Origin of the sequence: Empedobacter sp. UBA5924 (assembly GCF_002431085.1) — a bacterium.
In the GTDB taxonomy this organism is placed as follows: Bacteria; Bacteroidota; Bacteroidia; order Flavobacteriales; family Weeksellaceae; genus Empedobacter; species Empedobacter falsenii_B.
Genome location: NZ_DJDM01000053.1, coordinates 1 through 40883 on the forward strand (window position 1 = coordinate 1; position 40883 = coordinate 40883).

A 40883-nucleotide genomic window follows, 5' to 3' on the forward strand; every position below is an offset into this window, starting at 1 on the left:
GAGGATATGACGTACCCACATTGGAGGAGCTTCACCGATTGGAATGCCTGCTGAAATCCGAAAAATTGAAAGCTATAACCCTACTTTGCAATTAGGAATAGGTATAAATGCAACAAAGTGGCTCAACGATAAACGTGAATTAGGTGTTCGTGTCGGATTAAACGTAGAAGGTCGTGGAATGAAAACACAAGCGAAAGTAAAGAACTATTACACACAAATACAAAACGATACTGGAGCACAAACCAAAGGCTTTTTTACAGGACATGTCATTACCGAAATGGATAATGCTTATGTCTCTATGCCGGTTCTATTGGTATGGAACGCGTCTACAAAATGGAATTTATATGGCGGATTTTACTTTTCTGCCTTGATTGATAAATCTTTTTCAGGATATATTTACGATGGTGTTTTTAGAGAAGGAAGTCCAATCGGTGAACCTACAACATTTGAAAACACAGCAAAAGGTTTGTACGATTTTTCTGATTATTTAAGTCCTTTTCAATTTGGAAGCCAACTAGGAACTGAATATAAATTAAAGAATCATTTCAGTTTATTTTTTGATGTAACAATGGCTCACAAACAGGTTTTCAAAAAGAATTTCGAAGCCATTTCATTCAAAATGTATAACATATATGGAAATGCAGGATTTGCATATAATTTTTAATTCCTCAAGCATAATATTAAAATAATTCGAACTTACAGGTAACATACATCAAACAAAAGCGTCTATAGAATAGAACACGCTATCAACGTGTTATTCGCTAAAATTGATTTTATTACGTGTACGTTTATGAAAACCGAAATTATACAACCTCATCATCCTGAATTAAAAAATATCGTTCAGTATTTCATCCTTTTCAAATCTAAAAAAGATGAAAAGATTGACTATTCAACTTTCCCTAACACCAATTTGTGTCTTGCCATTTACAAACAGAATAAAATCATTCTCGAACAGAATAAAACAAACAAACATCTTTTTACCTTAAAAGGAAATGCTACATACAAAAGTTATTTATCAGGATTTCACGAATCTAATCTTAATGTAAGCATTGATGCTTCTTTAGATGAAGTTTGCATCATTTTTCATCCAGCTGCGTTACGCTTATTTACAAATATTTCGTACGATGAATTAATTAAAAGTGATGAAGTTTTCGAAATGATTTTCCCAAAATTTGCAACAGATTTTACAGAACAATTATTTGAGGAAAAGAATTCGTTGAAAAGAATTTCAATGCTCGAACATATATTATTGAAAAGCTTAAATCAAGATTATTTAAATACTAAAACTAAAGAAATCTTATACCTTATTCAACAAACAGATGAATTAAAAGTTGGTCCTTTAGCCAAAAATCTTTCGATGAATGAATCGACCTTGTATCGCCTGTTTATGAATCAAATTGGGCAAAGTCCAAAAACTTTTTTGAAAACAGTTCGATTTAGAAAAGCGCTAAATTCTATTCTCCATTTCGAAAAAGAAAAACTTACGCATATCGCTTACCAAAATAATTACACCGATCAATCTCATTTTATCCGCGATTTTAAAGAAATTACGGGACAATCGCCCAATCAATTAAGAAATAAAACAAGCATTCAACAAGAACAATTGGCTTGGATTTATGCGCAACATTAAGCTGCACGATTTTTACAATTTTTTCTTTGTTCTATACTTTTTCTTTGTTATAAATAAAATACAACATATGAAAAATCTTATTTTGATTAGCTGCTATTTGATTGCCTTCAGCTTTTGTTCATCAGTTTTTGGACAACAATTTTCGATAAATGGAAAAGTGATCAATCAACATGATAAAGCACTTGAATTTGCTGATATTCTTCTTTTTAAAAATGATAGTTTACTTATCAATCAAGCATATACAGATAGTCTGGGATTATTTTCTATGAAAACAGATGCTGGAAATTATTTACTTAAAATAGAACAGTTTGGCGTAGAATTTTATTCAGAAGAAATAGAAATTAAACAAGATAAAGACTTAGGACTTATCAAAATTCAAGATGCTACAACTTTAGAAGGTGCAACGGTTACAGCAAAAAAGAAACTAATTGAACAGAAAGTTGATCGTCTGGTTTGTAATATCGAAAATTCTATTGCTTCGCAAGGAATGTCTGCTTTGGACGCTTTACGAAACACACCAATGGTGAATGTACTGAATGATAATATTTCTATTGTAGGAAAAGGAAATGTTTCGGTTATGGTGAATGACAGAATGCTTAATTTATCAGGAAGCGAACTTACTAATTATCTACAATCGCTTCGTTCTGATGATATTGCGAAAATTGAAATCATTACAACTCCTCCTTCAAAATATGAAGCACAAGGAAATAGTGGAATTATTAATATTATTCTAAAGAAAAATCCTAATATTGGCTGGAGCGGGAGTGTAAATTCTTCGTATCAAAAAAATTCTTACAGTGGCTTCAGAACAGGTGCTACAGTGAATTATCAATCGAAAAAATTAAGCACTTCGTTGAAATTAAGGCAATTTGATATGGCTTATAAAGCCGTTGGAGCTCGAGATCTTTTAAGCAAAACTAACAGTGTCTACAACTCGGAAACAAGAAAAGATACGCCCGATGGTTTTGGGTTAAACTACAGCCTTGATTATAAAATAAATGAGAAACAAAACATCGGTCTTATTTACGACTATTCCAATCAGCATTATAATATGAAGACGGATGGACTAAGCCATTATGAAACAAATTCTATTATAGATTCTACATTAGTAACCCTTCAAAAACAACGTTGGACAACACCAACACATACTTTGAATACTTATTATGACATAAAATTGGACAGCATTGGTAAAAAACTAAGTTTTACAGCGAATTACTTGAACGATAGTCCTAATAAAATCAACAATTTAAATACTTTTAACAACACGAATCAGCATAATGCTATTGTTCGAAATAATAGTAAAATGAAATATGCGATTTATTCGGTACAATCAGATCTTACGCTTCCTTACAAATGGCTGAACATAGAAACTGGAGCAAAATATACATTATTGGACAACAAATCGGATGTGGGATATTATGAATTTGATGGAATAGATTTTATTTTGAATCCTACGAACAGCAATATTTTCCAATACAAAGAAAATAATTATGCAGCTTATGTGAGTTTTCAAAAAGATTTCAACGAAAAATGGTCAACAAAAGCAGGTTTACGATACGAATACACTTCGCTAGTAGGTTTTACGCCAAATGACGAAAACAGCAGACTGAAAAAGAACTATGGAAAATTATTTCCTACAGCTTATATCAGTTACAAACCAACTACGAATCATTCGTTCAGTATCAATTATTCCAAAAGAATAAATCGTCCCGATTTCCAATCTTTAAACCCATTTCGCTGGTACACGAATCCATATATGTATTACACAGGAAATCCCGCTATACAACCTTCTTACAATGATAATGTAGAGCTTAATTATTCGTACAAAGGAAAATTGACTTTTGGACTTTACAATCAATACAGCCAAAATAATTTGTCTAATATTGCACATTTTTCAGATGGAATTTACAGCAATGTAGTAGAAAATAGTTATGATCAAAACAGAACAGGATTCAATATTGGATATTACAATACCTTTTTCAAAATTTGGGAAACTTCAGTTAATGCGAATGCATCTTATACAACTACAAAACCGACTATTTCTGAAGTGGAAAAGTTAAAAGTTTATTCGATGTCGTACTCTTTTTACAATACCATCACATTGAATAAAGACAAAACATGGTTTTTGATGATTAATTTCTGGCATACTCTTCCATTCACTTATGCCAATATAAAACTGCAAGATCAACTGGAGTTTTCGCCAGGTATTAAAGCTTCGTTTTTCGATAAAAAATTACAAGCCAATTTTGTGATAAATGATGTATTCAAAACGATTAAAAACAAAGGCTATTCGTATAATGACGATTATCGTTCAGAATTTAATCAATACAATGATTACCGAGGTTTAAAACTTAGTTTAACCTACAATTTTGGAAATAACAAAGTGAAAGAAAACAACAAAAAAGTGAATTTCGAGGAACAAAATAGAGCAAATTAAACTTAATTCAACTCTCAAAAACATCAACTTAATTGTTGGTGTTTAAATTTCGATACTATTTTTCAAAAAATATAAAAATAGTTATGGTTCATTCCAATGAATATGAGATATTTGTTTGATTTAACACATCAATATAAATTAACGAGAACTAAATTTAATGAAGAAAGCATTAGAAAATTATTCAATTCAATTTATCAAAGAAATTATTCCTGTAACCGTAGGTATTTTGATTGCACTGTTTATTGACAATTGGAACACAAATAGAAAAGACCAAGTGTATATTAATCAAGTATTTTCAACGATAAAAAGTGAATTGAATGAAACAACGGAAGAAATAAAATACAATGTTCCTTTGCAAAATTCTTATGTCGATTCACTTGAATACTATGCTGATAACAAAAGTGTTAACATTTTGGATATCACAATGAAATGTAAAGGCGTGTTTATTCCTCAGATTAAAACAAGCGCTTGGAAATCAGTTTCAACTTCCAAAATTGACTTGATAAATTATGATAAAATTACTTCTTTGTCTAATATTGAAGAACAAAAAGACATTTTAAAGAACAAAACAGAATTTTTCATGAATTTCTTGTACTCCAACTTTTATGAAACAGAAAAGAACAAAAAAGAAACCATCAAAATTCTAATACTAGACATTATTCAAACCGAAAAAACAATTCAACGACAAATTGATTTTTATAATAAGAAGTAAGGTTTAATGTTATCAAAATATTTGAAACGAATCTAAATATCAACATTTTAGAAAGTATTAACATTCAAAAATTGGGTTTGGTGCGAAAATTCCATTCAATATTCTCAACTTAAATAACCCTTAAAAATGAATACAACAAGAATTTCTAAAACATTACAAAAAGCACTAAATGATCAAATTACATTAGAAGCTTTTTCGGCACAAATTTATCTAATGCTTGCATGTTGGGCAGATGAAAATCAATTGGACGGAGTCAAAAATTTTATGATGAAACACTCTCAGGAAGAGCGCGTACATATGGCTAAAATTATAGAATATGTTCAAGAACGTGGTGGAACTGTAAAAATTGAAGCCATAAAAAAACCTGGACCTGAACCTAAAAATGTATTAGAGTGTTTTCAAGCTGTTTTAAAACAAGAAATCGAAAATACCGAATCCATTTACAAAATTGTAAAAATGAGTATGGAGGAAGAAGATTGGGCAACATGGAATTTCTTACAATGGTTGGTTGCTGAACAACGTGAAGAAGAAAAATTAGCACTCGATTTATTAGACAAAGCAAAATTAGCGGGTGGTGCTAATATGTCTGATGCTGCAAAATTTGATTTAAACAAAACGATCGGTAATACAGGGCAAGATTTTCCTACAGCAGATCAAATTAATCCATTAGCAGAATAATATATTCATCATTCATCTCAAAGGGCTAATTTNNAAATTAGCCCTTTGAGATGAAACTATATTTATCAACTTATTCTTGTACAGTCCAAGTAAGTTCCTCTATCGCATATCCTTTTTCTTCTGCATACAAAAGAAACTTTTGTTTTGTTTCTTCCGAAATTGTTTTTTGTCGTGATAAAATCCACATATAATCATGACTTTCACCAAAAACCAAAGCTGTTTCATAATTAGGATCCATCAACACTACATTATATCCTGAATAAAATGGTCCAAAGAAACTAACTTTTAAAGCTCCTTTCCCCTCTTCTCCGTTCAACTTAACTTTTCCATGAGCTTCTGTCCATTGGTTTTCTTTATCATCAAAACCTCTGTTATGAACTTCTATTACACCTTTCTTATTCAAAAAATAAGTCGCAGTTACATGACTCATATTTTTTTCATATTTGAAATCTAATCGTGCAATTTCATACCACTTTCCCATGTATTGTTGCGGATCAAAATTTTCGACCGCTGTAACATAATCCGGGATTTTAACTTTTCGACAATTCAACCAAGCATAAGTCAACCCTCCCAAACCTGCTAACGCTAAACCTGAGATCATTTTTTTATTTAATTGCTTCATAATTCATTCTTTTTGTGAGAAACTTTATTTATAAATTCAATTGCAATCATTAAGCCAATAACCATATTTGAAAAGGTTTTAATACATTTTCTTGTTTAGTTTTCTTTATAAATGAAATACACAAAACTTTCTAGTACAGTTTTCAATATTTCCTATCTAAAAAATATTTTCAAGAAAAAAGCGAATCAAAAGATTCGCTTGTCATAAATTAAAAATTGTATGTAAAACTTAGATTAAAAGTTCTTCCTCGTCCAGCGTAATAAAACAATTCTGGAACTTTATATGCACTATACAAAACTTGTGATTTTGCACTCCAAATTGTTTGATAATCGGTATTAAAAATATTCTGAACACCTAAATTAATTTTACCGAAAGGTAATTTGTAAGCAATCATTAAATCTGATGTATTGTATGAATCAATCACATTTTCCAAACCATCTGTGTATTTGAAACTTTGTAAAGTTTGAAATCTAAAATTCCAATTATCAAATCCATAACCTGCGTAAGCTGTAAATTTAGAAGGTCCAGAAGTTGAAACGTCTTGTTTTTGCCAATCACCATTTTTCTCCACTTCAGATTTGATTAACAATGTATTTGCTCCAACATAAAATCCTCCGTTCGTGTAAGAAACCTCTGTTTCTACGCCCATATTTCTTAATTTCTGATCAACTACTTCTACCCAAAGATTTAATCCATCACGTTTTAAAGCAATATTTTTATCGGAATTACTGATAAATCCAGAGATTTGTCCTTTAAATCCATTATTTGTTCTGAAACGATAACCAAGTTCAAATTGTCCTGTTTTCACACCAGAAAGAGGAGAATCTTTTACATTGACACTCGAACTTAAATCCCAATTATTGGTTGCAGAATTAAATTTATAATTTCCATATCCATAAAATTTTGATGGATCAGCCAACGAAACTCCTTGTGAATAAGTTGTCCAAACTTGGTTCAATTCATTAATTTTATACAACAAACCAGCATTTAGCATCGTCATATTATAGCTACTTTTTCCGCCTGGAATATAATCGGCGCTGTTTCCATAACCATTTGCGATTTGCAATTGTTGAGTAGAACCAACAAAATCATCCAACTTAATCGAAATATCTTGGTAACGAATTCCTCCCGAAACTTTCAATTGAGGTAAAATATCATACTCAGCTTGCGCATATCCTGCAAAACTTGTAGAATGATTGGTTGGATAACGATCAATTGTTAAAACAGTGTGATTAATCATTCCTCCACTTGATAATGATTTCTGAGAATCAAATACATTTTGTTGACCTTCAAACTTTTCAAAGTCAGCGTCTACACCATATGTTAATTTCAATTTCCCCCAATCTTTTACCAAAACAGCTTTTAGACCCGAATAATACGTATCCTGTTGAGAAGCCGACATATAAGGACTTGTCCCAGAAGGCAACGTTAAATTACCTGGAAATGGGTAAAATCCTAATTTCTCAACACGAGAAGCAAATTGAACATAAACGTCTTGCCCTCCTAAAATATTAGTTCCATTATAACTCAATGTTCCCATTACACGCTCTGTTCCTGGATTTTTATCCGTATCAAAACCATCACGCATCTCCAAAACAGAAGCATCTCCTTTGGTTAAAACACTAATGTTTTCACCTAAATATAAACTACGATCTCCACTATATTTGGAACGATAATATTGCACAGATCCATTGATTTGATGCTTCGGATTGAATTTATAACCTGCTGTTGCCAACACATCAATAGATTGATTATATTGTAAATCTAATTGCGAAATATCTGCAAATATTTGATCTCCATCTGCATCATAAGCTCCACCATTTTGTTGAAATGCAACAGCCAAACGTCCCGTAAATTTATCATTTTTGTAACCAATAGATTGAGCAACGCGCCAATCATGATCATCACTTCCTGAAAAACCTGTACGTAAACCAAGTTCTGTTTCGCCACTAATTCCATTTTTTAGTGCTTTTTTCGTCACAATGTTGACAATACCACCTGTCGCATTTCCGCCATAAATTGCGCTTGCACCAGATAAAACCTCAACTCTTTCGATATTAAACGGATCAATTGCATCTAATTGACGACTTATGTTACGGATACTGTTTAAAGAAACTCCATCTATCATCACCAGCATTGAACGTCCACGCATATTTTGACCATAATTTGATCTTCCTTGCGAACCAACATCCATCCCTGGAATCATAATCGCTAAAGCTTCTTTTAATGGAACACCATTTTTAGCTTGTTGTGCAATTTGTTCTTGATTGATCACCCAAACAGTTCCTGCCAAATCAGATATTTTAGTAGGTTTTCTTGAAGCAACTACCACAACATCATTCAAATCTGTGGATATACTATCATTCGTTTGGGCATATGACAGCGAGGCACTCCCCAATAAAATTGTTAAACAGATGATATTTTTTTTCATAGTGTGTTTTTAAATAATTTATATTTGCTGCAAATATAATTTTTATTTATTCTAAATTAATTTTTATTAATGAAAAAATATTTTCTCTTCTTTCACAAATGGTTTGGATTATTTACAGGTATTATTGTTTGTATTGTGGCAATAACAGGAGCTATATTTTGTTTTCAAGATGAAATAAAAGATACTCTTTTTGATTATAGAAAAGTCGAGATTGTTCATCAACCATTCATAAAACCAAGTAAAATTATCCATAAAGTACAAGACAAAAATCCTAAACATGTTGTGCTTCGAGTGATGTATATGGATAAAGATCGATCAACGGTTGTGATGACGATGGATGATAAAAAAGAATCTTACTTTGTGTATATTAATCCATATTCAGGGAAAATTTTACATCAAGAAAATATGAAACAAGATTTTTTCTTGGTGATACAATACATTCATATGAATCTTTTATTGGGTGATATCGGAAAAAATATAATTGGTTTTTCAACTGTTATTTTTATCATGATTATGATAAGCGGTTTAATTCTTTGGTGGCCCAAAAAGAGAAAACAAGCTAAAAATGGGTTAACGATAAAATACAAAGCAAAATGGAAACGTATCAATTATGATTTGCATAATGTACTGGGATTTTATGCTTTTAGTATTGCATTTATTGTCGCTTTATCAGGTATTGCATTTAGTTTCAAACCTGTTCGCAATTCATATATGCAAATCGTTAATCTTGGAAAATCATTTCCAAATGAAGAAAAAGGATATGTCTATCAACCTAAAAAAATGTTAGAAAACAATTACACTATTGTTGATTCTGCATATGCTTATAGTTTAAAAAATAGTCCAACAGCTTCTATGTATTGGATTTATTTACCCGTACCCGAAAAAAATCCTTTGGCCATAAGAGCGTATCATAAAAGTTTGCGTTATTATGCGGTTGACGAATATCAATTTGATTCGGAACAATTTCAGGTTTCTCAATTAATGAATGAGAATTTATCAAATGGTAAAAAGTTTGCAAACTCAATGTACGACATTCATACAGGACAAATATTAGGTTTATTTGGTAAAATATTAGCCTTTACTTCTTCAATAATTGTGGCAAGTTTACCTATTACAGGTTTTATAATTTGGCGAAATAAAAAACGGAAGCAGAAAAGAAAATAATTTTATTCAAACAATTGTTGAATAGATTATAAAATTTATTATTTCTATTAATTATATGTAAATTTTCAAACCAAATTATTACGCTAACATCTTAATACATTTTGTAAATTTGTGCTTCAAAAATAAGCGAATATGCAAGGACCAATTGGTGTTTTTGACTCTGGTTATGGAGGATTAACCGTTTTCAAAGAAATACAGAAAAAACTTCCGCAATACGATTATATCTATTTAGGTGATAATGCTCGTTGCCCTTATGGAATTCGCTCGTTTGAGACAGTTTATGAATACACCAAAGAATGCGTTTTTAAATTGTTTGATTTGGGATGTAACTTGGTTATACTTGCTTGCAATACAGCTTCTGCAAAGGCTTTACGAACAATTCAGCAAAATGATTTACCCGAAGGCAAAAGAATTTTGGGTGTTATACGCCCAACAACAGAATCGATAAATGAATACACAAAGAATAACAAAGTCGGAATTTTAGCTACACAAGGAACTGTTTTGTCTGAATCGTATAAAATCGAGATGAACAAATTTCATTCAACAATTGATGTTTTTCAATTGGCTTGTCCACTTTGGGTTCCTTTGGTTGAGAATAATGAAATTGATAGCAAAGCTGCGCACGATATTGTAGAAAAAGATATTCAACGCTTATTTGATCAATCATCCGAAATCGATACAGTTGTATTGGCTTGTACACATTATCCGCTTCTTCTTCCTGTTATTTCGCAATATGTACCAGAAAATGTAACAATTCTTTCGCAAGGAGAATTGGTCGCGAATAAATTAACTGACTATCTACATCGTCATCCCGAAGTAGAAACACAATGTTCAAAAAATGGGCATCTTACATTTTATACGACAGATGATGCGAAAAGTTTTGAAGCAAATACAACAATTTTTTATGGTCAGAAAATTACTGCTTCACATTTAGATGTTTAAAATATTTTTCCAGAAAATATACCAATAAAAAACCGAGCTAATGCTCGGTTTTTTTATTATGCTTTTGGACAAATTATGAAACTGCTTCTACATTCAGAATTTCATATTTTTTTGTACCATCATTTGCTGGCCACTCAATTACATCACCAATTTTATAACCAATTGTTGCTAAACCTTCGTCCATTAAAATAGAATGGCGATTTTTTTTCGGTTTTGCCTTTTCTGGACTAACAAAACTTAATTGATATTCTTGATTTGAATTTAATTCTTTTATTGTTACTTTTTTCCCAACAGTCACAATATTATCCGCCAAATCTCTTCTCAAAATTTGTTCTGCATGACGCAATTCTTTTGTCAAGATATTTTCTTGTTCTGCTGTTACTTTTTTTCTTCTTAAATGGTCTTTAATTAAATCGTATAATCCTGTTGTTAAAATAATATTTGTTGTCATTTTGATAAATTCTTAGTTAAACTTTCAATCATTCGAAGAAGATTCTCTAAGACTCAAATATCAAATGACCGAAAATAAAATTCGCTAAAATTTGATACAAATCTCCTTACAGAAAATTGAAAATAATTGATAATTGAAAAGAAATAGAAGGTTCCCTGTCTCGAGTCGTAACAGGGATTAGTTGATAAACTCTTTTGAGCTTCTTAAGAAAGTATCATCATGCAAATATGCCAACGACAAAGACAACCAAGATTGGTTGTTTCTTCTGTATATGTCGATATAATTAGTCATAATTTTCATGAAAATGATATAACAAAGCTACGATATCTTTCTCAATCTAAAAAATATAACCCTTTTAAGATTATTTTCCTAATATTATTTTAAAAGCAACTTGAATTCAATTTCTGAGAAAAACTGATAATCTTCATTTTCTAATTAAATAAAAACTGTCTAATTTTATAAAAATTTTAAGGAATTGAAATCTTACCTTTTCATAATAACTGTCGTTTTAATAACTTGTAGACCATTGCTACCTGTTATTGACTATTTAGTGAATTATGATAAGATTTCTAACGAATATTGTATTAACATAGAACGTCCAGAGTTGATGTGTAATGGAGTATGTTATCTTAAAGAACAGATTTCCAAAACTATTCATGATGAACAAAATGATGATAATAAAATTCAAGTTTCTTTACGTACTATAGATTATTTTATTTATCAAGCTAAATTAGAAATCTATACATTTACCTTTATAAAACCTATTAACAAAGTTTCGACTTTCGAATTAGCTTTCGAAACTCAATATCAATTGGATCAACAACTTCAGCCTCCTATTTGATAAATAATCCCTATTTATCAAATTATTATCTCATTAACATTTAATCAAATTGACATTTCATATAAGATTTGTCAAAAGTTTCAATTGTTTATTGATTGCATTGTTCGTGCTTTTAATTGGTTTTCGATCATTAATTCCTTTTACTGTATTCATTAGTACTCAGGAGAAGATTATTGATGAATATTGTATCAATAAAGAGCGACCAGAAATGCAATGCAATGGAAAATGTTATTTATCGAAGCAACTAAAAGAAACAGAACAACAATCTGATTCAGTTTTAGTAAAGAATATTCGATTTGCAGAAATTTATATACATTTCGAATGCTTAGATATTCCATTTATTCAAGATTTTATTGTAAAAATAAAACATCGATTCTTTTGGCAATCATCCTATTCTATCGATTGGGTTTTTAAATATCTAAAACCTCCAATTGCAATTGTTTAATTAATATAACAAATATTCAGTATTGGAGAACAATTATTGTTTTCCAACAGCATTTTTATTCAAAAAAATTAAACAATTATTACAATGAAAACATTCAAATATTTTTTAAACTTATCATTTATCGCATTATTTACTTTATTTACTTCCTGCAACAACGATGATGATTTCTCTGAAATTAAATCAACTGAAACAGGTAAAATTCAATTAAAGTTTGAAAATGGATTTGATAATTTAGGAGGAATTGTTCTAGATCAAACAACACAAACCTCATCAAGTGGACAAAAACATAAATTAACAACATTAAAATATATCATTTCTAACATCACATTAATTGACGAAAAAGGAAATGAATTTGATTATCATAAAAATGATCCAGACAAAGGCGCTTTTGTTATTAATCAAGATTCTGCAATAGCTAATGTCGTTTATTTAAATTTGGATAATATTCCTCAAAATAAATATACAAAAGTACGTTTTGGACTTGGTGTATCTCAGAAAGCTTATTTATTAGGCCAGACTGGACAAGCTACTTTTTGGGAAAAAGCAAAGAAAAATGGAATGACTTGGGCTTGGGCTGCTGGTTATGTTTTCTTTAAAATAGAAGGTCTTTATGGGAAAACTACTACTGATACTTTCTTCTTAACTCATACAGGAAATATGGGAGATATTAACAAAAATAATGTTCAAGATTTATATAGAGAAGTAACATTAGATTTACCTACATCTGCACGAGTGACTTCTAAAATTAAGCCATCTATTCATATTATGGCAAATTTGAATACCTATTTAAGTGGTGATCATAAATTGACATTAGATGAGTCGAACAATAATATTATGGGATCTTCCAACTTTGCACAATTGGTAACAGAGAACATACAAAATATGTTTCGAGTTGATCATGTACATAACGATGAAAAAAATCAATAAAGTTTATAGCGGTGTTTATAAAACACCGCATAATTCTACAAACAATGAATAAAATAATAACAATTATATTCAGTTTATTCATCTTGTTAAGTTGTAACGATGATGATATTGATTATGGACAGATCGTTGATGAACCTTATCAATTAGAAATTCCTTCTTATTTTCCTAAAATAACATTTGATACAGATAAATATCCGTTAACTAAAAATGGAGTTGAGTTAGGAAAAAAACTATTTTATGAAGGTCGATTATCTAGAAATAATACTATTTCATGTGCTTTTTGCCATATTCAAGAAAATGCCTTTACTCACCACGGACATCCTGTTAGTCATGGAATTGATGATCGATTAGGAATTCGAAATGCTCCTCCTATTCAAAATTTGGCATTTCTAAATCGATTTATGTGGGATGGCGTTATTCATGATTTAGCTCAACAACCAATTTCTCCTATTACAGCTGAAGAAGAGATGGATACTACTTTTCCCGAAATCATTAAGAAATTATCATCAGATTCTTCTTATCGAAAAATGTTTAAAAATGCTTTCGGAGATGATAAAATCGATGCAAATCGTATTCTCAGCGCATTAGGACAGTTTATGGCTTCAGTTGTATCAAAAGATTCTAAATATGATCAGTATTTAAGGAAAGAGACAAATTTAACCGAAACCGAAAAAAAAGGTTTACAACTTTTTCAACAGAAATGTTCAAGCTGTCATAAAGGAACACTTTTTACAGATGAGTCTTTTCGAAATACAGGAATGTATTATAATAAACAATACAAAGATGGAGGTTTATATCGTGTGACATTAGATTCGACTGATTTTATGAAGTTTAGAGTTCCAAGTTTAAGAAATATTGAAATGACCAAACCTTATATGCACGATGGACGATTCTATAGTTTAGAAGCTGTTTTGAATTTTTATTCAGAAGGTGTACAAAATGATAAAAATTTGGATTCTCAACTCAAACAAAATAATCGAATTGGAATTCCTATGACAGAAGAAGAAAAAAAGGCAATTATCTCTTTTCTAAAAACATTAACTGATTACTCATTTATTAATAACCCTGTTTATGCAGAATTTTAAATCTATTAAAATGAAATTATTTATCAATTTATTTTTTGTTATATTATTTACTCCCATTTTATTATTTGCTCATACAGATAATGATTCTATTGTAATCTCTCATTTATATGATTTAGAATTAGATTGTGATGCTTGCGGTTGTTCTGCAACTTCAACCTCAAATGGAATTGAAAATCTTATAAATTCAAATTTCGTTGGGATTCGTTATCTACATCAATCTTATAAAACTAAAGAAGATGCTTTTTCTAATAAAAGAACACAAAAGCAACTGTTCAATACCATTCAATTATGGGCAAGAATTCCAATAAATAATAGAATTGACATCAATGCTAGTATTCCTTACCATTTTCATAATAAAGAAGGTAAAAACTCTTCTTCTATTTCTGGTATTGGAGATTTAAATATGATGGGAATAGTTAAAGTCATTAAATCAAACACAAGTTCTAATGAGCTAAAACATGGATTAAGTGCTGCAATAGGTTTAAAAATTCCAATCGCAAAATTTAATCAAGCAAATGCTGAAACAACCAATCCAAGTTTTCAATTAGGTACAGGAAGTTGGGATACTCAGTTTGCAATAAATTACCAATTAGCTTTTAAGAATTCGACTTTACAATTAGTAACAGACTACAACTTGAAAGGAGAGAATAAGAAGAAATACAAATTTGGAGATCAATGGAATCAATTAATTCAATTACAACATCTTTTCATTAACAATGAATTAAAATTACTTGGAAAAGTCGGTTTTCAAAACGAACTTTATTATAAAAATGAACAATTTGGGGAGACGATTCCAAAATCTAAGGGAAAAGCTCAATTTGCGAAATTAGGATTAGAAGCAGCTGCTCGAAAATTTAATTTTGGTATAGAATATTTTCAACCTATACTTTCTGATTTAAATTCGGGAGAAATCGAAGTAAAAAACAGAATAGGTTTCTTTTTTAATTACAATTTATTTCAATCTAAAAATCAATAACAATGAAAAAAATATTAACATTAACATTCTTCATCATCTCTTTTTCAATTTTTGCTCAACAAAAACTAAAAGTAAAAGTTGTAAACGAGAAAGATCCTATTTGTGGAATGAATACCGCACAATTCTTAACAGATACCGCAATTTATCAAAAGAAAATTTATGGTTTTTGTAGTAAAAGCTGTAAAGTTGAATTCAAAAAAAATCCAAAAAAATACGTGAAGAAAAAGTAAGAGAAAGAAAATAATTTGACAGTAGTTGCACTTGATTCTAAGAAGAATCATTAAGCAGCTACTGTCTTTTTTTATATCAAAAATTGTTTTACAATTTCCTGTAAATCATCTTCAAACTTTACTCCATAATGTTTCCAAAGTAGCTTTCCTTGATGAAAAAGCATCAAAGTTGGTACACCATTTACTTGATACATTGCATCAAATTGAATAGTACTTACTTTCTCTTTATCTACATCTATTTTTATAATTTCTACATTATCAGAAAATTTTTCTTTCAAATTTTCTAAAAACTGAAGTTGTAACTGACATGGAGCACACCAATTTGCATAAAAATCAATCAAATAAAAATTATTTCCTTGTATTTTATCCAATAAATCCATTTTAAAATTTAGATATTATTACACTTATTTTATTGTTTGCCAAGGACCGCCGTTTATTGCTTCAAATCCATTTTTATTTAAAATTGTTGCTGCTTGCGCACTACGAGCTCCACTTCTACAAACTGTTACAATTTTTTTGCTTGGTAATTCCTTTAATCTTACTTCTAATTCTTGCAACGGAATATTCACCGCACCTGCATGATGTCCCGCCAAAAACTCCGCTTTTGTACGAACATCCAACAATAAAGCACCTTCTTGTAGATAGTTCTCTACATTCGAATTTGATGTCAACATTTTTAAAATCCTTTTGAAAAACATATTATTTAACTAATGGTTTTTGATTCAATTTCCAGTCAGCAATTCCTCCACTATAATTTTCAACTTCAAAACCTTTCGATTCCAAAAAACTTTGTGCAATCGTTGCTCGATCTCCAGCTTGACAATGCAAAGCAATTTTTTTAATTGGATCTAATTCATTGTATCTTTTTGGTAAATAACCAACAAAAATATGCTTCGCTCCTTCAATATGACCTTCTTTAAATTCTGCTTCTCCTCTAACATCTAAAATCTGAACCTCATCATTTCCAATGTAATTTTCCATTGTATCTGCATCGATTAAAATAGAAGATTGTAAAGAACTAAAATTACTCAATATATCAGTTGGAGTAATATAACCATAGACATTATCCAAACCAATTCGCATCAATTTCCGTGTCATTTCTTCTACTTCATCCTCTTCTACAATCAATACAATTGGCTCTTGATAATTTACCATCCAACCCATCCATGTATTGAATGTTTTATTGTTTTGAATATTTAATGTTCCTGGTAAATGGAATTGAGAAAAATCTGTTTTGATACGCGCATCAATCACTTTCATTCCAAAATCTTTCGCTTTTTCAAATTCGATGTATGTTAATTTAGCCCATTTCGGAACTTCAATCAATAAAGGACGTTTTGTTTTATTCAGCTTTTTCATCATTGCAAAATAAGCTGGCGCTTCGGGTTGATCTGCCAACAAATAATCAACAAATCCTTTTTCATTCGAATCAAATTGCAACGCCCAATTTCTGATTTTCTCATAACCAACCGTTGTACTAGCTACAGCTCCCAAAGCTTTTCCGCAAGCAGAACCTGCTCCATGTGCTGGCCAAACTTGTAAATAATCTGGTAATGCTTGAAATTTTTTCAACGATTCAAACATCTGCTTCGCTCCTACTTCTTTAGTACCAATTAATCCTGCTGCTTCTTCTAATAAATCTGGACGACCAATATCTCCTACAAAAACAAAATCTCCAGTAAAAATCATAACTGGTTCTTTCGTCGCAGGCGTATCTGTCAACAAAAAACTAATACTTTCTGGCGTGTGACCTGGAGTATGCATCACCTCAAAAATTAGATTTCCAACTTCTATTTTATCGCCATTTTTTAATCCGACATGTTCAAAATCGTATTGCCAATCCTCTCCGCCTTCATCAGACAAATACATCTTCGCTCCTGTTACATAAGCCAACTCTTGGCTACCAGAAAGATAATCAGCATGAATATGTGTTTCGGCAATATGCGTAATTTTCAGCTTATTTTCTTCTGCTATTTTTAAGTATGTATCAATATCTCTTTTTGGATCGATTACAATTGCTTCTCCTTTTGCTTGACAACCTACAAGGTAACTTGAATGTGCCAATGACTTTTCAAAAATGTGTTGAAAAAACATATGATAATATTTTTATGGTTTAACCTTTTTCTAATTTGTTAAGCAAAGTTAAGTTGCTAAAAAACAATCGACAGTAACCAATGTTACAGACTTAAAATAGAGAGAATAAAGATTTTAAAAATAATTTAAAACCAAAACCAAAGATAAAATGGAGATAAAAATCCAAAGTAAAATTCCGTATGATAAGGTTTTAAAACCTGCTTGTTTGATGGATTGTAAGTTAATCAACGAGCCAATCATAAATAAAGCAACAATCATTAATTGTTTCGAAATTCCTTGTAAAATATGATAAACTTTTTCGCCTTGAGGAAAATAAGTAGCGATAAGCATTGTTGCTATAAAACCAATTATAAAATAAGGAAATTTGTAAGAAGAGTTCTCTTTTTTGTTGAAATAACCAATTAATAAAGCCAATGGAAAAATCCATAATGTTCGGCTCAATTTTACAGTTGTTGCAACTTCCAAAGCTTGCTCACCGTATTGTTTAGCAGCACCGACAACAGAACTTGTATCGTGAATTGCAATTGCAGACCACAAACCAAATTGGTATTGCGATAACTTAAAATAATGTCCAATAAATGGAAAAATCATTAATGCAATCGCATTCAACACAAACACAACTGCCATGGCAATGGTAATTTGATTGGCTTTTGGTTGTAAAACCGAAGAAATTGTAGCAATAGCACTTCCTCCACAAATAGCAGTTCCCGAAGTAATCAGCAGCGATGTATTCTTGTTGATTTTTAATAATCGGTAGAATACAAATCCTAATGTAAAAACACTTAATACAGAAATAAAAGTGAGAAAAAATCCATCTTTACTTACCGAAATAGCCTCGTGAAGATTCAAACCTAATCCTAAACCAATGATTGCTATATTCAATAATTTCTTTGAATATCGCTTTGAAATTTCCCCAAATTCATTCTGAAAAATTAAACCATAACCAATCCCTAAAAGTAACGCCACAGACGACTCTACAAAAGGAAAAAAAGTAAATAGCAACAATCCAAAATAAACTATACGGGCAATCATTTGTTTTATGAAATACAAAAACAAAAGTAATTGACCGTATCAAAATAGATTGTAACATTTGTTACAAATGAGATTATTTTTAGAAAAATTTTCTACTATAAGTTGTTTCAAATAAAAAAAAGAAGCTCAAAAACTGAGCTTCCTTTGTATATATTTTTTTAAATAATTTCTTACTTAATCGTGATTTCGTTTCGGTTTAGTTGAAGAAAACCTTCTTTTTCTAACGCTTTCAACAAACGAGAAATAACAACACGAGAAGTATTGAGCTCGTAAGCGATTTCTTGATGCGTTTTTACCACAACTTTGCCTTTGTTGATACTTGCGACATCCAACAGATATTTTTTCAAACGTTCGTTCATATCATTGAAAGCTAAATTGTCAATTGCTACCAACATTTCCTCCATTCTATTATTGTAACTATCAAAAATGAAACGTCTCCACGATGGATATTTTGCCAACCATTCGTCCATTTTTACAATCGGAATCATCACCAATTCTCCATCAGTTTCAGCAACAGCACGTATTTTACTCTGTTTATCACCTAAACAACAAGCCATCGTCATGGCACATGTATCACCTTTTTCGAGAAAATACAACAATAGTTCTCCTTCATCAAAATCTTCGCGCATAATCTTGATTGCACCACTCAAAAGAATTGGCATTCCTTTGATAAATTGGTTCAAATCAATCATTACATCATTCGCTTTGAAATCAACCAAAGATCCTAATTCATCAATTTCATTCAATAATTCATCTTCAAATTGATATGGATAAGTTGCTTCTATTTTCTCTTTTATCATGTTTAATGTGGGATTTTGTTTCTAATTTTTCCGTAAAGAAATGTACCGATTAATGCACCTACAATTGTAATTAAAATTGGATAAACTCCTGCGCCTAATAGTACAAATATTGGTCCAGGACAAGCGCCAACCAACGCCCAACCTAACCCGAAGAAAATTCCTCCGATCAAATAACGAGCTATTGATTTTGTTTTGGGCTGAATCACAATTTTTTCACCATCGATATCTTTTGCTTCCTTCTTTTTCATCCATTGTATTCCAATCAAACCGACAACCAAAGCCGAACCGATAAATCCGTACATGTGGAAAGATTGAAAATTGAACATTTCGAAAATGCGGAACCAAGAGGCTGTTTCTGCCTTGTACATGGTTACACCAAAGATAACACCTAATATGATATAAACTAAACTTCTCATGCGATTAAAAAATTAAAGGAAACAAAACGTGAACCATCAAAAGTCCACCGATAAAAAAGCCGATAACAGCAATTAATGAAGGTAACTGCAAATCACTTAAACCCGAAATCGCATGCCCAGATGTACAACCTCCTGCGTAGCGCGTTCCAAAACCAATTAACAATCCACCAACAAATAATAACGCAATATTTTTAACGGACATTGTTTCGAAAATTTCGGTTGGAGAATATGCTTTTCCTGCACTTTCGAATCCCATTGTATTCAATTTTGCAATTGTAGCATCTGAAATTTCAGGAATTTGATTATCTGATAAGAAATGTACCGAAACAAAACCTCCGATTACTGCGCCAACTAAGAATAATAAATTCCATTTTTGAGCTTTCCAATCAAACGAGAAAAAATCACATGATTTTCCTCCTCCCAAAGCAGAACAAATCGTTCTGAAATTTGAAGAAAATCCAAAACTTTTTCCGAAATAAATCAATAAAAGCATTACAATCGCAATTATTGGTCCGCCAATATACCATGGCCAAGGTTGTAAGATAAATTCCATTTTGTATTTTTTCTAAAACGTGTACAAAGTTGATAAATCTAAATTAAAATGAAAGTTACAAATGTTACAGTTTACTTAAGATATATTATTTCAAAATCAATCCAATAATTTTATAATTTTGACCATCAATGAAAAAAATCAATAAACGAAAAATTTTTAAACGAATGCTTTACTTCCTATTAGGCTTGATTGTAATTCTTGTAATTGCAACTTTTGCTATTCTACAAATGGATACTTTTGGTGCTGATGCAACTGGAAAACGATTGGAACGAATGAAACAATCGAAGTTGTACAAAGACGGACAATTTCAAAATATACATCATACGCCAGCTATGGCAGAAGGTTATAGTATGCAAAAAGAAATGATTTCGTTTTTATTTGGTGCGAAAAATCCAAAACTTAATCCAAAAGATTCTATTCCTCATATTCAAACAGATATCAAATCAATCGACAAAACCGAAAATGTGTTTATTTGGTTGGGACATTCATCTTATTATATTCAATTGGATGGTGTTAATTTCCTAATCGATCCTGTTTTTAGTGATTACGGTTCGCCTTTACCAATTTTCAATAAAGCGTTTAAAGGAGCAAATACGTATCACGCAAAAGATTTCCCAAAGATTGATTATTTGGTTATTTCACACGATCATTACGATCATTTGGATTATGAAACAGTGAAAGAATTACGTTCAAAAGTGGATAAAGTGATTCTTCCGCTTGGCGTTGGTGCGCATTTTGAGAAGTGGAATTATTCACCCGATCAATTAATCGAAGAAGAATGGAACACGAGTGTAGCTTTAAAAAATAACTTAAAAATAACTTTTACACCAGCTCGTCATTTTTCTGGTCGAAAATTTAAACGAAACACTACACTTTGGACTTCTTATGTATTGGAAACACCTACGCAAAAAATATTTTTGGGTGGTGACAGCGGTTATGATACGCATTTCAAAGAAATTGGAGAAAAATATGGTCCGTTTGATTTTGCGATTCTCGAAAATGGTCAATACAACGAAGCATGGAAATATATTCACGCTTTACCTACAGATTTGCCTGCAATTATCAATGATTTGAAAGCAAAACATATTATTCCTGTTCATGCTGCAAAATTTGCTTTGGCAAAACATGCTTGGGACGAACCTTTGGAGAAAATTATGACGAATGGTAAGCAAAATAAGCTCGATATTTTGACGCCTATGATTGGTGAACCACTAAATTTGAACGATTCTGTCTTCAACTTCAAAGAATGGTGGAGGGATTAAAACATTTATTCCCGAATAATATTCGAAATATTTTTTAAATCTTTAAACAATATTCGAAATTATTGATTTATAATAAGTTTATTCTGAATTATCTTCAGAAAACCATTTGTATTCCGTAATTTTGGCAACTGAAATTTAACTTTAAACAAAAAAATAAACAAAATGGAACTGAATAGAGAACGTCTATTGGAATTGGTGCAAAAATATGGTGCGCCCTTGTATGTATATGATGCGAACAAAATTAGATCGCAATATGAAAAGATGACAAATGCATTTTCTACAGTCAAACGTTTAAAGTTAAATTATGCATGTAAGGCGAACACAAATCTTAATCTTTTAAAGTATTTCAAATCACTTGGTTCAGGATTGGATACGGTTTCTATTCAAGAAGTAGAATTGGGATTAATGGCGGGTTTCAAGCCTAAAGAAATCATTTATACGCCAAATGGTGTTTCGTATGCTGAAATTAAAAAAGCAATTGATTTAGGTGTTCGCATCAATATCGATAACCTTTCTGTTTTAGAAACATTTGGTCAAGATTTTCCTAAATATCCAGTTTGTGTGCGTATTAATCCACATATTATGGCAGGTGGAAATGCAAATATTTCGGTTGGACATATTGATTCAAAATTCGGAATTTCTATTCACCAATTACCACATATCAAACGTGTTGTAGAAAATACAGGTTTACATTTGGACGGTGTTCATATGCACACAGGTTCTGATATTTTAGATATTGATGTTTTCTTGCAAGGAGCTGAAATTTTATTTGAAGTTGCAGCAGAATTCAAGAATTTATCTTACATCGATTTTGGATCAGGATTTAAAGTTCCTTACTATCCAGGCGCAGACGAAACAGATATTGAATATTTAGGAGAGCGTTTATCAGCTCGTTTCAATGAGTTCGAAAAAGCGTACGGAAAACCTTTGACATTAATGTTCGAGCCAGGAAAATATATGGTTTCGGAAGCAGGATCTTTCTTAGCAACTGTAAATGTTGTGAAACAAACAACTTCTACTGTTTTTGCAGGAATTGATACAGGTTTCAACCATCTAATTCGTCCAATGTTTTATAGTGCTCATCACGAAATTGAAAATATTTCAAATCCAGAAGGTCGTAGCCGTTATTACACAGTTGTGGGATATATTTGTGAAACAGATACGTTTGGATCGAATCGTAAAATAAATGAAATTAGCGAAGGAGATGTGTTGTGTTTCCACAATGCTGGAGCATATTGTTTCTCGATGGCTTCGAACTACAATTCGCGTTTCAAACCTGCGGAAGTCTTGTTAATTGACGATAAGGATTATTTAATTCGTCGTCGCGAAACAATTCAAGATTTAATCGCAACAACAGAGGATATAAAATTCTAAGCTCAGAATTTTTATATATTTTTATAGTATTTTAAAGCTCAATTCAAGGATTGGGCTTTTTTTATTTCCCTAATTTCAGTGGTTTACTAAAAAATATATCATGTATAACACTTCTTACTAAATTTTGTTCATATGTTTTTGAATCATCATATTCGTAAGGAATTCATTTCTCAACTGGCTTTAAAGGAGAAACATCTTGTTGTTGATTTGTATAATTTTTGATATAATCTTGCATCAATTCATTGTTCTTTTCAAGTGATAAATCTTGTGAATATTTAAAATCAAAATATCCAGATTGTTGAGCAAAATTCATCAACAATTTATTTTTTAAATTATCATTCTGAGCAACTTCTTGCGCAAAAAGAGCAATTGGAAAAAGAAAGAATAAAAGTGGTTTCATTATCAATCATTTACTTTTTTAAAGTTATGAAAATATTTTGAAGATATAATCTATCCAATTTTAAAAACTTTACAATGACATTCGTCTTATGCAATTCGAAATGAATTAAATACTTTTGCCTCAAAGTTAGTATATGGAAGAAAAAAAAGACAAACGAAGTACCTCTCAAAAATTAATAGACGATGCTTTCTTCCTATTTTTGATGATTCTTGGAGCTTTTTGTGTGTTAATAATTCTTGTTGTGGTCTAAAAAATGAAACTATTTGATACTTATTTTAGTTTCTATATTCTGAGTTGGATTTTCATCAAACTTACACGAATTTATTCCATAGAAATTGAGTATCTCAACCATTATTTGACAGATATTTTTGCCGTTCCTGCAATGACACATTTGGGAAGTTATATCATTTCGAAAGTAAAATACAACAATCAATTATATATTTACCCTACAAGTTATTTGGTCATTACAGCGTTCGTTCTCAGTTTTTTGTTAGAATTTCTTATGCCAAAATTTTCTTCAAATTACACAGCAGATATATTGGATGTTGTCTGCTATTTTATCGGAATTATTTTTTATTTAAAATTCCATAAGCCTTATCTCTTAAAAAATGAGCATAAGATTATTGAATATTAAATTTCTTCAAAAACTTATAAATCTCTTGATTTGCACCATAAATCACCAACACATCATCTTTGGTAATTACCGTATTAGATGACGGAAAACCTTGTACTTCTGGCACAATTTTATATTGACCCAAGAAACTTGCTTCTTCTTTATTTTTAATAATCGTCATTACCAAAATATTATGTTGCTTTTTGAATTGTATTTCATCAAACGTCTTTCCAACCAATTCATTTGGCGTCACCACCTCTATGATACTGTATTCTTTGTTCAATTCAAAAGAATCTACAACACCTTTTACATTTAGTTTTTTGGTCCAACGCTCCGCAGATTCAGCTTCGGGACGAATAATTTCTGACACTCCAATTGCTTGCAATACATTTTCATGCAATGAATTAATGGAACGACTAATCAAGCGTTTTACATTTTTATTTTTAAAAATAGCCGTCGCCATAATATTTGCGCCTTCATTTTCGCCAATACTCACAATTACAATATCGGTATTATTAAGCGGTAACTTGTTCATAGACAATTCGTCTGTTGCATCCAAACAAATGGTATAAGATAATTTATCTTTCAGAGCTTCAACACGTTGTATATTATTATCAACACCAATAATTTCGTGCCCAAGTTTCACCATTTTCTTTCCAAGCGCTGCTCCAAAATTTCCTAAACCTATAATTATTACTTTCATAATTTTCTTTTAAATTAAAATATCATCTGATGGATAACGATAATTTGACGAAACCGTTTTCTTGAAAAAAGCCATCAAAATTGTAATCATCGAAACACGACCAATAAACATCATTGTAATGACAACAATTTTACTAGGATCGGATAATGTTGGTGTTAAATTTAAAGATAAACCAACTGTTGAATATGCCGAAAAAGCTTCGAATGCAACATCAATGAGATGCAAATGATTATCAAATTTAGTAATCAAAAATATTCCTGTTCCAATCACTAAAAAAGATAATGTCATTGTTGCAAAAGCTTTCTGTACATTGATCGGATTTAATTCTCTTTTATAAATTTCAATCTTATTTTTTCCGCGTGCAATATTAATAAAATTAAGAATTGCAATAGCAAAAGTACTCGTTTTGATTCCACCTCCTGTCGAAGCTGGCGAAGCTCCAATCCACATCAATAAAATAACCAAAAGGATAGATGAGAATTGTAAATGAGAAAAATCCATATTATTAAAACCTGCTGTACGAGGCGTCATTGCGACAAATAAAGCCGAAATAAATTTACCAAAACCATGATGTGGACCTAATGTCAAATAATATTCTTCGAAGAATAAAATGATCGTAGAAATAATTAATATGACTAATGAAGTTATTAAATTTACTTTAGAACTTAACGAAAAAACCCAATTCTTACGATTATTCTTGTTGTGAATAATTTTTGAGATTAATTTTCGAATTAAATAATCCACATAACGCAAAATATTAATCAAGATAGGAAAACCTATTCCTCCTAAAAAAATCAAAGTGATTAGAACTGACTGAAAACCATAATTGTGTACAAATCCTTTGTTCATCAAACCGTTGGGCAAAGTCGAAAAACCAGCGTTACAAAAAGCCGAAACCGAATGAAAGATACTGAAAAATAATTTGTCTACAATACTAATATTATATGGTGCAATCGAAATATAAATTAAAGCCGCACCTACTAATTCGATTCCAAAAGTTAAATAAATAATCTTTTTTACAAACGAAAAAACTTCACTCAAAGAATCATTATTAGCAATACTTCCCAAGGCAATTTGATTCTCATAAGAGCTATTTCCTTTGAAAAAATAAGCAATATATCCGGCAAAAGTCAAAATTCCTAAACCTCCTGCTTGAATGAGTAACATCAAAATAAAATGACCAACTGGCGTGTACGTGACATAGGTATCAACAGACGTTAAACCCGTTACACAAACGGCGCTTGTAGACGTGAACAATGCATCTAGAAAAGAAATTGGATGATAAGTTGCTTTTGGTAACATCAATAAACACGCTCCTCCAAAAACTAAAATAAAAAAACTGAAAATAAATAATTGGGGAGGAGTAATTACAGAACGTTTGAAATTAAGGTTAGGTGTAGCAATTTCTCTTACTAATTTTAAAACAATAGCAAATTGCAAATATTTGCTGACAAAAAACCAACTATAATCGGTTATTTGCATTTTAATGCAATAAAGAATAAATAGTATACTTACTATATCAAAAATGATGACTCGCGGAATAATTTTTTCTTTAAAATAAACATATTTAAGTATTGTTCTTAAAATTCCGACAGATAGTAGAATGATAAAAAAAATGTTTATATAAAGTTTATACTCAACAGGAAATCCAAATCCAAACATTACCAATAATGCTATAATAGCTAATGTGTACGATATTGAAAGGATTACGTTAAAAAACTTATTGTTTACTAAAATTCGAAACATATTTGTTTCATAATAATTAAAAAGGCAAATTTATAATTATGTATACTTCTTACAAGTTAATCATTACTTTTTTTTTGAAAAGCTATAAATTAGTTATTAATGTTTTTAAAGATTTTCATTCTACCAACCATAAAAACCATAATCAATCCAAAGCAAGCAAATAACGCATAAGAATATCTCAAATCAAAAGCTTCAGCAATATAACCAATCAGTGGTGGTCCCATTAAAAATCCTAAAAAAGAGATACTCGAAACCATTGCCAATGCAACGCCTGGATTTACATTTTTGTTTTTTCCCGCTACACTATAAACTGTCGGAACATTACACGCAACACCCAATCCAACCATCATAAATGCAATTGTACACACAATAAATTGAGGAAAAAATACTGAAAGCATCAAACCAGAAAACATCAAAATTCCACTAATTTGCATCACGCGTTGTTTTCCATATTTACTGATAAAATAATCACCAACGAAACGTCCTGTTGCCATCATTACCATAAACGAAGCATAACCAACGACAACCAAATTTTGAGGTGCTTTTACGATATCTTGGAAATAAACACCACTCCAATCGAACATCGCACCTTCTGTTGCCATGCTTAGAAAACCTATAATTCCTAGTTGAACCAAAACAGTATCTGGTTTTGAAAAAATAGATTTCTTTTCCTTCGCTGGAGTTGATGTAGAATCGACTAAATATTTTTTATTAATGAACCAGCTCAAAATAATTAAGCCATAAATAATCACAAAATGATAAAATGTATTCACATGCAAATTCATCATCAATAAACCAATCAAAGCACCTGTAAAAACAGCTATACTCCACGCGCCATGAAAAGAGGACATAATCGATTTTCCATATATTTTTTCGACTTCAACTCCTTGCGTATTCACCGAAATATTACACATGTTTCCTATTACTCCAAAGAAAAACAATACAGCGCCTAATTGATAAAAATTTTGAGCCAAACCTATACAACAAAGTATCAATGGATAAATTAATACGACAATTCGTAAGACATTTTTACTTCCAAATTTCGCGACTAATTTTCCTGAAAGCGCCATTGTACACAACTGTCCAATCGGCATTAACAACAATAAAGTTCCTAATTGTCCTTCAGAAATTCCTAAATCTGATTTAATCGTCGGAATACGACTTGCCCAAGACGAAAAAGCTAAACCTTGCGAAAAAAAGAAGAGCGAAACAGCGAATCGAATGCGATTTTTTTGAGTTGATGATAATTCTGTTGATGAATGCATGGCTAAAAAATATGCGACAAAGTTAAGCTTCTCTCCCGAAATTATAAACTCAAATGCAAAATAGGATAAGCTTTTCCCTCGTTATCTTTTTCAGAACGAGAAGTAACCTTAAAACCTTGGCTTAAATAAAAATCAATCGCTTGCTGATTTTGTTCATTCACATCAACCAATTTCACATTCAATTCCTGAATAGAAAAATCTAATAAAGTCTTCCCTACTCCTTTTCTTCGAAAATCATTGTGAATAAATAACATTTCAAGATTTTGTGCTGCAACACCTACAAATCCTACCAATTGATTTTCAATTTCGTAACCGAATAAGGCTACATGCGGAAAATAATTAGGTAAATTTTCTCTATAATATTCAAAATCTTCTTCTGCTAAAAAATGGTGTGTGTTACTAACCGAACTTTCCCAAATGTCTCTCAATCTCGCAAAATCTACTTCTTCAATTCTTCTAATCATGACTAAAATTAATTACAACAAAGATATAAACGACTCTTTTCAAAAAAAAGAATAAAAAATATTCTATTGAGAATCATTTTGTTAAAAATTATTTTAAAAATAATTGATTTCAGAGTTTGGAAAAACGAAAAAGCGTTCTATATTTGCACTCGCAATACCGCAATACACTGCGTTATTGGAGAGTTGGCAGAGTGGTCGAATGCGGCAGTCTTGAAAACTGTTGAGGGTCACACCTCCGGGGGTTCGAATCCCTCACTCTCCGCTAATAAAGCCCTAAACACTTATGTTTAGGGCTTTATTATTTTTGGTTGCTAGCCAAGTTGCTAGAATTTCTATCTATTAATATCATCCTTCACTACTTTAATTCTAATAATTTTATAACTTTTTATTACTTCATAGACTAAAAATCTATAACTTGTAGTGTAATCTTATTAAGATTTTCTGTAGAAACTAAAAAAGTCGAAAACATATAGTTTTCGACTTTATAGTAAAACATTTAACACTGATGAAGAATACAATCTAAAACTTCATATTATTTTTTCTCAAAAAAAGAATTAATTCATTTGGGCGATCTGTTTGAATTACGTTGACATTATTATCTATATACCATTGATAAATATTGGGGTTATCTAAAGCTTTATTATCTTCATGTCCAGCATTATGTTGTGGCCAAAGCGAATTAACCCAAACTTTAATTTTTTGATCTTTAATTTTCTTAAAATCAATCATATTTTTTTCGTCATTACCTATAGTAAATTCAAATCCATATATTTTATAATTCTTAATATATTCATTTATTTTATCCCAACTTTCATTTTTATTTAAACGAATGATTGGCATGAAATGAATTTCATTTTTGATTGAAGAATATTTTGCATCAAATTCTTTATAAGACTCAACTCCTTTGAATAAAACTTGGTCAAACATTTTACGTTTTTTTAGCAAAGGATAAACTAAACTGATATAATCAAATCCTTTATCTAAATTAATCAGAATTTTACCATTTGTAACATCTAAAACCTCTTCTAAAGTAGGAATTTTCATATCCGTAACAACTCCTAATCCGTCTCTTAAATTTAATTTACTAATTTCTTCATACGTATAATCAATTGGTTTGCCTTTACCTGAAGTTGTACGATCAATTGTTGTATCATGCATTAAAATTAGAACACTATCTTTTGTTAATGCTAAGTCGATTTCTACCATATCCACACCTTTTTCAATGGCTTTTTTTATAGCCCATATAGAATTTTCAGGAGCTTCTCTCCAATCAGCTCTATGAGCTACAACCATTACTTTATTATCAGGAAATTTTGATAATGAGATAGATTGACAAAAAGTAATAATTGGTAAAAAAAACAGTATCAGATAGATATATAATTTATTCATTGTTTTGAGATTTTTTTATAATTAATAACCAGGATTTTGTTTAATTGCTGGATCTGTATTTACTTGGCTTTGAGGAATTGGCATTAATAAATTGTTAGCTTTTATAATCGCTGTCCCATAACCAGGAGTATTTGCTAAATGCTTTGTCATAGTTTCGATAGCTTTGCCTGTTCGCACTAAATCAAACCATCTATGTCCTTCACCAACTAATTCTTTTCTTCTTTCTAATTCAATTTCATTCAATAAATCATTTTTAATAGTTAAATTGACTGAGGGAATACTTGCTCGTGTTTTAATTTTATTGAGATAAATATTTGCATTTGAAAAATCATTCGAATTAGCATAACATTCTGCTAGTAATAAATAAATATCTGCTAATCTTAATACTACAACATTACTACCTCCATCAGCTACATCATTTGATGTTTTTTGTAGTTTTTTTGTATAAAGAACATTATTATTAGTCTTACCAATAAATGCATCTCTTCGTTTGTCATTCATACTAAAAAGCTCGTAGATTTCTTTAGTAGGCAAATTATGTCCTTTTGCGCCAGAAACAAATCCAGAAGGCATAAACATTTGATACGCAGTACTACCTTCTGTATTACCATTAAGTCCTGAAGTAAATTGAACATCAAAAATAATCTCTGAATTATTCTTATTCGCTACATCAAATATTTTATTAGGATCTGTTTGTAATTCATAACCTAAAGCTTCAATTTCTTTCAAGTATGGTAGAGCTTCATTATATTTATTTTGAGTAATTAATACTTTTGCTAAGATTCCTAAAGCCGCTCCTTTTGTAACTTTACCTTTTTGAGAAGCAACAATAGGTAAATTAGTAAGTGAATTTTTAAGTTCAGTTTCAATAAATTGATAGACTTCTTGTAGCGAAGTTCTTCCTTGTCCAAAAAACTCATTTACATTAGTTGTTTCTTTTGTGACAAGTGGCACATCTCCAAAAATTCGAACAAGATTAAAATACATCATTGCACGTAAGAATCGCAACTCTGCTTTTGTCTCATTCTTTGATTTCTCATCCATATCTACAACTTTATCTATACGATTTAAAACGATATTTGCTTGTTGGATTCCTACATAATTATCTTTCCAGGTATTTGCGATTAAAGAGTTATTAGGTTGTATGGTAAAAAAATCTAATTCCCCATATGTAAAACCATCATTTGCAGGAACTTCATCATATGTATTATCAGAAGTAATTTCACCAATTGTTAACATAGCTAGTTCATACTGACCTTTGTATTGTAATGACGCATAAACTGCATTTAAACCTTGTTTTATTTGAGCAGCATCTTTATAAAATTCTGGTGTAACTTTAGAACTATCTGGAGAAGTATCTAATAAATCAGAAGAACAAGATTGTAATACACAACCTGCTATAAAAAGAGTTATAATTATTTTTTTCATTGTAGTTTTTATTAAAATTTCATGTTCATTCCAAAAGAGAATACTTTATTTCCTGGATAGTAACCACTATCATATCCTTGTGTTAATACATTATTTGTATTTGCATCAAGATTTAGACCTTTATAAGAAGTAATTGTAAGTAAATTATTTCCTAAGAAATAAATTTGTGTAGAAGCTATATTAAGTTTAGATAATAGATTTTTCGGTAAGTTATAAGCTAATTTTATTGATCGTAATCGAACATAATCAGCATCTTTAAAGAATAAATTTGAAGTACGTGCTTCCTTTCTATTATTAGAAAAATTCATATTTGGCATTGCAAAAAATCCATCAGGATTTGTTGTTGCATTGTATCTATTATCAAAATAATATTGAGAAGCCATCCCAAATCCTTCACCAGATTCTAATGTATTTACCATATCTCCATTGTATACTTTTCTCCCTAATTCACTATATAAAGTGAAATTTAACTCCCAATTATTAAGCTTAAAACTATTGTTAAATGCTAAAATGTATTTTGGAATTCCTGAACCGAAACTTTTTTTATCATCTTGATCTATTTTTCCATCATTATTCAAATCTTGCATAATGTAATCACCAATCATAGTTCCATTAATATGTGGTGAATTATCAATTTCTTGTTGTGTCTTGTAAATTCCTGTAATGTTGTAGCCATACATTTCAGCAATAGGACTTCCAACTTTTGTTACAGAAAAATTATTTGAACCTGTTGTAATTTTTTCTTGTCCATTTGCTAATGCTAAAACTTTATTTTTGTTTGTTGAAAAATTCAAGCTTCCATTATAAGTAAAATCATTACTAATATTTATTGTTTTTGTAGCGATTTGAATTTCTAAACCATTATTCCTTAGTTTTCCAATATTTTGCAAAGAAGTTGTATAGCCAGACTGTTGCGGAACAGGGACATCTAAAAGTAATCCTTCACGATTAAGAACATAATAATCTGCTGATATATTAATAAACTTTCTGAATAATGAGAAATCTATACCGAAGTTATTTGATAATGATTTTTCCCAAGAAATATCTGGATTTGGTGCTGTTGAAGATATATATCCAGGAGCTAAGTTTCCTCCAAATACATAGTTATCCTGAACCATTAATGATAAAGAACCAAAGTTTGGAATTTGATTATTTCCATTACTTCCGTAGCTATATCTAAATTTAATTGGATTTATAAAGTTATTTTTTGGAAAGAAGTTTTCATTAGAAATTGTCCAACCTAATGAGAAAGCATAAAAATTACCCCATTTTGAATTAGCTCCAAAACGAGATGATCCATCTCTTCTCAAAGAAGCCATAACATTGTATTTATTTTTATAATCATATGCGAGACGTCCAAAGTAGGAAATTAACGTCCATTTAAATTGGTCTACATCTGTTTTGAATGATGTACCTCCTGCAATATTTGGAATGCTATTATCAGGAAATCCTGTTGCACTTATTTTTACATAATTTCTATCTTCTTGTTGAAAAGATTGTCCTAACAATGTGTTGAAATTATGTTGTCCAATTCTTTTGTCAAAAGTCAATAAATTCTCTACAATATAATTTTTTGTAATATAATCTACTCTATTTGCAACAGTAACATCTGGTGCTGCAGTTCTATAAGAGCCTACATTTGAAGGGTCAAAAAAATTGTATTCATAATTAGTATAATCTCCTCCGATAGAAAGTTTATACTTTATATCTTTTAACACTTCTAACTCACCATATATATTTCCAAAAGTTTTAAAAAGAGTATAATGTCGTTTTGTCATTTCTGCAATTGCAACAGGATTTTCTACCAAAGCTCCATCTGTAGCTGTATTGTCTTTTATCTGTTGAGAAATAATTAAATTTCCTTTACTATCTCGTGGTGCAAAAAAAGGATACATCGTAGTAGCCATTTGTACTAAGTTGTATGTTCTTCCTCCTCCTTCCATATCAAGTGTATCACCATTCGAGTACATTGGATTAATAGAAAAGCCTATTTTTAATTTATCGTTTATTTGAGTAATTAAATTGATATTACTTGAAAATTTTTCGTAATCTGTTCCTATTATTATTCCTTTCTGATTAAGATAACTTCCTGTAAAAGAATATTTACTTTTTTCATTACCTCCTGTAATAGAAAGTGAAGTTTGGCTAACTGATGCCTTTCTAAAAATTGTATTTAACCAATCTGTATCAATTAAACCAGCTTCTTTATTGAGATAAGGAGTTAAGTAATCTGGAATTAATTCTCGTAAAGTAGCTCCTTTACTTTTGCGAGTAGCTGTATCGTCATTAATACTCCTTCCTTTACCTTTTGATAAATAATTATTATCTCTAGCTTCCTTCAAGAAAGTAGCCATATCATATGCATTGACTAATTTTGTATTATCATTTCGCATCTGGATACCATAATACGTATCCAACGTAATCTCCATTTTTCCTTGTTTACCTTGCTTAGTTTGTATTAAAATGACACCATTAGCTCCACGCGAGCCATAGATTGTAGAAGAAGCGGCATCTTTTAAAATATCAATGGTTTCGATAGAATTGGGATCAATCGAATTTAAGTTTGTTCCTTCTGTTAAAGGAAAACCATCTACAACAATTAATGGATTAGAACCAGCAGTTAAAGTTCCAATACCACGAATTCGTATTGTTGGTGATGAGCCAGGAGAGGCATTTGATTGTGAAACTTGTATTCCTGTTGCTTTACCAGCTATCATTTCACCAAAATTTCCAGATACTATATCTTTTGTATCTTTTTGATTAATTGAAGAAATAGATCCTGAAATATTTTTTCGTTCTTGTTTACCATATCCAACCACAACAACTTCTTTAACTTCAATTTCCTGATCAAAATCTTCAATTTTCTGTTTTTCATCAGTAGTTTGTTCTTGTTTTTGGGTAAAATCATTCTTTGAAATACGTTTGATAATTACTGTATTATTTTGAATTGAATAATCAATAGGATAATTATTCTTTAAAAAATCTAATGTCTCATCTAATGATTTATAATTAATTTTTTTATCATCAACCATTATATCTTCTAAGTCAGTAACTGAATAAAAGAATTGTGTTTTTGTAGTAGTTTTTAGCTTTTCTAATACTTTTGGTAAAGGAATTTGCTGTACAACAACATCTTCAGTTTTAGTAAGTGTTGCTGCGTAAGTGATTGTGTGATTGCACAAAAATCCCAATACAGCAATGCAAATTGCAGTTTTTTTCATAGTTTTGAAAAATAAATTGTTTAATTCTTACGAGTTTTGTTCAGTTTATTGCATCGGTAACCCCCATTATCGATGCTTTTTATTTTAATCTTATCTTATGTTCTTTTGTTTTTTCTATTTTTAAATTAAAAGGATAACTCACAATTGTTAAAATATCTTCTAAATTTCCTTCAAATTCACCATTTATTTTATTGTCTTTAAATTGAATTGGATACTTTATTTCAGTATTATATCTTTTTTCTAACTGCTTAATAACTTCGTCATATGTTTTATTTTCAAATGAATATTTGCTTTTAGCTATAGGCTTTAAGTAATGATAATTTTTATGAGATGAATTATTAATCCAAATTTCGTTAGGTAATAAAATAATATGTTGATTGTTATAGTTAATACTCACTTTTCCTTCTAATAAATCAACCTTACTTTCAGATTCAGATTGATTTAAATAAAATTTAGTTCCCAATACTTGAACTTTGAATCCATTTGTAATCACATTGAATGGCTTTGTTTTATCTTTAGCAATATCAAAATATCCACTCCCTTTAATACTTATAGTTCTATTCTTAACACCAAAGTCATTGTTAATTGTTAGTTTACTATTTGGATCAAGTTTTATTTTACTTCCATCAGATAATTGAAATGTTTTAACAAATGTTGTTGTTTCATAATACAATTCATTTTGTTGTATGTTACCACTTTGTTTAGAAAAATTAATAAAATAATAAAGAACAACTAATAACGGCAGTATAACGGCAGCTATACGTAACCAATTAAAGTTAGATTTATTCTTTAATTCAATTTCTTCTGATATCTTTTTCCAAATTCGATCATCTGTTTCTTTATTTATTTTTTTATTTTCATCAGATACAGTTTTCCAATTTTCATCAAAATCTTTATTCAATTTCATTTTATTATAATTACGCAAGAAGTTAAAAACGGCAACCTAAATGTTAATTCGTTAATATTAAGTTAACATATATTTTTAAGAAGAATGTTTTTATAAGTTAGCTTTCAAGTAAAAAATAGCTTTTTTTACGTGTTTCTCAACTGCTGTTTTTGATAAATTATTTTCTTTAGCAATTTTAGAATAGCTTATTTGTTCAATTCTATTTTTAATAAAAAAATCTCTAGTTTTATCAGGTAATTGTTCTAATAAACGCGATGCCTTTGTGAATTTTTGAGGATCAATTTCTTCAACAATATTATCATCGTCTATAATATCGTTCTCAATAAAAGAAAATTGTAGTTTATTCCTTCTATAGAAATTTGCTATTTCTTGTTTTGAAGTTTTAAAAATAATAGCCTCAAAATTTTCAGTTGTTAGATTAGATTGGTGCTTCCAAACATGAATGAAAATATCTTGTACTATATCTTCGATGTCTTGTTCATTCGAAATGTATTTTTTTACAAAGTAGTATACTTTGTGTTTGTAATCATCATATATTTTTTTGAACTGATTCATGTAGAGTTATGCATATTACCAAGTTGCACAAAAATATTAAATCAAATAATGACATACATTAAGCAGATGTTATGTTTATAGAATAATTTTTAAAAGTTTCTACATTGATTTACATGTAATATTAAAAGAAAACTTTATCAAGTTTGTATCTAATTTGCAGAATATCTATTATTTAAGGAAAATAAAAATTCCAAAATATTCAATTTCCTATTGATAAAATAAGAAATTTTCTTTTTTTATAAAGAATAATTAATTGATTATCATTTAAATATAATTTGGAATTTGTTTGGAATCTAAAAAAATAGAAAAACCTGAAATCGAACATAAATTGTGATTGTAAAATTTTAAAAATATAAAATATGAACAATCCATTCGAACCTTTGGTAGATCTTCTGACCAAAATTGATCAGAAACTTGATCGTCTCAATCTTAAAACAAAAGAAGAGCCTGAAAAGAATTATACAGTAGAAGAAGTTGCTATTAAATTACGCCTTACACCTCAATCAATAAGAAAGAAAATTCACTTAGGTATTATAAAAGCTAATACGAATACTAAACCGTTTCTAATACCTCATAGTTCTATTTATGATGAAAACAATCGATTAATTAACTTTAAATACTTAAGATAGTATGGAGAGTAGTCAAAGTAGACGAGTTTTAAGGGAATTGCATGTAGATCATAGAAACTTGTATGGGAAAAATATTTTTCCATTGGAAATATTCCCACCAATAGTACAGGAATTGATTTTAGAATTGAAACAAACAATGAATTTTCCAATTGATTATTCAAGTTCTGCAATTTTATATGCTGTATCAGTAGCTATTGGTAATAAAGTTCAATTGAAAGTTAAAAATGGCTGGATCGAGAAGTCCATTATTTTTATTGTTTTAGTAGGAAGAACTGGAGATATTAAAAGTCATTCGATTTCATTTTTTTTAAATGAATTATTCAAAATAGATCAAAAGAACAATTTTGAATTTCAGCAAAGAAAAAGAGAATACGACAAGATGACTCCTGAAAAAAAAGGTGATTCTATAGCTCCAATATTAACTCAGTTGTTATTGAATGACTTTACGACAGAAGCTTTAATTAAATCTCATTATAACAATCCAAGAGGAGTTGGATTATATTCTGATGAAATTGCAGGTTTTTTGAAATCGTTTAATAAATATCATGGAGGTTCAGGAGACGAGGAGTTGTATTTAAGTTTATGGGCAGGGAAACCTATTGTAAAAAATCGATCAGGTGGAGATGAATTTAGGATTGATGATACTAAAATTGATATTATTGGTAGTATTCAGGAAGCTATATTAGAAACTACTTTTAAAAATTCTAAAATGAAGAATGGTTTTATTGATCGATTTTTATTTTCATTTCCTCATCAATATGTCAATAATAAATGGAATGATAGAGAATTGAATCAGTCTACAATTGATTGGTACTCTAATTTTATTAATAAAATATATACTGACGCAAACGAGAATGATGTTCTTTTAGAATTTGATGATCAAGCTAAATTTCATCTTTATAAATGGCAAAATTCAGATAAAATGATATTTGATTTCGAATACCAAAGAGGAGTAGCTGTTAAGCTTCAACAATATGTACTAAGATTTTCAATTGTTCTTGAAGTGATTAATTCTTTTTGTGAAGAAAAATCATTGTCCAAAATTGATATTGATACTGTGAAATCAGCAATAAAACTTAGAGATTATTTTTTTGAAACTGCTCTTAAAGTATTTGAGAAAATCGATTCTAATTATTATGAAACCTTGACTGAAATTCAAAAAAAGGTTTTTGATACACTTCCTAATACTTTTAAAACAGGAGAAGCAATAAAAATAATTTGTAAGTCTAATTTAATGAAAGAACAAAGTTTAAAAAGTTTTCTAAATGATCGTATATTATTTAGAAAAGTCGGTCACGGCTTGTATGAAAAGCAGATTATTTAATTTTTACGATACACTTTTTGCATTTTATACATTATAATTTATAAATGATTAGAATACTGAATTTTAAAATATAAAATAAGTGCATTTAGAATGCAATTGATGCAATGTTATGAAAAATATATACAGATATACACTAGATAAATCTTCAAGAAAACTTATTTGTCCTAAATGTCAAAAGAAAACATTTGTAGGTATGATAGATAATGAAACAGGCGAGTTTTTATCAAATTTTGGACGCTGTGATCGGGAAGTGAAATGCTCATATAAAATTTATCCATCTAACAATTCTTTTACGAACAATCAAGAAATTGATAATCAGAAAATCGAATTAAAACCTAGTTTTCATTCAATAGATTTGGTTAATAATTCTTTTGGTCTTGACAATAATTTATTGAATTACTTCGAGTCTGTTTTCGGAAAATTACTTTGTGATAAGATTCAAAAAACATATAAAATAGGAACTTGTAAAGAGTTCAAAAATGGAACTATTTTTTGGCAAATTGATAATCAAAATCAAATCAGAGGTGGTAAAATAATTTGGTATAATGAAAATGGAAAACGGACAAAAAACATAAACTGGATTCATTCTATTATGATTAAAAATAACATCATAAATGAGTTTAATTTGAATCAATGTTTATTCGGATTACATCTTATTAATGAATACAAAAGTAATGTCATCGCTTTAGTTGAAAGCGAAAAAACTGCGTGTATTATGAGTATAGTTTTTCCTGAATTTTTATGGTTAGCATGTGGAGCAAAAAATGAATTTAAATTTCAAAAATTACTTCCTATAAAACATCGAAAAATAGTTGCTTACCCTGATTGTGAGATTCAAAAAAATGGATCAACAACATATGATGAATGGAATGAAAAAGCTACTAATTTGAATAAAGAAGGTTTTAATATCACTGTTTCAAATTTATTAGAAAAACTAAGTTCAGCTTCTCAAAAAACGGATGGTGTCGATTTAGCAGATTTCTTTATGTAGGCGAAAAATATTATCGGAGTCTATAGGTCAAGTAGTGGTCGCCGGCGACAATTTTTACAAAATTGCACCTTTACAACCTCTACTTGGTTTGCTCCTGACGTCGACAAACATTAAAAATCAAAGATTTTTTTAACCAAAAACTAAACGTATGGAAAATAATTTTTTAAATGATTTACAAAAATGGAATGACGAAAGTCTACGAAATAATGAAGGAAATAATTCTAAAAATAAAACAAAAGAAAAAGAGTATTTAACCGAAAGATTGAATGTAAGATTAACAAAATCTGAACTAGAAATGCTTAAACAAAAATCAACTTTAACAGGTGAGAGTATTGCAAAATTAATCCGATTAGGGATTAAAAATGTAGAAGGTTTTAAGATCATTTTACCAAATGCAGAAGAGAATAAAATACTCATTGAGTATCGAACAAATTTTTCAAGAATTAAGAATCATTTTGAATCTCAACTATGGAATAAATCTGAACGAGAATTTTATAAAAAGCTTTTAGAAAATACAATTTTTAAGATTGATAAATACTTACAAAAATGAGTTTTACAGCTAAAATTAAATCAGTTAAAGGAAGTTTGGCTGCAAGCAATTATAAAGCAAATATAGAAAAAGGTGCTGAGCTTTTACAAGCAAGTAATTTAACAGGTGAAACTGTAAAAGAGCGTTTTGAAGAAAAGCAATTGGTTGCTAAAATGAATTTAAAAGTTTCAAAACCATTTATTGAAGCTGTTTTTTCTCCGCATAAATCAGTCTCGAAAAATTGGACAAAAGAGGATTGGATAAGTCATGTTGATGAGTTTTGTAGAAGAATTGGAATACCTGATGATGTTCAACTTGAATATTATATTCACAGAAATACAGCAACTCCGCATGTTCATATCTCGGCAAACCGATTAAATATGATTGGAAAAAATGTTATTCCAGATAGTTTTATTGGAAAAAAAGCTGAAATAGTTTGTGATAAAATGGCTAAGCAAAGAAATCTTCCTACAGCAAAAGATATGGGTAAAATCGAAAAAGAAAATATAAAAAATGCAATTATTAGTTCTAAAACGATTGCAACTTCATGGGATGATTTTATTAGTAAAATGTTTACTCAAGGATACTACTTTGAATTAAGCAAAAATGTAAATGGAATTAATGGTGCTCGTATTTGCAATCTAGAAGATATTGAAACTAAAAATCTTCATAATTACAAATTAGACAAGCAGAAAGGATATAAATTATCTCAAATCGATCGAAAATTGAAAGTTACTGATATTGAAAATCAGTTACTAAAAAACACAAATTTATTTGATTTAAAACAACAAAAAAGTGAAAATAATCAACCAAAAATTAAACGATGAGTGAAAGTAATAATGTAACAAAAAATCCTTTAGAACTAGCTTTAGAAGCTTTTTTGAATGGAACAGATAAAATTGAACTAACAAAAATTGAATTAAATAATTTACTTGAAAATATCCAAATTCAACAACAAAAACTAAATAAATTAGAAACAAATCTCTCTCAAGAGACGAAAGAAATTCATTCGATATTTTCAAATAATTTAAATTTATATCAAAATATTAACAACAAAGTTTCTAATAACTTTGATAATTCTTTAAAAGAATATCAAGCTCATTTTTTGAATTCAATTATGGATTTAAAAGAAGCAAAATTAAATTTAGATAATTCTGATAGAAAGGTTTTAGAAAATGCAGAAATTCAAATTACCAAATACAGAAAGCTTTCTTATTATGTTTTTGGAGTTATATTTTTGCTCCTATTTACTACAATACTAAGTGGATATTTTTCTACAAATTTTTATAAAACAAGTGTTTTAACTAAAACTGAAGCTCGAAACGAATTTTTAAATCAATTGAAACTTAACAATCAAACGATAGTTGATAAAAATAAATTAAATGCCCTTAAAAATGAACGAGAAATTGTAAATATTTGGATGAATGAAAACCCTAATGATAAAAAAAGTTATATCATTTCTAGAAATGCAATTATTAAGTCAAATTATAATAAAGCTTTTTTTAATGATTTTAGTTCTGAGGAAATTAGAAAATAAATATACAATCCCTTAATAATAAAAAGGGATTGTAAATTATTTGATAAATAATTATTTCCGACACTGTACCAAAAACTGTG

At 29.6% G+C, this 40883-nt stretch carries 42 protein-coding genes and 1 tRNA gene; 23 read left to right on the top strand and 20 right to left on the bottom strand.

The window, feature by feature from the left end:
- The first annotated feature begins 37 nt into the window (after positions 1-37).
- The 5 genes from B3792_RS13215 to B3792_RS13235 all read left to right on the top strand — a co-directional run bounded on the left by B3792_RS13215 (position 38) and on the right by B3792_RS13235 (position 5457).
- On the top strand, positions 38-664 hold the full coding sequence (locus tag B3792_RS13215; protein ID WP_409410645.1) for an outer membrane beta-barrel protein: 627 nt from the start codon (positions 38-40) through the stop codon (positions 662-664).
- A 126-nt stretch (positions 665-790) separates the two neighbouring features.
- Positions 791-1630, top strand: a complete 840-nt coding sequence (locus B3792_RS13220; RefSeq protein WP_291047162.1) for an AraC family transcriptional regulator — start codon at positions 791-793, stop codon at positions 1628-1630.
- Between the two features lie 67 nt (positions 1631-1697).
- Positions 1698-4067, top strand: coding sequence for a TonB-dependent receptor domain-containing protein (locus B3792_RS13225; RefSeq protein WP_291069835.1), 2370 nt, complete (start codon positions 1698-1700; stop codon positions 4065-4067).
- A 157-nt stretch (positions 4068-4224) separates the two neighbouring features.
- Complete coding sequence (locus B3792_RS13230; RefSeq protein WP_038334092.1) at positions 4225-4779, top strand: hypothetical protein; 555 nt, start codon at positions 4225-4227, stop codon at positions 4777-4779.
- 126 nt (positions 4780-4905) lie between these two features.
- Positions 4906-5457 (top strand): ferritin, encoded by a 552-nt coding sequence (locus tag B3792_RS13235; RefSeq protein ID WP_038334091.1) that lies wholly within the window; start codon positions 4906-4908, stop codon positions 5455-5457.
- Positions 5458-5527: 70 nt separating this feature from the next.
- Here B3792_RS13235 and B3792_RS13240 read toward each other — a convergent pair whose 3' ends face one another.
- Together B3792_RS13240 and B3792_RS13245 are read right to left on the bottom strand one after the other, a co-directional pair.
- Positions 5528-6079 carry a lipocalin family protein gene (locus B3792_RS13240; protein ID WP_038334090.1) on the bottom strand — a complete coding sequence of 184 codons (552 nt, stop codon included), beginning with the start codon at positions 6077-6079 and terminating at the stop codon, positions 5528-5530.
- A 208-nt stretch (positions 6080-6287) separates the two neighbouring features.
- A complete protein-coding gene (locus B3792_RS13245; protein WP_291069837.1) occupies positions 6288-8510 on the bottom strand; it encodes a TonB-dependent receptor in 2223 nt (740 codons plus the stop codon).
- 69 nt (positions 8511-8579) lie between these two features.
- On the opposite strand from B3792_RS13245, the gene B3792_RS13250 reads away from it, so the two are divergent.
- Together B3792_RS13250 and murI are read left to right on the top strand one after the other, a co-directional pair.
- A complete protein-coding gene (locus B3792_RS13250; RefSeq protein ID WP_219034533.1) occupies positions 8580-9674 on the top strand; it encodes a PepSY-associated TM helix domain-containing protein in 1095 nt (364 codons plus the stop codon).
- A gap of 132 nt (positions 9675-9806) precedes the next feature.
- Positions 9807-10616 (top strand): glutamate racemase, encoded by an 810-nt coding sequence (murI, locus tag B3792_RS13255; RefSeq protein WP_219034534.1) that lies wholly within the window; start codon positions 9807-9809, stop codon positions 10614-10616.
- A gap of 73 nt (positions 10617-10689) precedes the next feature.
- On the opposite strand, the gene B3792_RS13260 is transcribed toward murI, so the two are convergent.
- The gene (locus B3792_RS13260) at positions 10690-11067 is read right to left on the bottom strand and encodes a GreA/GreB family elongation factor (RefSeq protein ID WP_114999331.1); all 378 of its coding nucleotides are present in this window, start codon (positions 11065-11067) and stop codon (positions 10690-10692) included.
- A 526-nt stretch (positions 11068-11593) separates the two neighbouring features.
- Between B3792_RS13260 and B3792_RS13265 the strand changes: the two genes are divergently transcribed.
- The 6 genes from B3792_RS13265 (at position 11594) to B3792_RS13290 (ending at position 15571) form a co-directional block, all read left to right on the top strand.
- Positions 11594-11908: a hypothetical protein gene (locus tag B3792_RS13265; protein ID WP_135836095.1), complete on the top strand. Its 315-nt coding sequence runs from the start codon at positions 11594-11596 to the stop codon at positions 11906-11908.
- A gap of 91 nt (positions 11909-11999) precedes the next feature.
- On the top strand, positions 12000-12353 hold the full coding sequence (locus tag B3792_RS13270; RefSeq protein WP_135836094.1) for a hypothetical protein: 354 nt from the start codon (positions 12000-12002) through the stop codon (positions 12351-12353).
- A gap of 84 nt (positions 12354-12437) precedes the next feature.
- The gene (locus B3792_RS13275; RefSeq protein ID WP_135836093.1) at positions 12438-13280 is read left to right on the top strand and encodes an MbnP family protein; all 843 of its coding nucleotides are present in this window, start codon (positions 12438-12440) and stop codon (positions 13278-13280) included.
- A 44-nt stretch (positions 13281-13324) separates the two neighbouring features.
- The gene (locus B3792_RS13280; protein WP_291069841.1) at positions 13325-14365 is read left to right on the top strand and encodes a cytochrome-c peroxidase; all 1041 of its coding nucleotides are present in this window, start codon (positions 13325-13327) and stop codon (positions 14363-14365) included.
- A 10-nt stretch (positions 14366-14375) separates the two neighbouring features.
- A complete protein-coding gene (locus B3792_RS13285; protein ID WP_291069843.1) occupies positions 14376-15341 on the top strand; it encodes a hypothetical protein in 966 nt (321 codons plus the stop codon).
- Between the two features lie 2 nt (positions 15342-15343).
- On the top strand, positions 15344-15571 hold the full coding sequence (locus B3792_RS13290; protein WP_038334051.1) for a YHS domain-containing protein: 228 nt from the start codon (positions 15344-15346) through the stop codon (positions 15569-15571).
- A 71-nt stretch (positions 15572-15642) separates the two neighbouring features.
- Here B3792_RS13290 and B3792_RS13295 read toward each other — a convergent pair whose 3' ends face one another.
- The 7 genes from B3792_RS13295 to B3792_RS13325 all read right to left on the bottom strand — a co-directional run bounded on the left by B3792_RS13295 (position 15643) and on the right by B3792_RS13325 (position 20466).
- Entirely contained in the window at positions 15643-15951 is a 309-nt protein-coding gene (locus B3792_RS13295; protein ID WP_291069845.1) for a thioredoxin family protein, read from the bottom strand.
- Between the two features lie 24 nt (positions 15952-15975).
- On the bottom strand, positions 15976-16245 hold the full coding sequence (locus tag B3792_RS13300) for a rhodanese-like domain-containing protein (RefSeq protein WP_280062497.1): 270 nt from the start codon (positions 16243-16245) through the stop codon (positions 15976-15978).
- A 25-nt stretch (positions 16246-16270) separates the two neighbouring features.
- Positions 16271-17665 carry an MBL fold metallo-hydrolase gene (locus B3792_RS13305; RefSeq protein WP_280062498.1) on the bottom strand — a complete coding sequence of 465 codons (1395 nt, stop codon included), beginning with the start codon at positions 17663-17665 and terminating at the stop codon, positions 16271-16273.
- 114 nt (positions 17666-17779) lie between these two features.
- Positions 17780-18697, bottom strand: coding sequence for a YeiH family protein (locus B3792_RS13310; RefSeq protein WP_280062499.1), 918 nt, complete (start codon positions 18695-18697; stop codon positions 17780-17782).
- 170 nt (positions 18698-18867) lie between these two features.
- Positions 18868-19497, bottom strand: coding sequence for a Crp/Fnr family transcriptional regulator (locus B3792_RS13315; protein WP_291066400.1), 630 nt, complete (start codon positions 19495-19497; stop codon positions 18868-18870).
- Positions 19498-19499: 2 nt separating this feature from the next.
- On the bottom strand, positions 19500-19913 hold the full coding sequence (locus tag B3792_RS13320) for a YeeE/YedE family protein (protein WP_135836085.1): 414 nt from the start codon (positions 19911-19913) through the stop codon (positions 19500-19502).
- 4 nt (positions 19914-19917) lie between these two features.
- Positions 19918-20466, bottom strand: a complete 549-nt coding sequence (locus tag B3792_RS13325) for a YeeE/YedE family protein (protein WP_038334022.1) — start codon at positions 20464-20466, stop codon at positions 19918-19920.
- Positions 20467-20594: 128 nt separating this feature from the next.
- On the opposite strand from B3792_RS13325, the gene B3792_RS13330 reads away from it, so the two are divergent.
- A complete protein-coding gene (locus B3792_RS13330; protein ID WP_291069848.1) occupies positions 20595-21728 on the top strand; it encodes an MBL fold metallo-hydrolase in 1134 nt (377 codons plus the stop codon).
- A 162-nt stretch (positions 21729-21890) separates the two neighbouring features.
- Positions 21891-23102 (top strand): diaminopimelate decarboxylase, encoded by a 1212-nt coding sequence (gene lysA, locus B3792_RS13335; protein WP_180906035.1) that lies wholly within the window; start codon positions 21891-21893, stop codon positions 23100-23102.
- Between the two features lie 163 nt (positions 23103-23265).
- Here the strand turns inward: lysA and B3792_RS13340 are convergent, their stop codons facing one another.
- A complete protein-coding gene (locus B3792_RS13340; RefSeq protein WP_219034542.1) occupies positions 23266-23502 on the bottom strand; it encodes a hypothetical protein in 237 nt (78 codons plus the stop codon).
- Between the two features lie 253 nt (positions 23503-23755).
- On the opposite strand from B3792_RS13340, the gene B3792_RS13345 reads away from it, so the two are divergent.
- A complete protein-coding gene (locus B3792_RS13345; RefSeq protein ID WP_219034543.1) occupies positions 23756-24136 on the top strand; it encodes a hypothetical protein in 381 nt (126 codons plus the stop codon).
- Here the strand turns inward: B3792_RS13345 and B3792_RS13350 are convergent.
- The 4 genes from B3792_RS13350 to B3792_RS13365 all read right to left on the bottom strand — a co-directional run bounded on the left by B3792_RS13350 (position 24123) and on the right by B3792_RS13365 (position 28293).
- On the bottom strand, positions 24123-24818 hold the full coding sequence (locus tag B3792_RS13350; RefSeq protein ID WP_286479341.1) for a potassium channel family protein: 696 nt from the start codon (positions 24816-24818) through the stop codon (positions 24123-24125). The genes B3792_RS13345 and B3792_RS13350 overlap by 14 nt on opposite strands.
- 9 nt (positions 24819-24827) lie before the next feature.
- A complete protein-coding gene (locus B3792_RS13355) occupies positions 24828-26300 on the bottom strand; it encodes a TrkH family potassium uptake protein (protein ID WP_291069851.1) in 1473 nt (490 codons plus the stop codon).
- A gap of 353 nt (positions 26301-26653) precedes the next feature.
- Positions 26654-27829 carry an MFS transporter gene (locus B3792_RS13360; protein ID WP_291069853.1) on the bottom strand — a complete coding sequence of 392 codons (1176 nt, stop codon included), beginning with the start codon at positions 27827-27829 and terminating at the stop codon, positions 26654-26656.
- A 41-nt stretch (positions 27830-27870) separates the two neighbouring features.
- On the bottom strand, positions 27871-28293 hold the full coding sequence (locus B3792_RS13365) for a GNAT family N-acetyltransferase (RefSeq protein WP_291069855.1): 423 nt from the start codon (positions 28291-28293) through the stop codon (positions 27871-27873).
- Between the two features lie 177 nt (positions 28294-28470).
- Between B3792_RS13365 and B3792_RS13370 the strand changes: the two genes are divergently transcribed.
- Positions 28471-28555: transfer RNA gene (locus B3792_RS13370), tRNA-Ser, on the top strand.
- 257 nt (positions 28556-28812) lie between these two features.
- Here the strand turns inward: B3792_RS13370 and B3792_RS13375 are convergent.
- The 5 genes from B3792_RS13375 to B3792_RS13395 form a co-directional block, all read right to left on the bottom strand.
- The gene (locus tag B3792_RS13375; protein ID WP_291069857.1) at positions 28813-29682 is read right to left on the bottom strand and encodes a glycerophosphodiester phosphodiesterase family protein; all 870 of its coding nucleotides are present in this window, start codon (positions 29680-29682) and stop codon (positions 28813-28815) included.
- Between the two features lie 21 nt (positions 29683-29703).
- Positions 29704-31110 carry a RagB/SusD family nutrient uptake outer membrane protein gene (locus B3792_RS13380; protein WP_291069859.1) on the bottom strand — a complete coding sequence of 469 codons (1407 nt, stop codon included), beginning with the start codon at positions 31108-31110 and terminating at the stop codon, positions 29704-29706.
- 11 nt (positions 31111-31121) lie between these two features.
- Positions 31122-34331, bottom strand: a complete 3210-nt coding sequence (locus tag B3792_RS13385; RefSeq protein ID WP_291069861.1) for a SusC/RagA family TonB-linked outer membrane protein — start codon at positions 34329-34331, stop codon at positions 31122-31124.
- A 79-nt stretch (positions 34332-34410) separates the two neighbouring features.
- Positions 34411-35238, bottom strand: coding sequence for a FecR family protein (locus B3792_RS13390; protein ID WP_291069863.1), 828 nt, complete (start codon positions 35236-35238; stop codon positions 34411-34413).
- 90 nt (positions 35239-35328) lie between these two features.
- A complete protein-coding gene (locus B3792_RS13395) occupies positions 35329-35793 on the bottom strand; it encodes a sigma-70 family RNA polymerase sigma factor (RefSeq protein ID WP_291069865.1) in 465 nt (154 codons plus the stop codon).
- Positions 35794-36152: 359 nt separating this feature from the next.
- On the opposite strand from B3792_RS13395, the gene B3792_RS13400 reads away from it, so the two are divergent.
- From B3792_RS13400 to B3792_RS13425, 6 genes are all read left to right on the top strand, one after another.
- Positions 36153-36422, top strand: coding sequence for a hypothetical protein (locus B3792_RS13400; protein ID WP_291069867.1), 270 nt, complete (start codon positions 36153-36155; stop codon positions 36420-36422).
- 1 nt (position 36423) lies between these two features.
- Complete coding sequence (locus B3792_RS13405; protein WP_291069869.1) at positions 36424-37746, top strand: DUF3987 domain-containing protein; 1323 nt, start codon at positions 36424-36426, stop codon at positions 37744-37746.
- Between the two features lie 109 nt (positions 37747-37855).
- Positions 37856-38737: a DUF6371 domain-containing protein gene (locus tag B3792_RS13410; protein WP_291069871.1), complete on the top strand. Its 882-nt coding sequence runs from the start codon at positions 37856-37858 to the stop codon at positions 38735-38737.
- A 148-nt stretch (positions 38738-38885) separates the two neighbouring features.
- Positions 38886-39287, top strand: a complete 402-nt coding sequence (locus B3792_RS13415; RefSeq protein WP_291069873.1) for a hypothetical protein — start codon at positions 38886-38888, stop codon at positions 39285-39287.
- Positions 39284-40093 carry a relaxase/mobilization nuclease domain-containing protein gene (locus tag B3792_RS13420; protein WP_291069875.1) on the top strand — a complete coding sequence of 270 codons (810 nt, stop codon included), beginning with the start codon at positions 39284-39286 and terminating at the stop codon, positions 40091-40093. Before B3792_RS13415 ends, B3792_RS13420 begins: the two co-directional genes overlap by 4 nt.
- Positions 40090-40803: a hypothetical protein gene (locus B3792_RS13425; RefSeq protein ID WP_291069877.1), complete on the top strand. Its 714-nt coding sequence runs from the start codon at positions 40090-40092 to the stop codon at positions 40801-40803. Before B3792_RS13420 ends, B3792_RS13425 begins: the two co-directional genes overlap by 4 nt.
- Positions 40804-40883 lie beyond the last annotated feature (80 nt).

Bases quoted from the DNA above. Each gene is read 5' to 3' on its own strand.
- B3792_RS13220 (WP_291047162.1), top strand. From the start codon at position 791: ATGAAAACCGAAATTATACAACCTCATCATCCTGAATTAAAAAATATC.
- B3792_RS13390 (WP_291069863.1), bottom strand. From the start codon at position 35,238: ATGAAATTGAATAAAGATTTTGATGAAAATTGGAAAACTGTATCTGAT.
- B3792_RS13300 (WP_280062497.1), bottom strand. From the start codon at position 16,245: ATGTTGACATCAAATTCGAATGTAGAGAACTATCTACAAGAAGGTGCT.
- B3792_RS13250 (WP_219034533.1), top strand. From the start codon at position 8,580: ATGAAAAAATATTTTCTCTTCTTTCACAAATGGTTTGGATTATTTACA.
- B3792_RS13420 (WP_291069875.1), top strand. From the start codon at position 39,284: ATGAGTTTTACAGCTAAAATTAAATCAGTTAAAGGAAGTTTGGCTGCA.
- B3792_RS13410 (WP_291069871.1), top strand. From the start codon at position 37,856: ATGAAAAATATATACAGATATACACTAGATAAATCTTCAAGAAAACTT.
- B3792_RS13245 (WP_291069837.1), bottom strand. From the start codon at position 8,510: ATGAAAAAAAATATCATCTGTTTAACAATTTTATTGGGGAGTGCCTCG.
- B3792_RS13280 (WP_291069841.1), top strand. From the start codon at position 13,325: ATGAATAAAATAATAACAATTATATTCAGTTTATTCATCTTGTTAAGT.
- B3792_RS13290 (WP_038334051.1), top strand. From the start codon at position 15,344: ATGAAAAAAATATTAACATTAACATTCTTCATCATCTCTTTTTCAATT.
- murI (WP_219034534.1), top strand. From the start codon at position 9,807: ATGCAAGGACCAATTGGTGTTTTTGACTCTGGTTATGGAGGATTAACC.
- B3792_RS13375 (WP_291069857.1), bottom strand. From the start codon at position 29,682: ATGAATAAATTATATATCTATCTGATACTGTTTTTTTTACCAATTATT.
- B3792_RS13385 (WP_291069861.1), bottom strand. From the start codon at position 34,331: ATGAAAAAAACTGCAATTTGCATTGCTGTATTGGGATTTTTGTGCAAT.
- B3792_RS13305 (WP_280062498.1), bottom strand. From the start codon at position 17,665: ATGTTTTTTCAACACATTTTTGAAAAGTCATTGGCACATTCAAGTTAC.
- B3792_RS13395 (WP_291069865.1), bottom strand. From the start codon at position 35,793: ATGAATCAGTTCAAAAAAATATATGATGATTACAAACACAAAGTATAC.
- B3792_RS13225 (WP_291069835.1), top strand. From the start codon at position 1,698: ATGAAAAATCTTATTTTGATTAGCTGCTATTTGATTGCCTTCAGCTTT.
- B3792_RS13315 (WP_291066400.1), bottom strand. From the start codon at position 19,497: ATGATAAAAGAGAAAATAGAAGCAACTTATCCATATCAATTTGAAGAT.
- B3792_RS13320 (WP_135836085.1), bottom strand. From the start codon at position 19,913: ATGAGAAGTTTAGTTTATATCATATTAGGTGTTATCTTTGGTGTAACC.
- B3792_RS13235 (WP_038334091.1), top strand. From the start codon at position 4,906: ATGAATACAACAAGAATTTCTAAAACATTACAAAAAGCACTAAATGAT.
- B3792_RS13360 (WP_291069853.1), bottom strand. From the start codon at position 27,829: ATGCATTCATCAACAGAATTATCATCAACTCAAAAAAATCGCATTCGA.
- B3792_RS13425 (WP_291069877.1), top strand. From the start codon at position 40,090: ATGAGTGAAAGTAATAATGTAACAAAAAATCCTTTAGAACTAGCTTTA.
- B3792_RS13355 (WP_291069851.1), bottom strand. From the start codon at position 26,300: ATGCAAATAACCGATTATAGTTGGTTTTTTGTCAGCAAATATTTGCAA.
- B3792_RS13230 (WP_038334092.1), top strand. From the start codon at position 4,225: ATGAAGAAAGCATTAGAAAATTATTCAATTCAATTTATCAAAGAAATT.
- B3792_RS13260 (WP_114999331.1), bottom strand. From the start codon at position 11,067: ATGACAACAAATATTATTTTAACAACAGGATTATACGATTTAATTAAA.
- B3792_RS13295 (WP_291069845.1), bottom strand. From the start codon at position 15,951: ATGGATTTATTGGATAAAATACAAGGAAATAATTTTTATTTGATTGAT.
- B3792_RS13415 (WP_291069873.1), top strand. From the start codon at position 38,886: ATGGAAAATAATTTTTTAAATGATTTACAAAAATGGAATGACGAAAGT.
- B3792_RS13365 (WP_291069855.1), bottom strand. From the start codon at position 28,293: ATGATTAGAAGAATTGAAGAAGTAGATTTTGCGAGATTGAGAGACATT.
- B3792_RS13325 (WP_038334022.1), bottom strand. From the start codon at position 20,466: ATGGAATTTATCTTACAACCTTGGCCATGGTATATTGGCGGACCAATA.
- B3792_RS13330 (WP_291069848.1), top strand. From the start codon at position 20,595: ATGAAAAAAATCAATAAACGAAAAATTTTTAAACGAATGCTTTACTTC.
- B3792_RS13400 (WP_291069867.1), top strand. From the start codon at position 36,153: ATGAACAATCCATTCGAACCTTTGGTAGATCTTCTGACCAAAATTGAT.
- B3792_RS13340 (WP_219034542.1), bottom strand. From the start codon at position 23,502: ATGAAACCACTTTTATTCTTTCTTTTTCCAATTGCTCTTTTTGCGCAA.
- B3792_RS13350 (WP_286479341.1), bottom strand. From the start codon at position 24,818: ATGAAAGTAATAATTATAGGTTTAGGAAATTTTGGAGCAGCGCTTGGA.
- B3792_RS13380 (WP_291069859.1), bottom strand. From the start codon at position 31,110: ATGAAAAAAATAATTATAACTCTTTTTATAGCAGGTTGTGTATTACAA.
- B3792_RS13310 (WP_280062499.1), bottom strand. From the start codon at position 18,697: ATGATTGCCCGTATAGTTTATTTTGGATTGTTGCTATTTACTTTTTTT.
- B3792_RS13275 (WP_135836093.1), top strand. From the start codon at position 12,438: ATGAAAACATTCAAATATTTTTTAAACTTATCATTTATCGCATTATTT.
- B3792_RS13240 (WP_038334090.1), bottom strand. From the start codon at position 6,079: ATGAAGCAATTAAATAAAAAAATGATCTCAGGTTTAGCGTTAGCAGGT.
- B3792_RS13285 (WP_291069843.1), top strand. From the start codon at position 14,376: ATGAAATTATTTATCAATTTATTTTTTGTTATATTATTTACTCCCATT.
- lysA (WP_180906035.1), top strand. From the start codon at position 21,891: ATGGAACTGAATAGAGAACGTCTATTGGAATTGGTGCAAAAATATGGT.
- B3792_RS13405 (WP_291069869.1), top strand. From the start codon at position 36,424: ATGGAGAGTAGTCAAAGTAGACGAGTTTTAAGGGAATTGCATGTAGAT.
- B3792_RS13345 (WP_219034543.1), top strand. From the start codon at position 23,756: ATGAAACTATTTGATACTTATTTTAGTTTCTATATTCTGAGTTGGATT.